Genomic DNA, 56,011 nt, shown 5'->3' on the forward strand with positions numbered 1-56,011 from the left:
CTTCATGGGCACCGACCGGCCGCACGTGCTGCGTCAGGCGATCCACTGCTGCCGCAACTTCGGCACGGTGTCCATTGTTGGCGTCTATGGCGGCTTCGTTGATAAAATCCCCATGGGTTCGGCAATCAATCGCGGACTGACCTTTCGCATGGCGCAGACCCCGGTTCAGCATTACCTGCCGATGCTGATGGAGCGTATCCAAAAGGGTGAGATCGACCCGTCTTTCGTTATCACCCACCGGGCAAGCCTCGAAGAAGGTCCCGAGCTTTACAAGACATTTCGAGACAAAAAGGACGGCTGCATCAAAGTCGTCCTCAAACCCTGATCGGAGACAATGATATGGCAAACACAGCCCGTCCCCTCGCCGTCGTTACCGGCGCTTCGTCCGGCATCGGACTTGAACTGGCCAGGATCGCCGTCGGCGAAGGCTATGATCTTATTATTGCCGCCGACGAACCGGACATCGAAAGGGCTGCGGAAAAACTGCGGCTAGAGGGCGCGACGGTCGATGCCATGACGATCGACCTTTCGGACTTTGCGGGGGTCGAAAAGTTCTGCACGTTCATAGCCGACAAGGGCAAGCCCGTTGACATTCTCCTCGCCAATGCAGGCCGTGGACTCGGCAAGGGCTTTCTCGATCAGGATCTCACCGAAGCGCTGCACGTTGTTGACACCAACATCACTGGCACAATCGCTTTGATCCATAAGATCGGCAACGCGATGCGCCTACGGGGCGAAGGACGCATTCTCATCACCGGGTCGATAGCGGGCTTCATACCAGGCACCTATCAGGCAGTTTATAACGGTACCAAGGCCTTCCTGAACAGTTTTTCCTTCGCCCTGCGTGAAGAGCTTGAGGACACCGGCGTGACGGTCAGCTGCCCTATGCCGGGTGCCACGGACACCCGCTTCTTCGAGCGCGCGCATATGCTTGACACAGCAATCGGCCAGTCCAAAAAGGATGACCCTGCTGATGTCGCGCGGGCCGGATTCGACGCCATGATGGGCAACGAGGGCGACGTCGTCAGTGGCTGGAAGAACAAGCTCCAGTCGGCAATTGCGAACATCACACCGTCGGGAATGCTTGCCGGGCAGCATGCCAAAACAGCAGCACCAGGATCGGCGAAGGAATAATGATGACTTACTGTCAGTATTGGTTTGAGTGTCCACGATGCCATCCTCGTTGATCCGCGAGAGCAGTTATGATGAGATATCCCGAACTTTGTCGATCTGGTTTGTCACAAACGGGCGACGCTACGATTATCTAGACGTTCCACCGGACATATACGCCGGTTTTCGACGGGCGTTTTCTAAAGGCCGGTATTTCAATCAGCACATCCGCGATCAGTATAGATATCGTGTCGCCTTGATCCGGCATTGACGATGTATATTCGCCGTACGAACGCTGGGGCGATTGGGGGCAGCCGCGCGGCAGGGGGTCCCTTCAGTGACCGGTTTAATCGTAGGCGGCCGTCACTTTCGCGACCCCGGCGATCCGCGATAAAATGGACAGAAAGACCAGCATTGCTGTGGAAGGGCGGCGATCAAGGAATAGATGGGCGTTATCCCACGCCCATGTTAGACCCATTCTCTCCGAAGATACGATCGCCAGCGCTACGGCACAACACCGCCCAGCCCGCCAAGTTCGTGCGCGCTTGAAGGTCGTTACGGCCGGCGAATAATTGAAATCGTCGGCTATTTCGGAATTTGAGTACGTCCATCTCGGGACTTGCTTCCGACTGGGTCGGAACAAGTCGGGCGGAACGAGGCCATAGCGTTCGTTCGACCGACGCGATTAGTTCCACAGGCAAGACAGAGGAGCGGCGAACAGACGATCTCCAAACGGCAGCACCTTGTCACCATCATAGAGAACCATGCCGACCTGAAAGCTATCTCCCGCAATCTCGGCAAGCTTTCGCTATCCTTTAAAGTCTGCCGCGGACACCGTTGCGGCGGCCTCACCTCGATCGCAACAATGGCGCCCGCATCATCCTCAAGAAGATGTCGACCTCGAGCTGATCTTGGTCGCGATAGTGATGCAATGTTGAGACCGTATCGCTCCATGTCGCCAGCTTGAGAATTTCTCAGACGACAAAGCCTCAAGCAAGGAGCCGAAGAGCGAGCGGTCTCCGGCAATCCGGTCAGATGTTGCCCCGACCGGCAGCAAGCAGTCCCGTGTCGAGGAAATGCAGCAGGGCGCGAACTAATACCGATTCAAAGGAACAAATCGCGATCCTCATGGTTCAACGCTTTTCACGAGGAGAAATATAATGGCTACTGCTGATGACACATTGAACGACTGGCTGCGGGACGCCCACGCCATGGAACAACAAGCTCTCACCATGCTCAAAGGACAAGAGAGCCGGCTTGAGAGCTATCCGGACCTGCGTGGACGTATTTCGCAACATATCGGTGAAACCGAGCGCCATGCGGACATGGTGCGGAAATGCCTAGAGCGTCGAAACACAGACACCTCTAGCCTGAAAGACGCTGGTGCAAAGCTGACTGCGCTCGGCCAATCCCTGAGCGGCATCTTTGTAAGCGATGAAGTCATGAAGGGCTCGCTGGCAAGCTACACATTCGAGCACATGGAGATCGCCAGCTACAAAATGCTGATTGAGGCTGCTGACTACGTCGGCGACGGTGAAACAAAATCCGTGTGCGAGGCAATCTTGCGGGATGAAGAAGCGATGGCGGCTTGGCTCGCGGATCAAGCAGGGGAAGTTACGCGAACGTTTCTACAGCGCGAGGCGCGTGCTTCCAGCGCAGCAAAGCGCTAGTGGGATACGGCCCAGATGCTCGCTCCTAATGCTCTGCTCAATCAACCCAATATCCGCATTTTCGGCTCTATCGGCAATGCCACGTTTTGGGATGTCATCAACCAGATCCAACGATTGCGAGCTGGCCAGGATGATCTGGTCCTCGAGTTGTCTACAGAAGGGGGCGATGCCGATACTGCAAGGAGGATAGCCCTCGAGATCTCTGTGTTCATCCGCGATACCGGTCGGCAGGCTTATTTTGTGGGCAAGTCGTTTGTCTATTCCGCCGGCATAACCATCATGTCGGCTTTCCCCACCCCAAATCGTGCCTTGACGTATGATACCACGCTCTTGGTGCATGAGCGCCATACCAAGGAAACCATACAGCTGGATGGCCCGATGCAAGCTAACATTCAAATCTTACGCGAGCACCTTGCCATATTGGAGACGGCCCAAAGACTGGAGGCACAAGGCTTTCGGGATCTCATCGCCGAAAGCAAAATGGATTTACCGACCTTATACGAGCGCGCCCGGGAAAATTACTATATCACTGCCGCGGAGGCGTTGGAGCTGGGAATTGTAGGCCGCGTTCTTTAGGCGCAACTCTTTCATACGACAACTCAACGAGCCGTCGCAACTTTGGCTGCCGCATTCAACGAAGCTTCGGCTAAAGCAGTCAAAGCTTCGTCCGTTTTCGTCTCTTCTTGCAAGGCGGTGATGAGAAACTTCTGCGCATCTTTGAGTCCGAGGTCACCGGCCCACCGGGTCAAGGTGCAATAGCGGGCTATTTCATAATGTTCAACCGCCTGCGCTGCCGATGCAAGTCCAGCGTCCATGGCGGGTTGCCCCTTGAAATCCTCAATAATTTTTTCGCCTTGAGCGATTATTCCCTCGATTGCGTCGCAGGTCTTGCCTTGTGCGCGCTTGCCGAAAATCTCGAAGACGTGCTGCAAGCGTTCAACATGCACTTCGGTTTCCATGCGATGCTTTTCAAAGGCCGCTTTTTAGGTCGGGGTGGGATCCAGCCCTTCCATCTTCGGCAAAGCTTTGAGGATTTCCGGTCTGTGTAGTAGATATCTTTCAGTGTTTCATGAAAGGAGCGTTTCGAGTGTTTTCTCGACCATGTCATGTCCCTCATTGCTTGATTGGAGTCAGTGAGACAACGACAGCAGGTAAAACGACTCGTTGATTCAGGGATATTGCGCCGAAACGCCTGGCCCGCCAGAACGTTCCGAAGAATACTGTGGACCTGGATAGATAAGCCGCCGGCAAAGATAACAAAGTACAAGCAGAAAATTGATGAAGCCAAGCGCTGCCACAGCAGTTAGGGGCAGATTGGACGGGTTTCATGGCATTAAATAATGGTCGAGGCGGGGCGGACCCGCCCTTAGCAATACCATCATGCCCAGCGCCTTCAACGCAGTCTGTTCAGACGCTTTGCCACGAGATCAAGGCTGCACTTGGCAAGGCCGTATCGCCACCGATGATTCGTCGCCTCGACCCGACCTTGGTAGAAAAGCGCAAGTCGCCGGTCTTGTAATATAACTGTGGAATGACCGTTTTCTCCCAATCCCCCCGGGTCGAGCACCGGTCCAACCGAGACGTATGGCCCTTTGATGTCATCCGCGATAGCGAAAAAAACCCGTTGCCGACTGCCGCGTGAGCCCTGGGGAAGAAAGCAGGTGGCGTTGAGCAGTATCTGCCCGCCTGGAAGTTCAACTATTTGCGCTCCTTCTAAACCCCACTCGTAGTCAGGGTCTTCACGGGAATTGTGGTGAAGAAGCTCGGCGTGGTCCAAGATCTTGCCGACGCGTTTCCAGGGCCCGAACCAGGAATCGGACATGCTTCGCGCCAGATAAATGTCAGGCTGCGGCACCCGTGTGAACTTAGGCATACCGGAATAAACAATGTATCGCTTACCTCCCACGATCGCCGGGTGGGGATCGTAGATACCGTCCTCATCGCTATCGGGTACCGACATCAGTGCCGGGCTCAATACTACCCAGTGAAAGCCGTCGTTTGACACGGCGTGTTCGCAGCGTCCCCCTGATTTCATGAATTCCGTCTGTATGAACATGTGGAAGACGCCGCACTCAAAAATGACGCCAGGCGCGGCCACACCCGAACCGTTGACGGCTAGATTGACTACCTCATGCTCGGTCCATGGCCCGGAAAGATCTGGTGCAGTTGCGTGAAGTATCCGCCATGTTTCGCTGGTCACAGTGCCGCTTGAGCCGAACACGTGCCACAGCGTACCGTCGAAAACCGGACACGGGTCCTTGATGTCATCCACACACTCGGGATGAAACAATGGGAAGACGTTGGTTTCAAAAACAATCTTCATTGCATCGGCTTGATCTTGCACCGCTCTGACTCCGGGCATTTATAGATGAATTAGCATCAGTCATCGATTTGATAAAAAAGCAATTCGCCCTAAGTGTGGCGCTAAACTGTATTGACGCCGCCGGTGGTTCGTTTTGCTCATAACAAACGTCTGGATGGACACCTTGTAGCTTTTGTTGAGGGGAGCTTGAGGACTTGAGGAATCGTTTTACGGAGGTTGGAACAAGTTGGTCCCAACAGTAGTTTTAACTAAGGCTTTGAACCGAGGGAACATAAGCATGGTTGCGGCGAGGACAGGTAGCCGATTGGGTAAATTAACTTCTCCCGGCGATCTTAGACTCTTCTGTTTTTCTCATCTAAGGTGGGACTCCATCTGCCAGCGGCCGCAACACGTTGCCCGGCTCGCGTCTCAGCAAAACAGCGTAATCTATTTTGAGTCGCCCATTTTTCAGCACGGGGCACGCCCGGCGCTGAAGGTAAAGACCCTTTCTTCAGGCATCGAAGTCGTGACACCCGTGCTTCCTTTCGATGTCTCTGCCGCAAAAGCCCAGGTCCTCCAGCGGGATATTCTGGACCGGCTTGTTGCCCAGGTCCCGCGGGGCAGGCTGACAGGATGGTACTACACTCCGGTGGCTCTGCGCTTCAGCGACCATATTGCCTGGGATGTCTGTATTTATGATTGTATGGAGGAATTCTCTGCCTTCGAGGATGCACCGGCACGCTTGGTGGAAATGGAGAGGCGTTTGCTAAAGCGTGCGGATGTAGTGTTTACCGGGGGCCAGAGCCTCTTCGACGTCAAGCGAAGTCTGCATCGCTCTGTCTTTCCCTTTCCGAGCAGCGTCGATGTTGGTCATTTTAAACAGGCGAGATCACCGGGTGACGATCCCGCCGATCAGGCGGGCATACCGCATCCCAGAGTAGGATATTTCGGGGCCATAGATGAGCGGCTCGATGTCGATCTCGTCGCCCAGACCGCTCGAGCGATGCAGGATGTGCATTTCGTAATGATTGGCCCAGTGGTCAAAATAGACCCGGCCAACCTGCCTCAGAACCACAACTTGCATTGGCTTGGGACCAAGAGCTATGACGATCTGCCGGACTATCTTCGACATTGGAAAGCCGGTTGGATGCCTTTCGCGCTGAATGCAGCAACCCGCTATATCAACCCCACCAAGACACCGGCGTTTCTTGCAGCCGGACTTCCGGTCGTTTCAACAGCAATCGTTGACGTTGTGCGTAGCTACGGTGCCGCAGGCCTTGTGCAAATTGTCGATGACGAAGATATTACCGCGACGTTGCGCCAGGTTTTGGCCCAGCCGCAGAACCCACTACTTGCAAAGATCGACGCCCGTCTAGCAGACATGTCGTGGACGCAGACATGGGCCGCGATGTCGGGCCATGTGGAGCGCGCATATGCGACAAAAAACGTCCTGCCATTTCGCGCGAAAGCTGGGGTATGTTCGACAGGCTGTGCCGGTCCCGGGAGACTGTTCTCCGTTCCGAATCCCGCAAATAACAATGCGGTCAGTTATCGATCCGAATAAACCCGTTGAGGTGCATCCCCAAATAAGTCGCGCGCTTCCAAAGTAGGGACCCGAATTTGTGCCGCCGGGGGTGATTGTATCATGGTGCGGGAACTAGTTGCAAAACCATGGTATGCGGCGATCGCCAAACATCTGTTCGTCCGGCGGAAGGCTTGTCACGTGCGTTCCGGACTGTGTTCAGCTGACGCAGCAAATGAGGCTAACTCGGCTAGACCAGCTTAAAGGCGGCGTAGGCCACGACTTCAACAGTCGACTGACGCCGCATGCTTTTGAATTACAGAAAAATACCAAGCTCCTTGGCTTACAACCTTTCGGCGCGCTCGTCTGAGGTTTGCAAAACGCCGAATAACCGAGGGGCGGTCGTGTCGGGAACATTTCTAGATATCGCTGGTTAGTGAGTTTGGTTGCTGAAAGCGCCACTGGCCCCGACGAGGTTCCACTGGATGCCGAGCCGCCGCCCGTTGATGTTGGCTTAACAGGAAAGTCCCCGGTAGATGCACATTTCGTTTGACAGCAGCAGGTTCGAGAATGCCGGTCCCTTCGATGTTTTGATTTGTTTTTCCCACCTTCGCTGGAACTTCGTTTATCAGAGACCTCAGCATTTGATGACCCGGGCTGCGAAGGGCGGCCCTGTTTACTTCATAGAAGAGCCAACGTTCCAGGCCAATGTCACTCCTCACTTGGCAATCAAGCCTACTGCCGAAGGAGTGATCGTGGCCGTGCCGGTCCTGCCCATTGGCCTCGATGACGCACAGATCGTCCAATTGCAGCGACAGCTTCTTGACGATCTGTATGTCACCCTGCCTATTAGCCGTTTGACATGCTGGTACTACACCCCAATGGCGCTTGTCTTCAGCCGCCATATTGTCCCTGACATGTGTGTTTACGATAACATGGACGAACTTTCGGCGTTTCGCGGCGCTTCAACGCAAATGCTGGAACTGGAGCAAGAGTTGTTCAGCCGTGCGGATCTTGTCTTTACGGGCGGCCGCGCTTTGTTTGAGGCCAAAAGTGATCGTCACAGCAATATCCATTGCTTTCCGAGCAGCATCGACGTGGCTCATTTCTCGAAGGCCAGAGCGGCGATTGGCAATCGACCCGACAGGGAGCCGGCTGCTCCACGCCTCGGGTTTTTCGGCGTTATTGACGAACGCCTGGATCTCGATCTCATTCGGCAAGCATCGGAGCTCAGACCTGGCTGGCAGTTCATAATGATAGGTCCTGTCGTGAAGATCGATCCCACGACTTTGCCACAAGCACAAAACTTGCACTGGCTCGGTGCAAGGGAATACGCCGATTTGCCGGAATGTCTGGCCGACTGGGATATAGGCATCATGCCGTTTGCCATAAACGCTTCGACGGAATTCATAAGTCCGACAAAAACACCGGAATTCCTGGCAGCCGGCGTGCCCGTGATTTCGACCGAAATCAAGGACGTCGTCAGGCCCTACGGGGACATGGGACTTGTCGAGATCGCCGATAGTGCTGGCGAGTTCATTGCAAAGGCCGAACATCTTCTGGCGCGTCCGCGGAAAGAATGGCTGGCAAGGGTGGATGACTTTCTTGCCACCATGTCATGGGACATGACATGGGAGGCGATGACCACCTTGATGCACCAGGTAACAAAGCCTGCAGCAAAACAGATGCGCTTTTCTTTATCGAGAAACCTGCGGGCCTTTGACTGGCTGATAACCGGAGCAGGCTTTGCCGGTAGCGTTCTGGCCGAGCGATTGGCAAGCCAGCGTGGCGACAAGGTGCTTCTTATTGATAAACGCCCGCACATAGGCGGCAATGCCTATGACGTCTACAATTCCGCTGGGCTGCTGATTCATAAGTACGGCCCACACATCTTTCACACCAACTCGGACCAAGTCCTCAACTATCTTTCCGCGTTCACCAAATGGCGGCCGTATGAGCACCGGGTACTGGCGGAGGTGGATAAAATGCTTCTGCCGATCCCCATCAATCTTGACACTATCAACAAGCTCTACGGACTAAGTCTTTCGTCGGAGGAACTCGAACAATGGTTCCAAAATCGTGCAGAACACGTCGACGAGATCCGCACTTCCGAAGATGTGGTTGTCAGCCGCGTTGGCCGGGAGTTGTACGAAAAGTTCTTCCGTGGATATACGCGCAAACAGTGGGGCGTTGATCCGAGCGAGCTGGACAAGTCCGTGACTGCGCGCGTACCCACGAGGACAGACCGCGATGACAGGTACTTCGCCGACAAACACCAGTGCATGCCTGCCGGAGGGTACACTCGCATGTTCGAGCGAATGCTCGATCATCCAAATATCAAGATTATGTTGCAGACCAACTTTGACGAGATTGAGAGCCAGATCGAGTATCGACGCTTGATATATACCGGACCAGTCGATGAGTATTTTGGTTTCCGCTACGGCAAGCTTCCATATAGATCGCTGCGCTTCCATCATGTTACGCTGGATAAGGAATGGCACCAAAGCGTGGCGGTGGTGAATTATCCCATGGAACACGAATACACACGCGTGACGGAATACAAGCATCTCACCGGCCAACAAAGTTCGAGGACAAGTTTAACTTATGAGTTTCCTTCTGGCGTCGGCGATCCCTACTATCCTGTGCCAAATCCCGAAAACGCAGAGCTTTACAAGAAGTACGATAGCTTGGCCCGTGCCACGCGGGATGTTCTGTTTGTCGGACGTCTAGCGACTTATAAATATTACAACATGGATCAGGTTGTCGGCCAGGCGCTGGCAACATTTCGCCGCATCGAGGCAGAAATTCCCCGATCCCGTGAATCTCGGCAGAGTGAAACGCAATCTGGCCTGATATCGCATGCCGGCTGATAAACTCAGCGAGGTCCAAGGCATGCCGGAGCTTTGGGGCGGCGTGGAATGCAGCATTGTCCGGGTTCGCAATCGCTGGCGCAATCAAAGCATAGACACGGGTCACTCATCCCGATTGAGCGATATCGATGCGGTCGCTGAGCTTGGGATCCGGACATTGCGCTATCCTGTGCTTTGGGAAAGCATTTCGCCAAAGTCGCCGGATGAGGTCGATTTCCGTTGGCACGACGAACGCCTCCTAAAAATGCAGGAGCTTGGCATGGAGCCGATTGCTGGACTTCTGCATCACGGCAGTGGGCCTCACTATACCGATCTGCTCGATGCGCAATTTCCGGCATTGCTAGCTCAGCACGCCAAAAACGTAGCTGGCCGTTATCCGTGGATCACTCAGTTTACTCCGATTAACGAGCCTTTGACGACCGCGCGATTCAGCTGCCTTTATGGACATTGGTATCCGCATCGTCGGTCGGAAAGAGATTTTTGCCGGGCTATGATAAATCAATGCCGGGGCATCGTTCTCGCGATGCGGGCAATACGGGCGATCACGCCAGACGCCAAACTAGTTCAAACCGAAGACCTTGGCAAAACCTTCAGCACGCCGCTTTTGCAGTATCAAGCTGATTACGACAACGAGCGGCGGTGGCTCACCTTCGATCTTTTGCTGGGGCGCGTAGACAGATCCCATCCTTGGCATGCGATATTTCTTAGCCACGGGGTTTCGGAAAAGGAAATGTCATTCTTCTTGGAGGGGCCGTGCCCGCCTGACACGGTAGGAATAAACCATTATCTAACCAGCGATCGTTTTTTGGAGCACCGACGCACCCACCGCCCGCAGCATCAAAAAATGAGCGGAAACGGTCGTCACAGATACTGCGATCTTGAAGCGGTACGGACTCAATTGCCTCAAGGGTTGACAGGCCCAGAAGCACGTCTGCGGGAGGTGTGGGATCGATACCATCGGCGAACAGCCATCACAGAGGTTCACCATGGATCGACCCGAGATGAGCAGGTAAGGTGGCTTGCGGAGGTCTGGGAGGCGGCGAAAACTCTTCGGACCGAAGGCAAAGACATCTGCGCTGTTACAGTGTGGGCGCTTTTTGGCGTTGAAGACTGGAATAGCCTTCTCATGAAGCGAGACGGTTTATACGAGCCTGGTGCATTCGATGTGCGCGGCACTTCTCTTCGCGTGACAGCCTTGGGACGAGCCACGAAGAATATTATTTCCAGCGGAGTCATCAGCCATCCGGTTTTGGACAGTCCGGGCTGGTGGCACAGTGATCACAGATACTACAGGGCGCACATCACCCGATCGGCCACCGCTCCTGCACTGCGGCGCACGATCCTGATTCTGGGAGCCGCCGGAGCACTGGCCAACGCCTTTGTTCGGATCGCCCAATTTCGCGGCCTGGAATGCATTGTGATGCACCCGTTGGAACCGGCGGTTTCAGGGGCGCAACTGGTTCAAACGCTGTTGCGAAAGAGAATTTGGGCCATCGTCGATGTGGCGAGCCCGGACATCGATGAACATATAGCTGAGAATTCTTTGGCTCGACATAGAACTTATCAAATAGCCGAAATCTCTATGCGGGAAGGCCTGGCCTACATCGGTTTTGCAAACAAGCCTTGTTCCGAAAAGGTGTATTCCATAAGCATCGAGATTGGTGCTGGATTTGGGCCGTGGGACACTGATGGCCCAGTCGTTAATTTAATAAGAGCCCTCCGGGCAGGTGCCACCGTTGGTCTCGACTCGCGCACACCAGTCAAAGCATCTTATATTCCCGACGTCGTCAATAATGCTCTTGATCTTCTTATTGATGGCGAATCAGGCCGATGGCGATTGATAAATCGCGGAGAAATGACTTGGTTCGACTTTGGGCACTTGATTGCGAGGAGCGCCGGCCTTGACCCAAAGCTGATCACAAAAGTCTCCACTGAACCGTCCGGTGGTCTCCACCCCAACGAAGTCGCCACAGTCATGCCGACATTGGTTGACGCTCTGTCCCGCTTCATTCGCGACTTTGACCAGAACACGACTTTACTGCGGGCGGCGGCGGAGTAGTTAGTTGGAAGGCATGCACGATCCCACTGCGCATTAAGTGAATGCATAGTACGAAAGGAAGATTGATTTTGCAGAAGAGCCCCTTCAAGAGCTTTTTCAGGGGTGGCTTTGAGTGCTCGACTCACCGGCGTCCGGGATGGCAGGCGGTTGGACGTTCTCGCCGCAACACAACATGACCACAGGGCCGAAGCAGACTATCGTGAACTCGCTGCGCACAGTAGTAGAGGACGGCAGTGTCAGCCAGTTGCGCCAACAAGGTGGGGTGTTTGACGAAATGTGGAAGCTGCAGGCTGAGGGATTGACTGTAAATGGCGTGCTGCAGGATGGCCGACGGTCCCCGCATTGCTTGCAGGAGGGAAAAGGCGGTCCTGCCTCTTCGCCGCCGACCCTTAAAGCTGCTCGGCAAGCTGGCTTCATGGCTCACGCGGAGCAGCCGCGCGCGGTAAAAACTGTCGCTTCGACAAGCGCGCCCGTTTAACTCTCCTCCTCAGTGTCGCTATATAGTCTCTCGGTTGCCCGCCGCCGCGCCCTTTGCGCTCTTGGCTGGCTCCTCAAGACGAAAGCAAGGGTCAGCTTTCACAAAGGTGGCAAGGGCCGGCACAGCCTATTGCCGGTAGTGTCAACGCTCCGACAATGGGTGAGTAACCGCGCAAAGAGAAAACGTTCCTGTGATTTTACCTGTCGCAAGAGCAGCCAGTCAGGCCGACAGTTCATGCCTCGAAGCAAACGCAATAACAGGGCACACACGATATTTTACTGGACGGACTACTTTCGGGAACTTTTAGACAGCCCAAAGATTGGAAGCGCTCCATGCAACGGCGTGGTAACGAAGCGAGAGGAGTCGCCCGTGACTTTTTTGCAGAAGCTATTGGATGTCTGGCGGCAAACAAATCTTCCCTCACGACGACTGCTGTCTGGATTCTCATTGAAGCTCCTTTTTGTTGTGGGATTTGCAACTGGCCAAATGTGGTCTGACTGGGGATTCACAAACGCGTGGGCGACGATGCTTTTCCTCAGCGGTATGCTTTCTTGCATAATTGCGATGGCCAGCAAAGAGCGGGCGCGTCTCGGTACCCTCACCCATTGGGACGAGGCATGCTGGTTCCTGTTCATAGCTATGATGGCTAGGTAATGTGTCGCTAAACTTACTCCTTCGTGAAACCTCCAGCATCCGGCCCCCGTGGCACGCACAGAGGCCGCCTAAGGATGACTGCATCGGGCTGCCACCGGCAATAAAGGTACGCGAACCCGTCTGCCAAATTCCCTCAATGGCCCGGCTTGTTGTGCGACCGGCCGCGCAGGACGCACGCAGCGTCCGTAGGCGAGCTTCTCGTTACAACTGAGGCGATGATTTGCTGAGCGTCAAACGAAGAAGGACGTGAGCATCGCCTCACCTGGCATGAATTTCTGAAGCCCAACTCGTTTCCATTTCCGGCGCGGGGCCCCGCCATGTGGTTGTACAAGCCGTCGCTGCAGTTAGTGGAACAAACTGCGCGGATCAGGGTTGGGCAGGGCGGGGAGGAAACATTAGAGAGGTAATTATGCCAAACCAAGGCAAATCGGGGGCGGGTCGGACAACCGCAGGTCCGCATCCGCCCGGCAGGCTCGAAGGACACGTCCGGCCAGCAGAAACAAACGGGTGGCTCCAGGGCTCGCGACAGGGGCCTGGTTCATGCCCGCCAATTCGTTGACGGCGTCTTTCAAACTCAGGGAAAATATTATGAAACCATTTCGGATTATCGCGATGTCGCTGGTGCTTCTGGCGGCAGCCTGCAGCGATCAGTCAAAACAACAAACCGGCGGCACTGAGAATAAGCCCAATCCCACAAAGCCAGCTCAATAGGGCCCGCTTCCTCACAATTTGGTCCAAGATAGCTGTCTCTCAGGCTCCAATCGCGTTACTTCAGAGGTGCGCGCCTGTCGCGTCATTGATGGAGCCGTTCGCATGCGGTCATATCGACCCTTCGCATCGGCTTCTGGAGTCTCTCAGCGTCAATCTTTTTCGGGTTCAGGTTCGCACCACCTCGCGGCGCCGCGCCGGATGAGGAAGCTCAGCGGAAGAGTTTTCAGGCCGCAAGAGCGCCCGCAATGCCAGTGATACAGGCATAAATGACGCCATCGCGCGCATCACGATTCTATCGGCGGGGATGCGTTACCGGAAGGGATTTCGCCGATTCTCCCGACAGCTGACTTGATCAGATCAGTGTTCTGCGTTGCGTCTTTTATAAATCTCCTGCCCCGGCGGCGTGACATTGGATTGATGAACTGACCGCGGCGCCCTCAGGCCGACCCGAGCGTTGCCGACGATGTTATTTTGCATCGGAAGGTGAGGGCGTATCCACCGCGCTCGGCGGCTTTTTTTCAACGTTCTCAGGCGCGTTCGTTTGGATATTTGTTCGCTCGGTCTCGACCGGACCGGCCGGACCGCGACGGTCTACATATAGGTAAAAGCCCCCAGCGATAAGCGTGACGACAACCGCGAAAGCAATCCCATAAATTCGTGCTTGAGTACTCATCAATCTTTCCTTCAATTGGATACTCCGGCCTTGTTCGAAGGGGCGCTCGGTATCGATCATGCTGTTATAACTTTATTCCGACTGCGCTTATGCCAGCTTCTTTTTCGGCATCATTGTAAAAATTCCGCTGGGCGCCCAGTGCGCTTGCCTTCGATGCACACTGCTTGCTTTGTCCATCCAGACGTAACAATTTGATCTCCACGCCGGGTTGTTTCAGTCTATTTCATTCGGATTTTCTGCATCCAATCCTGCTGGCTTTTTCAAACAGTACGAGTCAACAACAAACGCCCTAGGTTGTTCCCCTCTCGTCCTCCAGCGGACAAGCTGAACATTCGTGCAGCAACTGCGAGATTACTCATGCTCCACCGGAACCTTCGATAAAGAATGGATGTGCTTGCCGCCGTCGCACCCGGCAGCAACGGAAATTGAACACAGACAGTTACAGCACCGGCTGCGTAAATTCCTGAAGAACAGACGTTTGCATCTGTGATGACTTTGCCTCAATCATTCGTAAATTCTTGATCTAGGTCAGTCGAACCCGTATCCAAATGGCAAAATCACGGATTGTTGCCAATCGATTACGGCACCGGGCCAGATTCGAAGCACAAGGACAGTTTTCAATCTTACCAATCGTCGGGAACGAAATGCGAAACTCGAGGTTCTACCGATATTATTGGGAGAAAAGACATGAGCCTCGACCATTTGTCGACCTTAGCGCACTGTCTGGTTCGGAATGCTTGAAGCGGGCATTTTCCAGCATTTGCACAGATCGCTCACAATGACACAGATACGCGGGAATATATTGCGAGTAAATTAATTGCACGATGGCATGAGGGCGCAATAACAGAAGCGGCGCTTTGTGCCGGTCTCCTTCGCCCAGCCACGGGACAGGATCAGTTTTTGATGTTCGTCCCAGTGATGGGTCGCACACCAATCAAGGTGCGCAGGTCGTGAAGTTCTCGCCGCGGGCGGCGAGATTCGTCAAGAGCGGTTTGTCCGGGCCACCTTTTAGCAATGCGCAATCGTACTCCGTTTCGATCAGCTGCACGCCGTACCGGCAGCTCCTACGTGTGGAACGTTTTTGATATCGCTGGTTAGGTGGCGGCTGCGTTCAGCGCGGCTAGGGCCCGGTCTATCTTTGGCCACCCACCCAGCGGGCCCCTCATCAACTGTCTGGAACGTTTAGGCGTTTGAGCAGTTGGGTGCACCCGAGGGTTAAGGCGCTCGTTTCTTAAAAAATGAAATCAGAGAGGAAGATCAATGTATTATACCGACAAGAAACTGCAGTTCCCTGTTCGAGTAGAAAAGCCAAATGCCGTTTTTGCCCGCGCCTTACAGCAGGCGATCGGTGGCGTTGAGGGCGAAATTCGCGTTGCCCTCCAGTATTTTTTTCAGGCGTGGGGCGCGCGCGGCCCGGTTAAGTATCGAGACATGCTTCTTAATACGGCCACGGAAGAGCTAGCTCACATTGAAATGCTGGCAACGGCGGTCGCGCTAAACCTGGAAAATGCTCCGCTGTCCATGCAGGAAGAGATGTCTGCCGATCCTATAGGGGGCGGTGTTCTCAATGGCATGAACTTCAGACACATCCTTTCGACGGGTCTTGCTGCGTTGCCAGAAAACGCCAACGGCGTCCCATTCTGTGCTTCCCACGTGTATGCCAGTGGAAATCTCGCAGCAGACATGATGGCAAACGTCACCGCGGAAAGCAGCGGTCGCGTGCTCGCAGTACGCCTTTACAATATGACAGATGATCCTGGTATGAAGGAAATGCTTTCATTTCTAATCGCAAGGGATACCATGCATCAGCAACAATGGCTGGCCGCGGTTGAAGATATGGGCGGGTTGCAAGCATCGCTGCCCATCCCGAACTCTTTCCCGCAGAAGGAAGAGCAGGAAGACTTCAGCTACGCATTCGTAAATTGCCTGATCGATGGCGTTGAGCCCCCTGAGGGCCGCTGGTCAACAGGGAAGTCAATCGACGGGAAGGGAGAGTTCGCCACCGTTGACGCGCAACCCCTTGGCGTCGAGCCCACCCTTGCCCCTCCTCGTCCTGAAGGTGGCGCACAGGTGGAGCAAATGCTGCAAGACAGAACGCTTGGTGAAGCCTAATAGGTTAGAGCGCCATAAGGAGTTGAATATACGAACGAAAGGACTGGCCTGATACGATGCTGCTTGTCAATGTTATGTTTGGTGGGACTTACCGCTACCGAAGGTAGTTTTGTTACGGGCACTTTGTTCCGGGCACCTCCCTTTATACTCCGTTCGTAAATTAATAGAGCTGGTTTTAGGTGTATGGGCGGGCCCCGCCGTCTGGGGCCCGCTCGCCGCACGCTTGTAGCCTGTGCCCGCTCTTAGGTTGCAATTACTTCGTCCGCCGCCCCGGGGTCATAGGAGCGCAGACTGTAGTGCCCAGTTGCCGTAATGCGAAGCAGATGCCTGCTTCGCATTACGGCATACAGCCTCCGCAAATCGGCGTGGGTTTGCACCCTGCTTTCCATGCCGTGTAAAGCACACGTGGTGCAGGTGCCATCACGGAATTCGGCTTCAGCAAAGTAGCAGCAGCGACGCAAAAGGGGAGCGCCGGCCACGCGCATCACCAAAATCTATATCCGACGGCGCCCACAGCAACCATTTTATTCCGAACCGCGGTCCGTCAGCCTCACGGTTTCAGCGACCTCTTTTTTGGCTGCTGTTTCAAAGTCAGGCTCGGAGCCTTTGCCTTTTCGTGACTTCTCATCTCCGCTCTTTGATGCACGGCCTGATCTATCGGTTTTTTCCTCGACAATTTTCGACATCATTTATTCCTCCATTTGGCTCGACGCCAAATCCGTTGGAACCATCAAAGCCTCAGATCCAAAGGCACGACATTGCGACCTTCTGCAGCGCATTTCGCTTCTGGCTGCAGGACGTTCCGGCTGTTTTCGCGAGCGAAAGCATAGGCTGTTGCTTGGCCGATGCCGCTCGACGCGCCCATAGGCACCACGACGGCGCGTTCAAGTCCCGTGTCATCCGTTTAATCCTTGGAACCTGAGACGGTCGAGGCGACGATCGAAACGGGATCACTGCACGGAAAGGTATCTTCTAGTCCCTTCTCCAACTGCTCTTCCATCGTGCCCGTGTCACCGGCAGTGCGGGCGCTTTTGCGGCTTGAAATTTCCTCTGCCAAACTTTCTTCGTCCGGCGCGGCTACCGCGAGACGGGTCATGAGATCTTTTGCATACTTTATCGCCGACAGGCGATTGAGGTTGTCGGTAGCCGGTGGAAGTGTTACTGCGGCGATGCCGCCCTCCTGCGAGACGAATTCGACGGTGTAACCGTCTTTTCCGCCACGCTCCGGATGAACCTGGACGCTGATCGAACTCATGGAACTACTCCTTCCATTGCGAAGTATTGGCTTTCACTCGGCAGCAAAACGTGCGTAATTATTGGCCGTCCTGAGAAGCGGTATTAGCGAGACATCGCTGATCATGTTGACCGCTCGTTCTGGCTCCACCCAGATTCGCGTTCTTTCTTTCTGCTCGGGCCATTGCCAAAGTTGCTCGGTTACCTGCAACGCATAGACGGCAACCTTCACTTTCGTTTTTCCCGTCGCAAATTCCTTCTGATAAGAATACGAACCGATCGGCTGTTTGGAAACAGCACCAATGACGCCGGCCTCTTCCTTTGCTTCTTGAGCCGCCGCGCTCGCATCTTTTTTGTGCTTCATCTTCCATCCCTTGGGGATGATGTAGCGTTTTGTCCGGCGGCTGGTGATCAGAAGTATGGTAACGCGCCCCCTACTGTCCAACCGGTAAGGAAGGGCTGCCACTTGAGGCGCGGCTCGGCCGGTCTTTTTTTCGCTCTTAGCCATTATAATGTTTGCCTTCTCAGCCTACTTATTTAGCTCCTGTGCCATCATCAGATGATGTTCAAGGTGTGGGCGTGTGCCCAAGCCTCTTAATCAGGATTATCTCTGCCATCGTCATTTTTTTAAACAGATCAACAGCATCCCTGTGAGCTGACACCTGATCTGGCCCGGCCCCGCCGTCTCCGATTCATTCAGGAACCGCAATTGAAACGAAGTTATCAGCCAAAAGATGCAGATCGATTTGCAATTCGGCACCGCCGACAACTTTTCCGTGTCCGGTCAAAGCCAAATCCGGTTCAAGCCCAGCGAGTTTACGCACTGAATCGTGGGCGGCATTCCAGTCTTGGGTGAAATAACGCGGTGGCCCGTGAAGCTCGGGCGTCTGCACAATAGCATGATATGCCGATTCCTGCCGCGTTGTTATAAAAGCGTCGCCTGCCAACAAAGTTTTATCGCACTCGCGCCACAATGAAATGTGGCCCGGCGTGTGACCTGGGGTGTGGATCCACTTCCAGTCTTTTAGATCGGGCACATGGCCGTCGGCGGGCAACTCTAACAGATTACCGGAAATGTCGATTGGCTTTCGAGGAAACAAAGGCGACAACAACGTCATGATGCCTCCACCCGCGCGGGCAGCGGGCGGAGGATAGGATTTTCCACCATTTAGAAAAGGAATCTCAAGCGGGTGGGCATAGACTGGAACACCCTCCCAGCGTTCGAGCAGGGGCTCCAGCGATCCTATATGATCAAAGTGGCCGTGCGTCAGGACAATACATCGGGGTGTGGCGAAGCTTCCGAAGCGAGCCTCCGCGGCGTCGATAATCTCGCTATCATAGCCCGGTATACCAGCATCCACCATGACCCAGTCGCTTTTCGGGAAGCCGATGAATGCGATATTCACTATGCCGGTCTTCAAATAGGCTAAGTCGTTCCTCACCTCAATCGCACCCGAATCATCCTGGATGCCGTCGATCACAGTGCGTTGGGGTAGCGGAAGTTGTTCAGCCATCGTCTCGTCCTTTTCGACACCCTAACCGGAGAAGAGGGGATTCGTTCCCTCGCAGAGCTTTTGAGTGGCATATCCTGCGCTATCGAGTGATAAGTGCCAAAAATACAAAGATCAAATTTCAGAACTATCAAGCATGAAGCCTCACAATGAGACTTCCGCAAGCGCAGTCAGGGGAGGATCGTCTTGATGGTATGTTCGGCGTACGTACTGAGTTTAAGCCGGTCTTCGATGGTACTTAATTTTTGGCGGCAAAAATCAGATACGTCGTTATCTCGAGAGACAGATCTATCCAACAACGCCAGCGATTGGTATTTTGCTTGCAGGTGATGCAACGATAGTTCCAGATGGCCAATCTGTTCACTTGGCAACATTCGTCGAGCGTTCGGTGGGAAACCCACAGAATTCCGGGCGCGCCTCTCTTTCCCTGCCCGCTGAAAAGCCGCATTCAGCAATTTCAACCTCTGCTCCGATCGTTCATGACAATAGGAAATCCTCGCCCTGAAGAGAGCGTCCTCGGTTGTTAGCTTTCGTAAACCGCCGCACAATTGTCTTTCGCAAAAAAGTGTGCGTCTCAGGATCCTGATGAAAAGATTGTCAAACGATTTATGAGTCAATTCAACCTCGCGTCAATTTGTGACGTCAGCAACTAACCGCCATGCAGCCCAGATGTTCCCCGCTTTTTCCCCGGGGCAAAATCCACGTATTGGTCGCGAATTGAGTGAGCAGGAACCAACAGCGGATCGGGAACTTCCGCAAGCACACAGAGCGACGCGCCTATGTGAACGATTTCAGCCGTTCGAAATTTGGGCGATCAACATCTGTTTGGTGTCCCCGTGAGCAAACGTCATTGAATAATTTCTGGAGCGAAGGGTGGCGGACGCCTGCAGAAATCCGCTCCGCGGTCGCTACACCCGAACAACGGACAATCCCGACCGAACACTGGCTTTCAGCCACTGCTTCAAATTATGGAGCAATGAGAAGTTGGTTGTATGTGCTGAGAAGCAAATTAAGCGATGTCAATTCGGTTCTGATCGGATGCAGGCGACGCTGATGGTCCGAGCTACGAAAGGTGGGTTCCAATCTAACCGGCGGGTGCCAGAAGAGGTTGCGATAGGGTGACGGGGATTTGGAGAAGCCACATGCGACGGCATACTGTTGAGCCAGTGATCGATGTACACAACTCCAGACAAATTCTTGTTGCATCCGTTATACATCCTCATGCGTTTCTATCAGCGATTGTGATCTGAGAGTTGAGGCATTGACGGCTTTTAATGTGCTCTCCGAAGCCACCATGTCCCCATGACCAGCCAGAGACGTGTGCGATAAACAGATTCTGCAGGCAAAAAAGGGCATCTCCACTTCCCGGCCAAAAACGAGAAAGGGCTCCGGTGACGTTGTTGCTGAGCTTTTTGAGCTTCGACCGGCCAAGATATAGTCCGCTCTTTTTGGCAGCGGCAACGAAGGCGGCGCGCGCGAACTCTACCGGGACTTAGCCGATACAGCGTCGAGGCACGCCTGGCGGGCGTCTTCCAACAACAGGTTTTCGTCAAGCGGCAGCAAGGGACGTGATCCTTCTTTTACCATCCGCGGAGAGCGTCCGCACTTTGATTGGTTTTGAACATATCGAAACTCCTTCGCAAATCGAACACGCAAACGTTCCTTCTTCTCAGGCAAAAAGATGCAGAACAAAACTCCACGCGGCTGGTTGGCTCCAGCACAGGAAATGTGGACTGCCAGAATGCAGTACAGTGAAACCGAACGACGCATTTTTAGAGCTGGCTTATAACCGCGCCTGCCGCAGGTTTGGCCACGATCCTGTGAGACACCCGCGGGCGTCGATTCTTGAACAAGCCATTGCCACCTTTTCAGCAAAGATACCGCGACTTTGAAGTGATGGCCGCTAGGGCAGCCAACCGGGACTATAGCTCGAACAACAGGTAGATCCAATGCTCGCTTCCAACGCATTGCTCAGCCGGCCCAACATTCCTATTTTCGGTTCTATCGGAAACGCGGCGTGTTGGGACTTTCTCAATGCTCTGCAACAAAACTGGGGCAGACGATCTCTTGCTGGAGCTGTCAACGGAAGGCGGCGATGCCGATACTGCAAGAAGGACAGCTCTTTGAGATTTCTTTATTCATTCGGCCGGCTAGCCTACTTTGTCGGTAAGTCATTAGGGCCTTCAGAATTTTGCGCCCGGCAACTAAATGTTTTCAGCGTTTCATGAAAAAGGGTTTCAAATGTTTTCTCGCCACCCTACGATCTTTCCTTGGTGAGGTCGACGACAAACGAACTTGAAAATTAAAAAAGCCGTTCGACAGCGGCTTGGATGCGACACTCTTTCCCGGGTCAATCCTGCGACGTCGTTTGGACTTAAGCTTCCAGAACCGAATTGCGGCTTACTTGGCCAAGGGAATGCAGGAGCTGTTGCTTGCCCCGGTTAAGCCTGCTCTTGACCGTACCCACAGGGCATCCACAAATTACAGACGCTTCTTCATACGAGACGCCAGCAACGCATATCAGCATGATCGGTTCGCGAAATTCTGGTCGAAGCTGATACAACGCTTCCTCCAGTTCCCTGCCCCGCAAGCACCATTCCTGGCTGGCGGGATGCGGGATCGCGGTTTCGGCAATATCGGCTTTCGTACCGGTCGGTTCGCGCTTTTTTCTTCTGAACGACGTATTAAAACTGTTTCGCATTATCGTGAACAGCCACGACCGAAGTCTTGTGCCGGGTACAAACGTCTCGAGGCTATTTAATGCTTTTTGCAACGTTTCTTGAACCAGATCGTCAGCGTCCTCCGCGTTGCGGTGAAATGTCCGTGAAAATGCGCGCATCGCTGGAATCAGAGCCACCATCTCTTCCTGCAAATGCGACCGTATATTTTCACTTAACATGGACATCTCTCCCTTCCTTCTTTCAATGAACGCGCAAGGCGAGTGTTCCCTTTTTCTTAATGACTGTCCGGCAGGAGACAATTCATGTAGAATATCCGGGAACGTTCGCCGCATACCGTGGTGTGGAGCGGAAGGCTATAAAAATGGACGAGAAGCAACTGGAAGAGGCGCTACGACGCTATGCCTCCGAGCTTGCCGAGCTGCCTGTTTCGCCGGCGATCACGGCACTTTGTCGACGAGTTCAGCAGGGCCTCATGGCCAGGCATATCCAAGAAAGCGCTGCACCGAGGTCCCCGAATGCCAATCACCCGGATGGCACGCCTGATCGGAATGAAGAAATCTAGAGACCCTAAACTCCTGAACAATCATCAGGCCGCACTCGCGGCGGCACAATCCCATATCGTCAAAATAATAAGCCCCGGCGAAATCTGCAATTGTTCCGTACGTCAATTGCTTTCTCAAGAGCGACCCACCTCATGCGGCCGCAGCGTCTGTTCTCAAACCTGTACGATATGCAATGAGGAACACTTCGATATGCCTGAACGCGCTCGGCTCAATCGTTATTCCGCTCTTAGCCGTCGAGATCTTCGGTAAGCGCACCCAGCAAGACCTGCGAGGTTATTGAGGGCATCATCGCCGAAAGCGAAGAGATTATGGATGACTTCAAAGGTCACCCTGCTCTTGACGCTTGCATCCGCAGCACAGGCCTTCGAACATTACGAGATCGGCCGCTATGGAACGTTCGCGCTGGGCCGGCGAACTCGATATGTAAGACACACAGAAGCTTCTACTGACAAGCTTGCAGGAAGAGATAAAAACTGACGAAGCCTTGACCGCCTTGGCTGAAAATAAGCTCAATTCGGCAGCGAAAGCCGCCGCTCGCTCTGAATGCAAGACCGGGCCGTCGGCCTAGACTCGCTCGCGATCCGGCCGTGGCCTGACAGTCTCTTAGCTTTCGGGTGTGAAGTTCGTCGCTGGCGTGACCTTGCGGCAGAATGCGCAAACCAGATCGATGCGGGCTTGCACGTCATCAAGACATAAAACCTCGGAAGGGGTGTGCATATAACGAAGGGGCACAGACAGAACCGCGGTCGCTACTCCACCCCGACTTATTTGTACGAGGCGCCCATCGGTGGGGCTGGAAGATCCCGCTGCCTGTATTTGATAGGGGATATTGTGTGATTGTGCGGCATCGATCAGCATTTCATACATGACTGGATTCATATTGGGCCCTTGACACAACGCCGGACCCTTGCCGAGATGCAGTTGGCCTTCTTCCTCCGGCTTGGCCCACGGGTAATCGTTGGCGACCCCCATATCAACAATTATGGCAGTTTGAGGCCTTATATTGAATGCTGCGGTCTTGGCCCCGCGCGAACCGATTTCTTCTTGCACCGTGCCCAGTATGTAGACGCCGACTTCAGGATGCAAACCACCATCTTGCGACAAACAGCGAAGCGTCTCCGCGGCGATGAAAAGGCCGGTCTTGTTGTCGAAGGCCCGGCCAACGGCGCGGTTACCCGTCATAGTAGCAAAGTCTCCGTGAACGGTCACTGGAGTACCCACCGACACTAGGGCTTCGGCCTCTTCCCGCGATCCGGCTCCTATATCGATCCAAAGATCTTTTAACGACGGGGTTGACGTCGTATCCGCAGCCTTGAAAGTCTGAATTGCCGTGCGGCCAATCACGCCGACCACGCATTGACGCCCGTGCACATATACCCGCTGGCCGATTTCGGTAGCGACGTCGATACCGCCAATTGAGCTGAAGAAGAGAAACCGAAGAGAGCAATGGAAGGAGGCCGTCCGGCATACCGCGGGTGTGTCGGCATCATGGAAATCGAGCTATTTTCTGACGCTCTGTCTTTGACAGAGAAGCGCCTGCGACGAAGTATGATAAGCTATCTGGTCGATGGCATAAAATCGATCGATCCTTCGTGGAAGCTCTGGCCAATGGAAAACAAGTTCGTCATTGTCATAGCTCATTCGACGTGCGGTTTTTCGGGGCGGCAGGCTAATAGTTTAATGAAAAGGAAGTCGCCTCCGCCGTTGTCGGATGCGGGATAGCTTCTCATCATCGGGCGGCGGCTTAACTCCACAGATCGCCGCTTCTAGGTCGGCGGCTTTCCTGGCAATTGCTTTCACATCTAGCATGCCGTCATTAAACAGCTTCATCACGATGCCAGCCAGACGGTCTGCATGCTCGTGGGTCGTTGGATCACGCTGCAGAATGGCCGACGCCATATGGTGCGCAGTTTGCATCGCGGCCAAACCGTCAGGATAAGCCAGGTCTTCATAAATCTTAACCATTGTTGCTCCTCATCATTGCATTTTTTTGACTATGTTTTTGAAAGCTCTTCCTCGATCTTCCTTCGACTACCAGCGTGTTTGACAATCAGTTCGAGAGCGTGATTTTTGCTGATGTCAAATTTGGTCATCAAGTAATCGATTTCATAGTCCTCGCGGGACGAAATTTTTGAGCGGTCGCGGTTATCCTGCTTGAGCTTGTTGTCGGCCATCTGTCGGTCTCCTGCTGCAAAATAAAACGCCAAACAGCGCCAGGCGGTTTTTGTTCCAAGCTCCGAAAGTATCGTCCGCTGATAGACAAGGAATCTGAACGAGGTCGCGTTGCCGAGCACAAAGTAGGCGCATTCGGGAAGTGGTCGGAGTGGACTAGCAGGCACGGCCACAACTGACTCGAACGGGACCGTTTGCGACGATGCTGCTACCTGGTGGCCCCAAGGACGGGCTATCGCTATGGGGGTGGAAGTTCTCTTCCGAAAAAACTGGAGCAAGCATTCAGGATCCGAGGCGGCGCAAACACGCCGAAGCCCTAAACGCGATCGAGAAATGTTGCCGCGCCTAGACATCTCAAGCGCCAACGAGTGTGTCTCATGTTGAGCTATAGCGGCATTCGGAACCAGGCTGCGCCAGCGGATGGCGTCGAACTGACACATCGCCAACAGCTTGAATTGCCGCACGAGCCGATTGCTGGGTCTTTCCAGAAAGCGGCGTCATCTCCGTCGTCGCAAGAGACATGGAAATTGCCTTGATCGGATATGAAGGCGTAACTGGCACGCCGTGTCTCCTTGGTGAGACCACAACGCCGTATTCTACCTATGTTCAAATACCAGGTTCAGGATCGCGCATCCCAGCCTCAGATCTTTGAGCTGCGCTTTAAAAAGCACGGAGATGAATAAAAAACTTCTGCTCTTTACCCAAAGTCTCAGTGTTCAGACCGCTTCGACGGCGCTTGCCAACGCGCAGGCCGACGCCCCAACACGACCTGCACGATCGCTGCTGATGATTCACGACCGCACTCGTGATGCGGATCTGCGCATTACCCGCAAGCTGTTGGCGGTCATGTTGGCACTACGAAGACCGTGGGTAACAGAAACGCTGAAAGGACTGCAGGCGCTAGGATACATCGTGTCGAAACCAGATCGTGACGGTTATCGACCGCAACGGATTGGTTTCTGTGGCGAGCGGCTTCTATGGAGTGGCCGAAGCCGAGTATAAGACGCTGATGGATTGACAGACTGTTGGGCAGGTTATTTGTCCAACTGTTCCGCCATTTGGAGATGATGGCCAAACCCGCGCACCAGCGCCACCACGGTCCCCGGTCGGGCGCGCCTGCAATCTCGTCCGTTGGTGCGAACAGACGCGGCCATTTCCTCCTACCGCGGAACTTGCGATTTTGGGCCGGCCGGTAGGTTATGCTTCAGCGATTGTCCTTCACTAAATCCAACTCGGCCGTCTCTCCATCTTTTTCAACACCGTTTCCGGAGATACACTTTCTTTCAATTCCTTTATCTCTTCATCCGCAAGCTCGGTTGAAATACCAAGGTGATCAGCGATAGCAGCTATCAGCGCTATCAGCTTCGTAGTTTCGTGCTCTGCCAGAAGCGAAATGTGGAGATTGAGTTCTGCCCTTTTTTCTGCGCGGACCGCCATTTTGTTCTGACTGATGAGTACAAATGTGGAAATAAAAATAGCTTCAACGGACGCAACCATCGCGAGAATAACGAGTGAAGGATCCCACGGCGGCATCAATTCAAGCCAGCCTTCATTGATCACCACCCACATGCCGAAAATGCCCAGATGGATGTACACGAAGGCCATACTACCCGCAAACCGTGTGATCGTATCCGAGATACGGTCTTGCAGCGTCAGGCCCCGATCCTCCTCCGCCCGACGCTTCAGCAGTTCATCAATATTTCGATCAATGACATTCGTTTCTCCACCTTCATGGGCGGAATTGCCGCTCGTGCTGCTCATACATTCCTCCAATGACGCACAAAACATGGATCAAGTGATTTCGTTCCAGAAATTTATTTTGCACCGGCCCAGCGACCATTCGACCTCCACAATGCGCGGTCCTAACGGCGCACACGATTGCCAACGGGGATCGCTCCTGCCCGAAAAGCCGAGAGGTTTATAATTGCCTGCTTCTGAGATGGTTCGCGATATGGTATTCGCGGGTAGCAGTTCGGACTGAGTGCAGGTGCCCATCGCTTCGAACCGCATGCTGCCCCATAAAACATTGCTGGAGGTGCACTTCCAATGAACACAAATGGCTTCAGATGCCGGCGAGATATGGATGCTTAACAAGTTTGTTATTCGCGTTCGGCTTCACCAAACCCGCATGGTCAAACTGACGAACCGTCGCTTTCAAAAAGTGGAAATATCACGATAGAAATCGAGACCAATTCGGCTATATGGGCCCCTCGGAGAATGCCGGCTAACTCAGAGCTGCTGCGCCTGAGTCAGGATTGATCGAGACGCGACATATTGGGCTCCTTAGAGGACGACATACCCCTTGATGCGGTCGCATACATCGAAAAGCATGGCCGGCCGCTCGCTGAAGTCGAGTGGCTGTCCATCAACGGAGTACCGTCCAGCAGCGGACATTGCCTTGACGCTGTGTAACGACAGTTCTTTAGTATTGCGGTCGTTGGACCTGATAACGGCATACCAGCGATCGAGAGACAGTCGTGCTCCCGCCATGGATGGAGGCGGCGCCATCATGTTCCACCATCTTTATGAGAAGCTCACCTATAGTGAAGAAGATTGGTGTATTATGCAGAAAGCTCACGACAAGGCATGGGAGCTTCTCGGCCAGCCCTCCGCAAATGCCGACCGTATGGCCAAAACTGTCATGAAGCTCTTTGACGCTGGCGAACGGGATTTCAAAAGGATTGCGGCTATGGCCGCCCATCGTGAACACCGGCTCCAAAAAAGAGCAGAAAAGGTCCTCTGGCTGACATAGCGTCGTCGAACTGTCTAAGGGGCCCTATCCATGTGCGGCTGCGGGCCTCGATATCCACAACGCCGCACAAGCGACGGCGGCTCCGGTATAGACGAGGCCGGATGAATCCACATCACCAGGCCAGCCAGTTGCTGATCTTCGAGCGGTTGAAGCCCCCATGCGGCTTCTCCCATACTTTGTAGCGGAAACAAGATTCGCGGTGAAAGAAAGAGGATGAGCCCGCGGAGGCTCGTATGTCCTGCGGTAGCGAACAAATGGCCGATGGATCATCCATAACCGCGCCTAGCGGCCGGTGCCGCAAGCAGCGACCACCAGAATAACAATGTTAGAGAAGAGAAAGCTCGCATGCTGCAGCCAGTGCATTGGTTCCCTGACCAGCGCCGCCCGCCTGACCCGACGACATTTCGCAGGCACAGGTGCGACCGCGCACCATTGCGGCTTAGCTGACTGGGCAGATCGAAGGGGGGCGCTCGACCGCATAATGACGTTGGCCCCGGGTCAGCAAATAGACCTCTCGCTCAGGATTCGACTTGATTACAAACCCTGCACTCCTCAGCATTGCCTCCACCGCCGCCTTGTTCGGGATGAACCAGTTGGTTGGATCGTCGGCGTAGCGATCTTCGATGAAGAAGAGTTTCGGATAGCCGCGAGCTTCAAATACGTCCCACTCCGAGAAATCATAGTTGCTCTGCAACTGCGGCTCTTGGGCGCTGCCGCGCTGCATGCATTGAAACAGCATGTGATCGCCGACCACATGTTCGTAAAGCAAGTCGAGCGCAAGCAACGGATGGCGCAGGTGGTACAGCACACCCATGAAAATCACGAGATCGAATCGTTGCTCAAGCTTAGCGACATCGTAGACCGACATCTGCCTGAACTCGATGTCGCAGCCCGTCTCCTCGGCCGCAAAGCGCGCCTGCCGCAGATAGTGGGGATCAGAATCGATCGCGACGATCCGGCCGGCATTCCGCCGCTTCATTTCCAGCGAATAGAACCCCGCATTGCAGCCAATATCCAGGACGCTTCGCCCTTCAAGATCGCTCGGTATGGCCTCTTCGAAAGCCGCCCACTTGAACGACGGATAGTCGCCGAGAAAATGGTCCGGTGCAGTCTCGACACCGCGAATCCGCAAGTTGTGAAACCAAGGGCCCAATTCTGCGATACGGCGCTTGAGGCTGATCTCATCTGCGCGTCGATCTGCCATCATCAAATCCCCTGTGAACTGCCCGCCGCCCGGGCAACTTTGGCGCTAGTTCCGGGGTTTTGGTGCCGGGCCTGTTCCAGAAGGGCATGTTGAAACCACGCGATCGTGCGGGACAGACCGTCATCGAGAGAAATTTTCGGTTCCCAACCCAAAAGTTCACGCGCTCTCGCAATATCTGGACGGCGACGCTGGGGATCATCGGCGGGCAGAGGCCCGTTCAGCACCCTCGAGCGTGTCGGCAGCATCGCACACACCATATCCGCCAGTTCTGCAATGGTAAATTCGCCCGGATTGCCGATGTTTACCGGTACGGCAGGGTTGGGCTGAACATTCATTAAACGGGTCAAACCGTCAACCAAATCGGAGACATAGCAGAAAGAACGGGTTTGCGCTCCGTTGCCATAAATGGTGAGCGGCTCATCGCGTAGCGCCTGAACGATGAGGTTCGAAACGATCCGCCCGTCATTGGGCTGCATGCGGGGGCCGTAGGTGTTGAAAATTCGCACGACGCGTGCGTCCACGTCGCCGGCACGCAAACTGTCAAAGCACAGCGCCTCTGCCGCTCGCTTTCCCTCATCGTAGCAAGCGCGAGGCCCCGTACAGTTCACATGCCCCCAATAATCCTCGTGTTGCGGGTGTTCCTCCGGGTCTCCATAGACTTCGCTGGTGGAGGCTTGTAGAAAGGAAGCGCCGTGCCGCGCTGCCAGCTGAAGCAGATTTGCGGTTCCGATAACATTTGTCATCATCGTGTGGATGGGATCGGCCTGATAGAGTGGCGGCGAGGCGGGGCAAGCAAGATTGTATATCTGGTCTACATGTTCAGCGAACACCAACGGATTGCAGATGTCATGCTCGATCATGTTGAAATCCGGATGATTTTGCAAAGGCGCGACGTTGGCAGGTGAACCCGTCAGATAGCTGTCGACGCAGATCACACGATTGCCGGCCGCCAGCAGTTCGTCACACAAGTGCGATCCTACAAATCCTGCTCCACCGGCTACCAGAGCGGTTCTTTGCCTGCGGGCGTTTGAGCTGTCCAGCATTAAACTTCCCTTCTAAACATTCACCTCGTAAAGCCGACGCGGAGTGCGAGCGGCGATCTCGCGCACTTCGATAAGAATGCGAGCAAATTCGGCTGCTCTCACTCTGCCAGTATGGTGAGCAAGCACCCGAGCATGAGCGTTCTGCGCCAGCGCACCGCGATGGTAATCGGGAAGCTCTGTCAGCGCTTGAACGATATCGTGAGCGTTGTAGGCAACAAGAGCCGCTTCGGCAGGAAGAAAATCCGCCAGACCTTCCCAAAAATCGCTGATGATCGCTGTCTTGCAGGCAGCAGCCTCAAACAATCTAACGCTTGGAGACCATCCCGCGGCAATCATGTCCGAGCGTGTAATGTTAAGTGTGAAGCGCTGTCTGCTATAGAACGACGCATGCTCGGAAGGGGCAAGATGCTCTATTCGCTCGACGTTTGGCGGCCAATCGATGTCATCGGGATATTGCGGACCGGCAACGACGAAACGCATCCTCGGCAGATGCCGCGCTGGTTCGATCAGCAGGCGTTGCAGCGTTGGCTGCCGATCGCTGCTGTAAGTGCCGAGGTAGCCGAGGTCCCACACTGTGTCCTCTCCAGTGGGGCAATACCGCTCAACATCCACGGAGCAGTAGAGCGCTACGGCGCGCCGGGCAGCGTATTCATCCTGTAGGCGCTGTAAAACCCTTCCTCCGGAAAAGGAGAAATAGACATCGAATAACGGAACTTGCCGCCGTGCCAGATACTCTTCGTTCCCTTGCTCGAGCCTGGCGAGCGTCACAGGCGTGTCGATGTCGTAAAAGCAAAGACCGCATAGGTTCAAATCCGCGATGGCGTCGAAGATCTTCACCCCATCAGGAACGAAGGAGCCTACGACTACGGCGTCTGCGTCCTTGATGATCGTCGCAAAGCGATCCAGAAGCTCTTCTAAACCTTGATAATAAAGAAGCCTGCAGAAATCTGGTTCGGCGAGATCGCGATGATTTGCATACCAAGGCACATCACGCTCCAGGAACACAACCTCGTGTCCTTCCGCATGCAGACCGCGCAGAAGAGACCGGTACGTCGTCGCATGGCCGTTACCCCAGGACGAGGAGAGCGACAAACCGAGTATGACTATTTTGAGAGGCCGGGTCATTCAGCAGCCTCCGTACGATGGAGTCGCGAGCGAAAGATCGCATCAGCTTCTGCAGCCCGTTGCTCGTAAGTGTGTTTATCCAGAACGCGTGCAAGAGCGCTTCTGCCAATCTCTTTCGCCCGTTCACGTGTGAGGCTTGCCAGAACATCGACAACATCCTTTCCATCCCGCACGACCAATATTTCTTTTTCAGGCTCGAAAAATAGATCAATTCCTTCCCAATGGTCAGTGATTATACAGGCCCCTGCGCCTGCCGCTTCGAAGACCCTCGTCGCCGGTGAAAAACCGTTCTCAGCCATGCTGGCACGTGAAATATTCAGGACCGCAGTCGGCGTGACGTTGAACGCGTTGTGGTCACGGGTCGGCACATGGCCGATATAATTGATATTGGGTGCCATTGGCTTGTCTTGCCAGCCCGATCCGCCAAACAGGAAGGTCTGTCCCTTGAGCCGCTCGGCAGGCTCCAGGAAGAATTGTTCTACGCGAGTTTCCCGGTCAGGCAGGCGGTTACCAAGAAATCCCAGGACGGCTTCAAAACGCCCGTCCCGCCCAACAGGGTAGTGCGTTTCGGGATCCAGCCCGTTATAGACAGGGATGCATTCGGCAGCGCCGAGTTCCCGGTACGCCTTGACCACCGGATTGCCACCCCCATAGGTCAACACAACATCGATGCGGCTCAGTGCCCGGCGCAAGGGAAGTGCGGGATTTGCGCGCAATTCGGCCAAGGTCGCAGGTGCGTCGACGTCCCAGAAAACCTTGAGAGCGGAAGAACTTGCCGCGGTCATCACCCGGTTCAACAGCAAATCGTCCTCGAAGCCGACGCCGCTTGCCTTGATGACTATATCGGCGCCAGCCGCTTCTGCGGCTACGCGTTTCAGCGCCTCCACCGTCCCTTGGTATACCACGACCTTGCACCACTCCGGGGGCTCCATGTCGCGGTTCTTCCGCCGGTCATAGATGTCGGGCTCGTAGAACGTAATCGTGTAGCCCTTGGCCGCTAGTGCTTTTAGCAATCCGCGGTAATAGGTAGCGGCCCCGTTCCAATACGCAGAAATCAGGCTGGACCCATAAAATGCGATCTTCATTCTGCTGCCTCCCTTGCCCGCGCCGTTCCGTTCAGCTCCAAAATAGACAGAAGTTCATCCACACGATGCCGGCACGTATGACGCGACCGGATGGTTTCGAGACCCGATGCGGCAAGCCCGGCAGCAAGCGCATCGTCATTGAGAATGTCGCTCAAGTGGCGCGTCATTTGCTGCCGATCGCGCGCGAACAGAAAGTCTTTCCCCGGACGAAAAAGTCCCTCCGCATCTTGCCATGGCGCCGAAACAAGCGGGATTCCACAGGCAAGTGCTTCGAACACGCGAATCGTCGGTATGCCCGGCAGGTCTTCGACATAGGGCCGGCGGGGTACATGCACTGTCATACGGTTCTCGGCAAACACACGCGGCACCTGAGCATTGGCTATCCAGCCACGGTACTCGATCCCTGCCCGGCGCAAGGCTTCGAGAGCGTTTTGGGGGTATCGTACCCCATGAACCGTCGTCTTTACGCCGAGGTCCTGCGCAGGCTTCACGAGCAAGCCGTCGATCTCCCTGCTGCGTTCTTCGTCGCCCCAATTGCCGATCCAAACAAGATCGCCGGACTTGCTGATTTCGGGCATCGGGTGAAACAGCGTGTCATCTGCGGCTTCGTGCCAAGTAAAGACGCTGCGGCCCCAGCCGGCGCTCAAATAGCGTTCCTTCAATGCCTCGCCAAAAACAAGAATGATGTCGAAGTCAGCTAGTGCCAGCCCTGCCATGTCTTTGTCCGCAGAGACTGCGCGATGATGGGTATCATGGAAAATCAGGGTAAACCCGGCGCCCTGCCTGCGGGCACGTCCAAGCCGGGCCACCAAGGCTGGATCGGTCCATTCATGGACAATGACGACATCGGCAGCATCAACCGCTGCTTCGTGATCGAAATCACCGTCGTAGCAGCGTGTAATCAGTTCCGGAAAAGTTTGTGCGAAGGCATCAAGTGGTTCAACGCCGTGCTCCGCTACAAGGTTATTCCGGCTCCAGCCGTCAGCCGGCTCCAGTGCCGAAGCGTCATGCCCCCGGATGGCGAGATCACGCATGACGCCGCGCAAGAAATGCGCGTTGCCGTGGTTCCAGTCCGAGACGAGCGAGTGGGTGTAAAAAAGGAATTTCATATCTGGCTCTCCCGTTGTGGGCTCACGACCCTCGGCATCAGCCGGTTATAGATCCCGGCCATGGCGCGGCCCTGCGCTATAGGAGAGAACACTGATGAACGTTCTTGGGCTAAACGAGCAAGATCGATCCGTGACTTCGCGTTGGACGCCAGGTGATTTATTGCATCGGCGAAAGTCTGGGGATCGTGAGGATCGGCAAAGAGTGCCGCGCCATCCCAAAGCTCGCGGTAGGTAGGAATATCCGCCAGAACAAGCGCCGCGCCTGCCCGGGCGGCTTCCAGTGGCACAAGGCCAAATGGTTCGTACACCGAGGGCGATACCACGATGGCCGCACGCGACATCAGCGTCATCGTCTCCCTATGTGTAAGCTGTCCGCGACGCTCGGCATTGTTGATCGCGCAGTATTGGCCATTGGGGCCGTGCACTGCGCCCGCCATCACAACCGGCAAGGATGCACGTGCGGCGGCGAGGTCAAGAACTGCGCCGTTCTTACCTTCATCCCACCAGCGCGCGGCCGCGAATGCGAAATTTTCCTTCGGCGTCGACGAGAGTGGAGCCTGGCTGGAATTATAAACGACCTGGAGATGTGGAATATGTCCATAGCTCACGCGCAGCGCTTTGGCGTGACTTTGGCTTGGTGAGACGACGATATCCGCGCGGTCAAAGCCATGACGATTGCGTTTCTCCTGCCAGGCCCAGTCGCCCGGAAGCTCGCCGTCTCGCACGGCCCTAAACCATGTTACAACACACGAATGAGCCATCACAACGACCGGAATATCAACACGGAGGCCGGCCGCCTGAGATGGCAGGTTCAGGTGAACCAGATCAATGCTGTTGCTGGCGACCAGATCCGCAAGCAGATCGGGAATTTCATCCAGCCTGTCCTCCTGGCTGGTCGTCCAGTCAAGTGGGGCATGTGTCCACACGACGATGCCCTGAGCGGATACCTCCCGCAGCTGTTGTTCGGATGGCTGAGGGCCGAAACCGGCAAAAACTGTCTCGATACCCAATTGACGAAGTTCGGTTGCCAGATCGAGCGCGTAGCGCCAGATTCCGCCGACTGCATCGAGACTCATGAGGACGCGCAATTGATTGCGCTTGGGCTTTGAAAACTGTTGTCTGACCCGGATCTGCTGGAGATCGCTATTGCCGAGTGAAAAAGTCATGCCCGCACTCTTTTGGGCTGCGAGAAATTTCCGTTGTCGTGCCGGTGGTGCAGCAGCCAATGCTGCAAGTCCTGTAGACCACTGCGCCATCTTACCCGCACATCCCATCCGACGGCCTTGTGAAGCGAGCGCGTGTCCGACACAAAGAACAGCTGGTCCCCTGCTCTCCAGTCGTCGTAAGCGATGTCGAGGCGCCGGCCGGTCAGCCACTCAATCTCTCGTAATACAATCTGGACGCTGACAGAGTTGAGGGGTCCACCACCAAGATTAAACGCTCGGCCCTTAACTTTATCGATTGCCTGCAACACGCATTTGTAAGCGGCAACCGCGTCATCAATGTGCAGAATATCGCGTACCTGTTTACCATCACCGTAAACAGAAATCGGCTCGCCTTGCAGCGCACGGATCATAAAGTGCGCGACCCACCCCTGATCTTCCGTTCCAAACTGGCGCGGTCCATAGATACAGCTCATGCGTAATACTGCGGTTCGCAGACCATACGATTTGCCGTAGTCGAGGACGTACTGATCGGCGACTCCTTTAGAGCATCCATACGGCGTGCAAAAATCCAGCTTGCGATCCTCGTTCACACCGTGTTTGCGTATCGTCTCATCTACCGGAACATAGCGATCGTCGAGAGCCATCATTTCCATGTCTTCGAGATCCCCGTATACCTTGTTGGTACTTGCGAAGATCACCGCAGCGTCGCGTCCAGCGCTTCGCACGGCCTCGAGTACATTGATCGTGCCGCGTGCATTGGTTTCGAAATCGTCTAGAGGGTAGTCAAGACTCGTCGTGACAGCCGTTTGAGCAGCGAAATGGAAGACTGCCTTGGCATCCTGAAATGCCGGTTCAATGCTACGAAGGTCGCGGACGTCAGCGAGCATGGGATGCACGCGCTCGCCGTGGCGGTCCTTGAGCCAGCGAAGATTCTGATCGACGCCTGCCCTGCTGAGATTGTCGAGAATGATGACGTCTTCACCTTCGCTCAGAAGGTCGTCGGCCACGTTGCATCCGATGAAGCCGCTGCCACCCACCACGACGATAGGCGCAGCCTCATGTGACAGTGACGGCGTTGCCAGTGCGGTAACATCCTCCAGTCGCTCCACGCCGCCTTCCATCAGAAGGCGAGCAAGCAGTTTCGGTGCATTGTGCGCGTCGACCGCACCGAGATGGTAGTGGCGGGGATCGAACCAGAGCCCTTCCTGAACCGGCACATCAGGCGGCACGTCTCGCCAGCTATACCAGTACATGCGTTCAGCAGGCACGGACAGCGCTCGCGTGAAGCGCCGGGCCTGCTCCATTTGGTCGTTGCGCCACGTAGAGTAGCCCGTCTCGGTGATCCAGATTTCCGCATCTTTGTTGTAGCGGTCTGTGATCGCCCGCATTTCGCCGAGATGCAGGTCCCAGCCCCCCCATGTGCTTGCTTCGCTGTCCCATGTTCCCGGAAAACCATGGAATCCAACCGCCGAAATCACACTGAGCACGCCACGCTCGCCCATAAGGTTAAGCCAGTAGGGATCGAAAGGGCATGGTCCGCCAAGGACGGGCTTCCAACCGCGATGTTTAGCCCAATAGGCTGCACCGCCAACCATCTCACAAAAGAGGTTGAAGTCACCGTCTTCGCGCCAATCCCAGTCGAGAAGATTGTTAGGCTCGTTCCAAAGTTCGACGTGGCGGAAATGTCGTCCATACCGGTCAAGAACGTGATCGACAAAATCCGCGTAGTTTTTCAGGACTCTTGGCGCGCCGGAAGATCGTCCGCTACGTGATAAGCTTGGGGGCGTGTAGTGGATGCATGGAAGCAAATCGAACTGCTGACCTAGTTTTGGGAGCAGCCAATCAAACCACGCCTGACCGCCAGGCGCCAAATATTCCGCCCACGACAGATGCGTTCGCAGGTAACTGGCTCCGGCCGCCATCAAGTCCGGCAAGATTTCCTCTGTGCGATCATACTCGCCTCGCCGAAACCATTCGACAAAGCCATATTGTTTCGTGTCGAGTGGCCTATCACGCATGTTCATGATACCAGCCCCCGTTTTTCGAGCTGACGCTTCATCTCTGCGCTCCGGTCAACTGCGCTTGTACTGCGAACCCATTTGGTGAATGGTCCAAGCGAACTTTCCAGCCTGTGTCGCGGCTCAAATCCGAGAAGTTCCCGCGCACGGGAGATGTCGGCAAAGCAGTTTCGGATATCGCCAGAACGGGCTTTGCCCAGTATCTCCGCTCCGATCTCGGGAATACCCATTGCATTCGCGAGCAGCGTGGCCACCTCCGCTATCGTGTACGAATTGCCGCTGCCGATATTGATGACATGTGAGGGAGCAGCCTGCTGCTCCAACGCCAAGCGGAAGGCGCGCGCCACATCGAATACGTGGACGAAATCGCGTCGTTGCCGACCATCCTCAAAAATTAATGGCGGCTGTGAATTCGCCAGTCGTGAAGCAAAATTGGCTAGCACACCAGTGTACGGATTCGACAGCGCCTGTCCGACACCGAACACGTTGAAGAGGCGAAGTGCGACGGCCTCCACTCCATAAGCCTCGCCGAAGATGATTACCTGGCGCTCTTGGGCGTATTTCGTCAGGGCATAAATTGAGGCAAGGTCCACCGGCTTGTCTTCATCTGTAGCAGCCGGGATCAACCTTCCCCCATCTGCCGCGGTCAAGTCCCACAGTCCTGCCCTGACCTGCTCCGCTGTGCGTCGAACGAAATCAACTCGATCCCCAGCGTCCGTGACGTAGCGACCCTCACCATAGACGCTCATCGAGGACGCTACCACGATCCTCTTGACCGGAAGACCTATCATCGACTCGAGCAAGACAGCAGTGCCCAGGTCGTTGGCTCCGACGTAGCGCTCTATTTCATACATGGACTGTCCGACGCCCACCTCGGCCGCCAGATGTATCACGCCGTCCACGTCTCGCAGCGCTTCTCGAACTGCCGTGCGGTCGCGAATATCGGCCCGGACGATTTCGACTTCCTCTGAAATCGCAGCTTCCGCATCGCCGTGGACCTGGTCGATGAAGCCGTCCAAAATTCGTATATTGTATCTGTTTTCAAGGAGTTCGGCCGTGACATGCCGGCCGATGAAACCGCAACCTCCAGTGACGAGAATCCTTGGCATATTGCACCTGACCTTGATTTCAAACCGGGATCTTGCTGTCACCAACTATCAGGAAAAAGGAAAGTTCCTTCATCATTGACATCTTTGATATCTATGTCTTCTATGACTTCTTCTTTGACATCATCCGCAGTGCGGGTCTTCCGACGAGCCGTTCCGGAACAAAACGAACGATCGCAAGTTGTTAGCAAACTGCATGACGTTCCATGAACCGACGGTCAGAGATGCTCTAACAAGCTTCACCATGACTTGGAGGATCAACCATGAATTTTGATGGGCATTCGCGAGTCCGAACTATGAAAGCCGCCGTCGTGACTGGCGCCGGACGGATACAAACTGATACATTGGCTCTCCCGACCCCCACGAAAAACCAGGTGAGAATCAAGCTGGAAGGTTGCGGTGTTTGTGCCTCCAATCTCGGCCCTTGGGCTGGGCCGGAATGGATGAGTTTTCCGACAGAGCCAGGTAGCCTGGGTCATGAGGGATGGGGCTTTATCGACGCCATAGGCGAGGAGGTACATGATCTCGATATCGGCGATCGAATCGCGGCGCTCTCGTATCACGCCTATGCGACCTATGATATCGCCGACCAACAAGCCGTTGTCCCGCTTCCGCCGGAACTGGCCGGGCATCCCTTTCCCGGAGAGCCTCTTGGATGTGCAATGAATATATTCCGGCGCAGCCAGATCGGGCCCGGTCAGACAGTTGCCATAGTCGGGATCGGCTTTCTCGGAGCGCTTCTCACTCAACTCGCCGTTGCTGCTGGCGCCCACGTGATCGCCATTTCCCGGCGTTGGTTTTCTTTGGATGTTGCGCTAAAGGCCGGAGCTTCCGCAGCGATCCCCATGCAGGATCATTGGCAAATCATCGACGAGGTGAAGGGACTTACGCAGGGTCGATTTTGTGATTGCGCCATTGAGGCAGTCGGAAAGCAATGGCCGCTCGACTTGGCCGCTGAACTGACAAAAGAGCGTGGTCGTTTGATTATTGCCGGCTATCACCAGGATAGTCCGCGGCAAGTCAACATGCAGCTTTGGAACTGGCGCGGCCTTGATGTGGTCAACGCTCATGAGCGCGAGCCTGCGGTTTACCTAAGCGGAATGCGAGACGCGGTCCAGGCGGTGTTGGATGGGCGCATGAATCCTTCCCCGCTATACACCCACTGGTTCCCGCTCGAAGAATTGGACACAGCGCTCGACATGACGCGCGATCGTCCTGACGGTTTCCTGAAAGCATTGGTGCGCTACCCATGAAGGGACCGACCATGGGCGCTGGTAAGCCTGCCCTTTATCTCGGCTTTTTGGGCGTTGGCCGGATCGGCCTCGATCGGATGGCCAGGATCCTCCAATCAGGAGTTGTGAATGCAACGGCAATTTCAGACCCCTCCCCAGAAATGATCAACGCGGCGATCAAGATCGCTCCGCAAGCCCAGGTCGTGGCCAGCTTCGATGACCTGCTGGACCGTGAAATTGACGGAATAATCATAGCGACACCGAGTGCGCTTCATGCCCAGCAGTCAACTAGGGCTCTCGAACGCGGTATCCCCGTATTTTGTCAGAAACCGCTAGGGCGTACGCAGGGTGAGGTTGCCGACGTTGTGGCGGCGGCGCAACGAAGCAATATTTTGCTCGGCGTCGATCTCTCCTATCGCTACACGGCGGCAATGCAGCAAATTAGGGATATTATTCGTTCGGGCGAGCTGGAGCATGTATTTGCCGCCGATCTCATATTCCACAATGCGTATGGACCCGATAAACCTTGGTTCTACGACAAGTCCTTGTCCGGCGGCGGGTGTGTCATGGATCTCGGGGTTCACCTCGTTGATCTGGCGCTTTGGGCGCTGGATTTTCCGGCAGTAACCAGAGTCGAATCCACCCTCTTCAGTCAAGGCCGACCGATCCAGGATCCCGCTCAGGTCGAAGACTTTGCAGTGGCGACGATCGAACTTGCCGGTGGAACGATCCTTCGCCTGACGTGCTCGTGGAGGTTGAGTGCGGGTTGCGATGCTATCATCGGTGCGAGTTTCTATGGAACTGGCGGCGGCGCCGAGTTTCGCAACGTCGAAGGGTCTTTTTTTGACTTTAGGGCAGAACGCTATTGGGGAACCAAACGGGAATTGATTGTCTCGCCCCCTGACGCATGGCCGGGCAGAGCTGCGGTATCCTGGGCGCAGCGACTTTCCTGCGGTGAAAGGTTCGATCCGGCCTGCGCGAATCTTATCACGGTAGCCACCGTCCTCGACGCCATTTATTCGCGCTGAACGGATCTGTCGGCATCAACCCATTTCTTTTACGAGTTTGGTTTCCTGCTCAAGTGTCGCCACAATCTCTTCCTTCGACATGTGTGTTGCCATCAGATTGATTGCGCATTCCAAAAAGGTGATAGACGATCGCCTGAGGAAATCGTCGACCTGATTTGCCGATATCTGCGAAAGCTGATTCAAGGCTTCCTGCGATGTTTTGCGAGTCATGTTTTTCCTCCCCTCGAAACAATTGATTGTCTAACCAGTGTCGAATACCTTTGTTCCAGTCTCTTGGCTGAATCACGTCGCAATTTTAAAGTGATGAATTCGTTTGGGGCCTACAACCCCGTACTCCCACTACCCGCGAGGATAGATAGGGTAGTGACGTTGCGCAATTTCCGCCAGCAGCTTGCCAGTGATTGCGTCACGTCGCAGGCGTGAATCGGATCGTCCGTTTTCCTTCAAATGTCTAGTGTCTCCGTAATCCACGCGCCGCATTGTCAGCATTGCGGCGATAAACTCGTGGCCGTAGATCGGGATCCCGCTATAATATCATCCAGCATACAGAGCCAGCTTGCGTGTTTCTGCATTGGCCTTTCTGGTGACCAGCTCAGTCTACGCAAATCGGCAAGTACCTCATGCGAAAATTAAGTTCAAACAAACGGATAGCATTAGTTATAGCTTGATCTGCCATTGGGTATGCTCCGGTTTGGTCAGGCCAGACACAGAGATATGTTCCTGACAATATGGTTCATAGCCGATGACTGCGAAACTTTCGCTATTGCAGCATATGATCTTGATCCAATCGCCCGATCCGCCGGAGCGATAGGTGCTGTTCCTGTCCTCCGCGATAATGCCTTCAAGGCGTGCATAGGGCTTATTAGGTGATGAGCACCGACAGGACGTGGCTCTCACTTGCTGGCATCAGTAGGGCGCTATGAGCGCGAGGGGTAACATTAGGAGCGGGTCCAGTTCTAGGGTCGAAGGCGGTGTGACGATCAGGGTAGCCGAGAATAGAGAGAAGCTGTTGCTTACCTCTATTGACCCTGCTCTTGATAGTGCCTTCGCGGCACTCGCAAATATCAGCCGCTTCCTCATTGGAAACTCCGGAAACACAAACGAGCATTAGCGCTTGGCGAAACTCCGGCCGCAGCAGGTGCAAGACATTCTACAATTCCTTTGCACGCACACACCATTCCTGGGCGGCAGGATGCATGACGACATCTTCCTCGAGGCCAACTGGTTCCCATTTTCTCCTCGCATAAGAAGTATTGAAGGCATTGCGCATGATGGTAAACATCCACGACTTGAGACTCGTGCCTGGTATAAAAGTACCGATGCTGCTCAAAGCCCTTAGGAGCGTGTCCTGAACGAGCTCATCTGCATCGTCAGGATGGCGATGAAAGCTTCGGGCGAAGGCTCGCATCATCGGGATCAACTCCACGATTTCTGTTTTTAGCTCCGACCGTACCCTATCAATTAGCATGATACCTTCCTTTCGCGCCATAAATGCCGGTGCTGAAGTCAGGTTCCATTCCGATTGAATACTGTTCTCCAGCGGACCTTTCGAAGCGTACGGGTCGGGGACGGGAACAATTTCTCGTCGAACTTGTTGAGCGGCGACAGGGTTGATCCTGCCGAGCATTCGCCAATAGTGAGGACGACGTCATGAATAAATTTGCTCTGACCGCTGCTGCTCTGATTTTTGCCGCGCCCGCTTGGGGGCAATCAGCAACCGAAAAGACCGGCGTGAATTCGGTGTTGGGGGTCGCGCCAACAACCGGAGATTTTGTCTTGCAGGCCGCGCAAAGCGACATGTTTGAAATAGAGTCCAGCAAACTGGCGGCCGAGCGCGCCGATGCCCCAACCAAGGCCTTCGCCCAGCAGATGGTTACTGATCATGAAAAAACATCGGAAGAATTGAAGCAGCTGTTGCAGAGTGGTGAGGTGAATGCCACCGCCCCTACATCCATGGCAGAGGCGCAGCAAAAAATGCTCGAAAAGTTGAATGGGCTACAGGGGGCTGAATTCACAGACCAGTATCATTCCGACCAGGTGTCGGCGCACAAGGATGCGGTTGATCTGTTCCAACGGTATGGTGACGAGGGCGAAAATGCTGTTCTGAAGGCTTGGGCTGCCAAGACACGACCAGCGCTGCAACATCACCTGCACATGGCCGAGGAACTGGATAAGTAAAGAATTTCGAACGTCCATTGCTGATGACAATCCCCGGATGCCCGGAACACGCCCTTTTGGCCACCATCTTGCTTGGCTCTATCGAACCCGATTTTACAGGACCGAAACATCGCCAGTGCCGTATAAATAGTAATGCTGGCGTATGCGTTTCGCGGGTCCCTCACCCCGATCGATGCCTTTATCGAGAGGTCCCGATTTCCCAATAGTATTAAGAATGCCCAACCTCCTGCTTGAGGCCGCTTGTTTTACGCCCTGCTTGGTGGTTTCCGCCAGACGTCACCAGCAGCGTAAAGTCCGAAACTGGACGTTGCTGATGTGGATCGGTGATGATTCTACCGAACGTCAGGAGGTTATAAACAAATCTCGGCATAACGAATGGAACGAGTGCCGGTGACCGGAGTTTGGGGACTATGCAGGAGGAATGTTTCATGCGCCACAAATTGTTTTGGCTCTTGGTCCCCATTTCGGCGTTGTTCCTCTTTCTCAATTCTCTCGGGGCTTTTGCCCAACAAAATGCTTCAGTACACGGGGAGAGCGGAGAATGGCCGATGCCAGCGAGGGATTTCGCAAGTACGCGATTTAGTCCGCTCAACGAAATCAATAGCGACAATGTGGATAAATTGAAGGTTGCGTTCACCTTCTCTCTTGGGGTCAATCGCGGACAGGAATCGTCACCCATCGTAATAGAAGACACTCTATATGTGGTCACGCCCTATCCGAACATTCTCTATGCCCTCGATCTCAAAAAGCCGGGCGCGCCCCTCAAATGGAAGTATGAGCCGAAGACCGAAGCAGCGGCCCAGGGAGTGGCGTGCTGCGATACAGTAAACCGGGGGCCTGTCTATGGAGACGGGCGCATCTACTACAATACATTGGATGGCCACACTATCGCTGTCGATGCGCAAACGGGCCGCGAACTGTGGAACGTGCGGCTGGGTGACATCAATATCGGCGAGACCATGACAATGGCCCCGCTCTTCGTCAACGGCAGGGTGCTCGTCGGGAACTCCGGGGGTGAATTCGGCGTGCGAGGATGGATACAGGCGCTGGAAGCAGGAAGCGGCAAAGTACTTTGGAAAGCTTGGAGCACCGGCCCCGACAAGGACGTTTTAATCGGCCCTGATTTTCACCCTTATTACGACATGGATAAAGGCAAGGATCTCGGCGTTACCAGTTGGCCGCCGGATGCCTGGAAGCAGGGTGGAGGGAATGTATGGGGATGGATCTCCTATGATCCTGAGCTCAACCTGATCTTTCATGGGACGGGAAATCCCGGTCCCTGGAACGCCGACGCACGGCCGGGCGACAATAAATGGACCGCAGGTATATTTGCCCGTGACGCTAATACGGGAGAGGCTCGGTGGTTCTACCAGTGGAGCCCACATGACGTTTACGATCATGACGGAATAAACGAACAGATTTTGCTTGACCGGGACTGGCACGGTAAGCCGCGAAAGCTCCTCATCCGGCCAGAACGCAATGGTTATCTGTATGTAATGGACCGGCTGACCGGCGAAGTCTTGTCGGCAACTCCCTTTGCGCCGGTGAACAGTTCGACGGGTGTGGACCTGAAGACGGGCAGGTTGCAGATGAACCCGGACAAGCAACCTGAAACGGGCAAGGTTGTTCGCGACATCTGTCCCGCTGCCCCAGGCGCCAAAGACTGGAACCCGTCAGCCTATTCCCCGCAAACCGGGTATTTGTATATCCCGCACAACAATGTTTGCATGGACTTGGAAGGGGTTGAAGCCAACTACATCGCAGGTACGCCCTTTGTGGGTGCGAATGTTGCGATGAAGGCCGGGCCAGGCGATGGTCACCGCGGCGAATATTCTGCCTGGGATATCGATTCAGGAAAGGCGACTTGGACCATCAATGAGCGCTTCCCGGTATGGAGCGGCACGGTTGCGACCGCAGGCAACCTCGTTTTTTACGGTAATATGGAAGGCTGGTTCAAGGCTTTGGATGCCAGGACCGGCAAGCTGTTATGGCAGTTTAAAACGGGATCCGGCGTCATCGGGCAGCCGACGACCTATCGAGGGCCGGATGGCCATCAATATGTCGCCATTCTTTCCGGCGTCGGCGGCTGGTCGGGAGCAATTGCAGTGCTCGGCCTTGACGGAAGGGACCGTACCGCCGGGCTTGGATTTGTTGGCGCGATGCAGGATCTGCCTTCAGCCACAACCACAGGAGGCATGCTTTATGTTTTCCGTCTGCCTTAGGTCCACCGTCCTGATCCTCGGGATGGCCGTTGGCTTCGCCAGCCACGCCGGGGCACGCGAACTGCGTGTGTGCGCAGACCCTAACAACCTGCCATTTTCAAATAAGGATGGCACAGGCTTCGAAAACAAAATTGCCGCAATTGTCGCCAGCGAACTTCATGCGACTATTGTCTACACATGGTGGGCACAAAGACGTGGTTTCCTTCGTGAAGCATTGCTTTCCGGCCGCTGCGATCTCGTGCCCGGAACCGTTGCCGGAAATGACATGCTGAGGACGACGCGGCCATATTATCGTTCAAGTTACGTCTTTTTGACGCGGCGCAGTGACGATATCCAAATCACATCCCTCGACGATCCGCTGCTTCGTACAAAAACAATCGGTGTGCAGCTTGTTGGTGATGACGGCAGCAATACGCCGCCGGCACATGCACTTGCGCGGCGTGGCCTTGCTCAAAACCTGCGCGGGTATCCCGTTTATGGTAACTATGCAGGCAGCTCTCCAGGGCGTACCATTGTCGCTGCCTTGGACGCCGGAGCAATCGATGTCGCCATCGTGTGGGGGCCGACAGCGGGCTATTTTGCGCTCCATGATGATGTAAGGCTCGATCTGCGGCCCGTCACCCCCAACGTCGATCTTCCCATGCTGCCTATGGTGTTTGACATAACCATGGGGGTGCGGCGCGATGATGTGAACTTGCGCGATGAGGTTAACAATGCGCTGTCTAAACATCGCATGGCCATTGATGCAATCCTTACCGCGTATGGCGTCCCGCGTGCCGACTCCGCCGGAGGCCCCCCATGAAAAGCGTTTTTCTGCTTTGCCTTGTAGTTGTCCTCGCCGCCTGCCAGCGCGAAGAGCGTGACTTTACTAAGCGCAAGGAAAGTGAGCCGCCGGATACGGTCAGCGTTTCTCCGCTCCATCCGGGAAATCCACCCATCACAACGCTGGAAGAAAGTAAATACGAGCAGAGCGCATACGACGTGGCAGAGGGCAAACGGCTCTATCAGTGGTTCAATTGCACCGGCTGCCACTTCAATGGCGGCGGCGGCATTGGCCCGGCGTTGATGGATGACAAATGGATCTATGGTTCGTCCATCGAAAATATTGTGAAGACCATAAAGGAAGGCAGACCCAATGGCATGCCGTCTTTTGGCGGGTTAATTCCGGAAAAAGAAACCTGGCAACTTGCTGCCTATGTACGGGCGTTGGGCGGATTTGTTGCCAAGGACGTTGCGCCCTCGCGTAATGATGATCTCAGTGCCAGTCCCGCAGAAAACCGGCTTCCTTCTCCGAAACCATATAACGGAAAAGCCCCATGAAAAGGCTGACAGCAGGCCTGGTGGCCCTTCTCCTGTCGGGGTGCAGCAACTACGCCGTGCTGGACCCGCATGGAGAGAGCGCGGGCTCCATTTCCGAGCTTTTGCTGCTCTTTTTTTGGGTCTGCAGCATCATATGGCTGATAGTCATGCTGGCTCTTGCCTACGCGATATTCCGCAAACGACCTGCTGTCAGCGGAGCAGACCTTTTGCTTGGAGCCGCTGAGCAAAACCGTCAGCTAACGGCAATCGTCAGCGTTTGCGTCGCCATCACCTTCTTAGTCCTGACGGGCCTGACCTTCTCGAGCTATATAGCGGGCAAGGCCGTCGCTGACATGGCGCAGCGCGGAACACTCACTATCCGCATTACCGGATACCAATGGTGGTGGGATGTGGAATATGAAGACACGCGGCCCGATCACATAATTTATACCGCCAACGAAATCCACGTCCCGGTCGGCGAAGCCGTAAAAGTCAAGCTCGAGTCGGGGGATGTTATTCATAGCCTGTGGATTCCTAGTCTCTTTGGGAAACGCGATCTCATCCCCGGACAGCACAACGAGCTCACATTCATCGCTGAAAAGACCGGCATCTATCGCGGTCAATGTGCAGAATTTTGTGGTTTGCAACATGCCTATATGGGACTGACCGTGGTTGCCGAACCCCGCGCCACCTTCGACGCATGGCGGTTGAGCCAACTAATGCCTGCCGCTGCCCCAAAACAGGACCTGCAGGTCGGTCTCAACGTTTTCCTCACCCGGGGATGTGCACTTTGTCATACGATACGCGGCACGAGCGCCGGTGGGCGTGTGGCACCAGACCTTACCCATATCGCCAGTCGCCACACCTTGGCGGCAGGGGCCTTGGATATGAAACCGGATCAACTTGCGCGTTGGATATCCGACCCTCAAGCAATCAAACCAGGATCCAAAATGCCGTGGATTGATCTCAATCCCGATGAGATGCGTGCAGTGACATCCTATGTCGGGAGCTTGAGATGAGCGTCCTGAAATCATCCCCAATCTACGATCTTCGCGACACGGGCCTCACGGATTCTGCGCTTGACCGGTTTTTGACGGAGACGTGGAAAACGCCTTCCGGGCTTTATGGTTGGCTCGCAACGGTCGATCATAAAATCATAGGCCGGCGATACATCATCACCGCTTTCTTTTTCTTCATTCTGGCTGGCCTTTCGGCGGCGGCCATGCGTCTGCAGCTTGCGGTACCGGACAATAAGCTGATAGGTCCGGATCTTTACAACCAGCTTTTCACTATGCACGGCACAACGATGATGTTTCTCTTCGCGGTGCCGATAATGGAAGCTTTTGCCGTTTATCTCGTACCTCTCATGATCGGCACGAGGAACATTGCTTTTCCGCGCCTCAATGCTTTCAGCTACTGGGTTTACCTCCTGGGTGGGCTTATGATCTGGATAGCATTTGCCTTGAATTCGGGGGCCGACGCTGGCTGGTTTTCTTATGTCCCGCTGGCTGGTCCTGAATATGGTATCGGCAAACGCAGCGACTTCTGGGCACAGATGATCACCTTTACGGAGGTGGCCGGCCTTGCTGTCGCTGTTGAAATTATCGCGACAGTTTTCAAACAGCGGGCTCCGGGCATGACGCTCGACCGTATACCGATATTTGTGTGGTCGATGCTCATCATGGCCTTTGTCGTATTGTTCGCGATGCCCGCAGTCATGATGGCCAGCACAATGCTGATTCTAGACAGGCTTGTCGGTACTCAGTTTTTCAATCCCGCCGAGGGCGGAGACGCCTTGTTGTGGCAACACCTCTTCTGGTTCTTCGGTCACCCCGAGGTCTATATAATCTTCATTCCCGCGACGGGATTTGTCTCCGCTATTCTACCCACCTTCGTCCGCAGACCGATGTTTGGCCACCTTGCCATTGTCATGTCATTGATCTCGATTGGAATCCTTTCGTTTGGACTTTGGGTTCATCACATGTTCGCCACGGGGCTGCCGCAGATGGGCGAAAGCTTTTTCACCGCCTCCTCAATGATGATAGCCATTCCGAGCGGTTTGCAAATTTTTTGCTGGATAGCAACCATCTGGGCCGGCCGGCCCATCTTTAAGACGCCATTTCTTTTCGTTCTTGGCTTTATCGTAACGTTTGTGATTGGCGGACTGACAGGGGTAATGGTTGCGTCCGTTCCGCTCGATTTGCAGGTCCACGATACCTATTTCGTGGTCGCACATTTTCATTATGTTCTGGTGGGTGGTGCGGTCTTTCCTCTTTTGGGCGCGGTCCACTACTGGTACCCCAAGGTCACAGGTCGCATGATGAGTGAAACCATGGGCCGGTGGACTTTCGGGCTGGTGTTTATTGGTTTCAATGCCACGTTTTTCCCCATGCATTTGCTCGGTTTGCGAGGCATGCCCCGGCGTATCTATACTTATCCTGCGGCGAGTGAATGGGGGACGACCAATCTCTTGGTGAGCGCTGCGTCACTGCTCATCATCGCAGGACTGGTAATTTTCTTCTTTAATATCGTCCTCAGCCTGTTCCGGGGTGAATCGGCAGGTTCAAATCCATGGAACGCGCCGACCTTGGAATGGGCGATGCAATCGCCGCCGCCGCCCTACAATTTCCTGAGAATTCCAGCTGTATCACACCGCGAGCCACTGTGGTTCGACGGGAGTGTGTTGAACGTTGTTTGCGGACTGCGCGTCGATACGAGAGAGCTCCTGACCTCCACGGTCGCCGACGCTGTACCTGAACTGCGCGAGCCGTCCGTACGCAATTCGATCTGGCCCTTCTTGAGCGCCTTAGCGGTCGGTGCGGCGTTTCTTGCATCAATCTTCACGCCATGGGCGGTGGTTTGGGGCGGCGTACCGATCGCTATCGGTTTGATCGGTTGGTTCTGGCCAAAGGGCGATCCGGAGGATAAGGAATGAAACAGCGAACCATCGCCGATCTGAGCAACCTGCCTACCTACGGCTTCGGCGCACAAAGTCCGATGTGGTGGGGCACACTGGCGTTTATATCGCTTGAGGCCACGGGCTTTGCCCTGGCGGTTGGCACGTACTTCTATCTTGAGTTTGTAGCAAGCGGGTGGCCCATAGCAGCACCGGCGCCGGACCTTGGCGCGGGCACGCTCGTGCTCATTCTACTGGTGGCCAGCGTTTTACCTAACCATTTGACGGATCGCTGGGCTAAAAATCAGGAACTGAGAAAAACTCGCTTGGGCTTGCTTCTCATGTCGATTTTTGGACTTTTGCCGCTAATAATCAGGATATGGGAATTTCGCGCGCTGCATGTGTCGTGGGATCAAAACGCCTATGGCTCAATCTTGTGGCTGCTGCTCGGCCTTCACACGTTCCACCTTCTCACCGATCTTGGCGACACGCTCGTCCTGACGGCACTTATGTTTACCCGTCATGGTCGGTCAGGCCGGCGTTTCAGCGACGTATCCGACAATGCTTTCTATTGGGACTTCGTGGTAGCCTCGTGGGTAGTCCTCTATCTAGTGATTTATATCTTCCCGCGGTGGTCGGCATGAGGAGGAGTATAGACCGCCTATATTTTGCGGGCTTGTTGACCGGTCCCATTGGTTGGGCGGCGACCTTGCAGACAGCCTATTCGCTTGTGTCGGCGGAGTGTGCATCAGCCTCCATCCATGTCGTCCAGGTGACGCTCGTTGGCGCGGCTATCGCTTTGACGGGAGGCACCATTTCCTGGACTGTACGTAGCCACCTTAAGGCAGCTGGCACAAGGCATTTTGTTGCCGGGCTATCGGCTGGCGCGGCGCTGCTTTTCGCGCTCGCAATTTTGTTGCAGATGGCCGCTGCATTCATCTTCAAGGGTTGTGAGGTATGAACGTTTTTTCTTTCGACAGCACAGGCCCCTATATCGATGCCAGCCGGTGCTATGGCGGGTTCGTGGTTTATGGATGGACGCTCGATGCACCTGTGACCATCCCCTTGCTGATCGTTGCCAGTCTGTATGCTGTCGGAGCAGGCCGCCTTTGGCACCGCGCCGGCCTGTTTCATGGCGCTAGCGCTACGCACGCGGTTTGCTTCCTTATTGGCTGGCTCACCTTGGTCTTCGCTCTCATTTCTCCGCTCCATGCAGCATCTCGCCATGTATTCACGGCGCATATGATCGAGCATGAGGCCGTCATGGTGATCGCGGCGCCGTTTCTTGTTTTGTCACGCCCTCTAGGCACCTTCCTATGGGCATTCCCAAAAAAAATCCGTCGCTATGTTGGCGCGGGAACGAAAGTTTCATGGTGGTCCGGCGCTTGGCGATTTGTCACGATGCCGCTCGTTGCAACAATCCTGCACGCTTTCGCGATATGGCTTTGGCACGTTCCCATCCTGTTCGAAGCCGCGCTCAGCAATGAGATGTTGCATTGGCTCCAGCACGCGACTTTCCTTTTTTCGGCATTGATATTCTGGTGGGCGCTTTTGGCTGCACCAAATGCCCGCCGGAATTATGGTCAAGCCGCAGGTGATTTCTTCGCAACTGCGGGGCATACCAGCCTTCTCGGCATTCTGCTTTTTCTCTCCCCGCAAACTTGGTATTCATCCCAAACCGCGGGCGCCTGGGGTATGACCGCGATTGAAGACCAACAATTGGCAGGCCTCCTCATGTGGGTGCCTTCAGGGCTGATCTACGCCGGTGCAGCGTTGGCCTGCCTGTCACTTTGGATTGCCGGGACGACGGATCCTGAGGCCCAATCCGTCCTCTTACGGGAGCGGTATACCGGCGGGTTGCAATCGGTAACGTCAAAAAACTAGGCATTCATCTTAGGCTTTGGAACAAAAGTTTCCGGTTCGTGGTTAGGAGGACGCGTCGGCCGCGAAGTCGGGTGTACATCGTTCAACCAAATGAGGAACACATGTTACCGAAATTACGAACTACCAACCAACTATCGGGTAGCTTGGAGCAAACGATAAGGGGGCTGGGCTGGTTCAGTATTGCATTAGGGCTGTCGGAGGTTTTTCTGGGCCGGAAGATGTCTCGCGCACTCGGAATGGAAGACAAAACGGCGCTAACCCGGATGTATGGGCTTCGGGAAATCGCCGCGGGAGTCTTGTCGCTTTCCCCTTATCGAAAACAAGGCCTTTGGAGCCGCGTTGTCGGTGATGTCCTCGACATAGCCACTTTGCTTGGAGCATATTCTAGGAGGCACCCCAGGAGCTTGAACGTTTCACTGGGTCTTGTAGCTGTTGCCGGTGTTACCATACTTGACGTCTTGTGCGCCCAATCCTTGTCTAAACTGGATCAGGACCGCCTCCGCCTGGATGGTGCTTCATGTGCCGCAGCTATAAAAAATCGTTTTGATGAGCTTCTCGGTACGGCAGATTTCATCGTCCTGTATGATGAGGCCAAGGCGGCAGGATGGGAGCATGAAGAAATCTGCCATGCTATCGGCGCATTGATTATGGAGCGAAATAAACAAGAGCAACGGTAGCTGCTGTTTCGTCTGTTCCCGATGTGAATGGTTTGTCGGCTACTGGTGCCAGACGCAACGCGACCTTCCTATATAGGCGATCAACAAAGGCTTTGAAACAGCCGGCGCATTGCCGCAGTCAAGGCCTGAATGTTCCCGTGCCCGGGGCCTCGCTGGTGCGGGATATCCGGCTCCGTTCGAGGCGCAGGTTTCGTTCGAAGGTTAAAAGTGTAGGTCTAGCTCGGCGCGGCTAGAACAAGAAGGGCAAGACGTCTGCGTCAGACGCGACCGGGCAGGCTAGTATCACGACCCTCGACACCCGACCGGTTGCTTAGAACAGGATTGCCGATCCTGCCATAAGCATTGCCGCTCCCCAAATGAGGAATCCAAAATCTCAGTAAATCCAAAGTCGGCGCGGAACGGTCTTGTTCACATGATGGAGCTGAAGCAGATCATGGTTAACGATACCCTGGTATACGCACCGTCAACGAAGTTACGGCGAAGTTTTGAACTAATGCCGGGTGTGGAAAGCTTGCTTAAGAGGCACCCCAAGGAGAGTGTCCCGCGCGCGCGCGTCAATGGTTGATTCTTGTATAGTCAATGCAGGGAGAACGCGTAATCTCTGCATATCCGCAAGGGAATTTTCTCGATCGGCTGCGCCCACAGCTATGAAGGAAGGATCGCGCAGTCCCCTATCGAACAGCGACATTATTGTTCTAGCAAGCCGCTCAGAATGATGGTGCGTTTTGGCTGGTCGTCGCAAAATTGCCGACGCCTGATACAACGCTAGTTCCATGATATGCCAATCCTCGCTTGAATAAGTGAGTTTTTGAAAAAGATTCGGTGCCATCTAACTTCCTCCCACCTATTCTATACTCCCTATAATATTTTCCCGCTATGCTCCGTCCGGTACCGGACAGTTCCATTCGATTGAATCAAGCAATCGTACCCCAGGCATCATTCCAAAGTTCAAGGTTATCAATGATGACAACAACTTCGGCAAACCCGTAATTGTTTTTAACGTCCAAGGCGCGCTCAAGCGTCAAGGGAACGGGCGTCGCATAAAAATAATCGCCTTTGTTTGTAAGGCTGTTCTCTGGCCACTCGACTTCAGCCAGCACGCGCCCCTCTTGTTCAATTATCCTTAGGCGAACTGCGTTAACGGGTGTAAAGTCAGACGCGAGGAGTCTGCGATATTTGGCATTTTGATCCATCCTGACCTTTCAGGCGTAGCAGCTTCGTTCTTACCCGACATTTTCCGAATGGCCTACATTCGCGAATTGTCCTCTAGAGGACATACCATTGTTCTTGATTTCTAGTCTGATATTTATGGTTTTGAAAGCGCTGGTTCGTCACTTTGTTCCTTGCGGGAAGGAGCATTATGGCGTTGGTTCAATCCACTGTTCAAAACAAACTTCTTAAATCTTTGTCATCAGCAGATTTTGACCTGCTTGCTCCTGATCTCGAATACGTTGCCTTTTCGCTGCGCGATCAGATTGAAGCTCCGGACAAACCCATCGATAGTGCACTGTTTATCGAGGACGGTATTGCGTCCATTGTAGCAAAAAGCCCGGACGGCGGCGACATTGAAGTTGGTCTGGTCGGGGTCGACGGTATGACAGCGACCACACTCGTCCTTGGTGGCGCCAGCTCGCCGCTTTCCGTCTATATCCAGCTTGCCGGTTCCGGCCACCGGATTGCCCGCGACAAATTGCTGGCAGCGATCGCACAAAGCTCAACCCTGCGAGGGGTGTTCCTTCTTTATATCCAGACACTGATCATTCAAGCGGCGACGACCGCTCTGATTAACGGTCAGGCCAACGCCCGAACAAGGCTGGCTCGGTGGCTGTTGATGGTGCATGACCGCACCTCGGGTCATGAATTATATCTCACTCATGAATTTATGGCGGTCATGCTGGGCATGCGCCGTCCATGGGTAACGGAGACCCTGCATTCACTCGAAGGCGAAGGCCATATCCATTCTACGCGGGGTAAGGTCACAATGATCAACCGCGCGGGTCTGATGGCCGAGGCAAACGGGTTTTACGGCGTCGCCGAGCGCGAATATCAAAATCTATTGGGCATAGCGATTTCTCGTTGAAGCTGGGCACAATTAGGTGACCGGACAATGATCTGTTATTCTAACGATCCAAGGCTGTTTTGCCTTGCTAAAAGCCAACGTTGAGTTGGTAGAAAGCCGAAATCCGTGTTCCAAGCAAAATTTGAGAACGCCTTGCTCAGGTCTCTGAGTGAGGAAGATTTTGCACTCCTAGCTCCCTATCTAAAATCGATGGAATTAACCTACCGCCAGCAGCTTGAGGTTCCGAACATCCCTATCGCCAATATGGTTTTTCCGGAAAGCGGCGTTGTTTCAATCGTCGCCAAGAGTCCGGATGGCAACGACACAGAAATTGCCCTTATAGGTTATGAGGGCGTTACTGGGATTGCGTGTCTTCTGGGTGCGAAATCAACCCCACACGCAACGTATGTTCAAGTGGCCGGTTCAGGCAATCAGATTGCCGTTTCTGACCTTTTGAGTTGCACGCGTCAAAGCTCGGGATTATTCGAGAAACTCCTCCTCTTCACCCAAAGCCTCAATATTCAGACGGCGTCAACAGCACTTGCAAATGTGAGAGGTGACGCCCAAACAAGACTGGCGCGATGGTTACTCATGACCCAGGACCGAACCCGCGACAACGAATTGGGTATCACCCATGAGTTGTTGGCCGTCATGCTCGGGTTGCGGCGGCCATGGGTTACAGAAACACTTAATGGCTTGCAGTCTTCAGGGCTCGTCGCCTTGCGGCGGCAAGTGGTCACTGTATTGGATCGCGCTGGACTGATCTCTGTGGCCAATGGTTTCTACGGGGTGGCCGAAGAAGAGTATTCGAAGCTGCTCACCTCTAGCCCTTGATGAACCGCTTCCGTAGCAATCTGCGCTGAGTCGAGCTTGCCCTGGCCGAATAACTTCACCACGATTCAGTTCGATGCGATCTGCACCGTGTTCCAATCTTTCGGCGAAAGGAAAGCTTGTGGTTGGAGCGCGCGGCGCTCGCTCCTTACGAATTTTCAACTATTTTCTGACGGACGGCGTATGTCAATCGGTCCGGTTGCAGACAGAGGAACTATTCCCGGGTAGGCGTGTTTCAGGCTCAGATTATTGCTTCGGTAAGGTGAAGGGATGACCAAAAAGGGACAAACCACAACGCCCGCCGAGGTGTTCAAGCGTGGAGGCAGCCACGTTGATTTTCACGATAATATGAAGCGTGGCCACAAGCTCCTCGAGAATGACAAACGATTTCAGGACCTTTTGGATTCGGTTGGAAGAGGCAGAAAACAAGCAGTCGCAACCCAAGCCACTCAATAGACCGGTAGGTCCCGGCGCCCCTAAAGCCATCCGACGGAGTTGATTGATTTTTCCACCGTCGGTCATAATGTCTTTTACTTTCCGAAGCGATGTCGGCCGCCTTTTGGGATTCGCCGGGTGGTAATGCGTAGCCCTGTCGCAGCCTGCGGTGACCAAGCATCTCCGCAATCTCGAACGCCACGTCAACGCACGATTGCTGGAGCGTACGACGCGCGCGGTCCGGCCAACTGCGCAGGGATTGAGACTCTATGAGGTGAGCCGTACGCGCTTGCTTTGATCGGGAACGCGATGGAGGGCGTTCGCTAGGACATGTGCGAGATCGAAGGTGCCCTTCGTGTCCATGCCCCGTCCTGCATTGGCGCGCAGCATTTTCATGGCATGGTAATAGAGTTCCAGAACAAGCATCCGGCAGTCACGGTCCATCTCGTACTCGACATCGCCAGGTCGGTTTGATCTATGAGAAGCTGGCGTTTGGCGATTGTGGCGCGATTGACCGGTTCGTGCCCTCATGGCGGCCGTCAGGCGCGGTGTTGCGGCCGCGCAGTTCGTGGCCCAACACGATAGGTGAACGATGCGCCCGGACCTACTTCGGAGGGCTAAATCAGCTGCGAATGAAGCGCACCTTGTCGTCCCCATGTACGCGCATCAACGCGCAGTTGATCGATGCAGCAACTGCCGGGCGCCATCTTAGGGAAACGTGATTTGACGATGTTCACCAGTTTGAACATCCTGCCCATACCTACCCCTTGAGGCCCGGCCGCTCTCAGAGGCGTCCTGCCCCCGGTTGGGCCTCTCTTGCAGCATAGGACGGCAAGAAAGATGGCCAGTATAGGACGAGCCGTTCAGCCGCCTCGGGCACGGAGCTTATGTTTCGCGTCGCTGCAGGAAAGTTGGTTAAAATTGGCGTAGCAGCCAATGCTATGGTACTGACGGGTGGCTTCCGAGGGTAAGTGTGGTTACTGTTTTTACCGTGTTTTTTCGCCGTTTCTCGGGTCTATGTGGCGCGAAATGTGGAACGAAATGTGGCTCAATGTGCCGACCGCTTTCATGCGTGGTATTGCGACAGATTGGACAGATTGTATCCAAAGAATTGCGTGACTAGCGCCGCATCTTAAGGGCCCGCCATAGCATCGACTCGCTTGGCGGCAGCCGCCGACCGTCCTATAGTAATAAAAAGAGAGGGGAGAAAATGGAGAGGGACGAATTCGTGTCATCGGTGGTTCAGGAAGGAAATCACCGAACTGAGAAAGCGCGACGAGCGCCGGATGTCGACAGGGGCTAGCTTATTCTGGGGGATCTTAATCGGATTTGGTCTTGCTATATGGTTGATCGACTAACCTCCCCACGCATCACCGATAACACTGTTAAACTTTCGGTGTGACAGGCCGATAGATTGCCCTTTTAAACAAACGTTTCAAATTCAGTTTGCAATAACGTGCGGTAAAAGCGGCAAAAGTTGAAACTCGGTTTGACCCTACAGATTGTCATCTGGAAGACATAGGATTGCGCAAAATTTCGCAACCGATATCCAATTTTTAAGCATGGAGGCTGCCATGGCGACGCAGTTGAATGGCCGTTTGGAGTGCTCTGAATGCCGCACGAGGGATCTGCGGATACCCTTCACTCGGACACCCCAATATTATGTTCCACCTGCGGTAACTATATCGGCAGGTGGCATGAGATCGAAACCAGTTTCATCAATCGGGGCGGTTGGAACGGAGTGTTCGATCTCCATGATGGCCATATCATCAAAAGATGGTAATGCTATTTTTTGCGCTCTGCGTTATCAAGGCGGTCTAACAACTCTTTGAAGCGAACGTCCGTGGGTACCGTCTTGTAGCGCGTTACCAGCTCCTTACGAAGCTCGCCGTCGTAAACCGGCTGCTTCGCTTTATTGCTACGCTTTTTCTGTTCTTCGTCACTCATAAATTAGCTTCCGAAAAAGCAGCGAACTCGGAAGTATGCCGTTGGTTCCTGTAGGGCCGAAAAATGCTCGTCGGCCAACGCAGTGTGGTACTGACGGGTGGCTTCCAAGGGTAAGGATGGTTATTGTTTTTGCTGCCTTTTTCCCGCCAGTTCCTATGGTTTGTGGCGCAGAATGTGGAACGAAACGTGGCCCAATGTACCGACCGCTTTCATGCGACTGAAGTTACAATTTATCAGGAGGTGACGTTAAGGAAGTAACCATAGCGCCCAGTGATCGACTGCTGGACCTCATTTCCTCTGTTTATTCGAGGGAATATTCGAGGGTTAACGAGGGACCAAACCATTCAGGCGCCATCTTTCTCAGATCAAATAGAGCCGCTTCGCAGAAATTCTT

57 protein-coding genes and 4 pseudogenes (1 of these 61 cut by a window edge) are annotated in these 56,011 nt (G+C 54.5%); 29 read left to right on the plus strand and 32 right to left on the minus strand.

Going from position 1 to position 56,011, the window contains the following annotated elements:
* The 5 genes and pseudogenes from PHA01_RS23135 to PHA01_RS23155 form a co-directional block, all read left to right on the plus strand.
* Positions 1–325: pseudogene (locus tag PHA01_RS23135) on the plus strand (glutathione-dependent formaldehyde dehydrogenase); the annotation flags it as partial.
* Between the two features lie 14 nt (positions 326–339).
* Positions 340–1,134 (plus strand): SDR family NAD(P)-dependent oxidoreductase, encoded by a 795-nt coding sequence (locus PHA01_RS23140; protein WP_271898667.1) that lies wholly within the window; start codon positions 340–342, stop codon positions 1,132–1,134.
* Positions 1,135–1,171: 37 nt separating this feature from the next.
* Positions 1,172–1,381 carry a KTSC domain-containing protein gene (locus PHA01_RS23145; RefSeq protein ID WP_271898668.1) on the plus strand — a complete coding sequence of 70 codons (210 nt, stop codon included), beginning with the start codon at positions 1,172–1,174 and terminating at the stop codon, positions 1,379–1,381.
* Positions 1,382–2,270: 889 nt separating this feature from the next.
* The gene (locus tag PHA01_RS23150) at positions 2,271–2,780 is read left to right on the plus strand and encodes a ferritin-like domain-containing protein (protein WP_271898669.1); all 510 of its coding nucleotides are present in this window, start codon (positions 2,271–2,273) and stop codon (positions 2,778–2,780) included.
* A 15-nt stretch (positions 2,781–2,795) separates the two neighbouring features.
* Positions 2,796–3,356 (plus strand): ATP-dependent Clp protease proteolytic subunit, encoded by a 561-nt coding sequence (locus tag PHA01_RS23155; protein ID WP_271898670.1) that lies wholly within the window; start codon positions 2,796–2,798, stop codon positions 3,354–3,356.
* 23 nt (positions 3,357–3,379) lie between these two features.
* On the opposite strand, the pseudogene PHA01_RS23160 reads toward PHA01_RS23155, so the two are convergent.
* Together PHA01_RS23160 and PHA01_RS23165 are read right to left on the minus strand one after the other, a co-directional pair.
* Positions 3,380–3,883 (minus strand): annotated as a pseudogene (locus tag PHA01_RS23160) (YciE/YciF ferroxidase family protein).
* A gap of 290 nt (positions 3,884–4,173) precedes the next feature.
* A complete protein-coding gene (locus tag PHA01_RS23165; RefSeq protein ID WP_271898672.1) occupies positions 4,174–5,124 on the minus strand; it encodes a glycoside hydrolase family protein in 951 nt (316 codons plus the stop codon).
* Positions 5,125–5,608: 484 nt separating this feature from the next.
* Here PHA01_RS23165 and PHA01_RS23170 point away from each other — a divergent pair, with 484 nt between their 5' ends.
* The 5 genes from PHA01_RS23170 (at position 5,609) to PHA01_RS23190 (ending at position 13,376) form a co-directional block, all read left to right on the plus strand.
* A complete protein-coding gene (locus PHA01_RS23170) occupies positions 5,609–6,646 on the plus strand; it encodes a glycosyltransferase (protein ID WP_271898673.1) in 1,038 nt (345 codons plus the stop codon).
* Between the two features lie 605 nt (positions 6,647–7,251).
* Positions 7,252–9,474, plus strand: a complete 2,223-nt coding sequence (gene glf / locus PHA01_RS23175; protein WP_271898674.1) for a UDP-galactopyranose mutase — start codon at positions 7,252–7,254, stop codon at positions 9,472–9,474.
* The gene (locus tag PHA01_RS23180) at positions 9,464–11,533 is read left to right on the plus strand and encodes a dTDP-4-dehydrorhamnose reductase (protein ID WP_271898675.1); all 2,070 of its coding nucleotides are present in this window, start codon (positions 9,464–9,466) and stop codon (positions 11,531–11,533) included. The genes glf and PHA01_RS23180 overlap by 11 nt, the downstream gene beginning before the upstream one ends.
* 112 nt (positions 11,534–11,645) lie before the next feature.
* Positions 11,646–12,011, plus strand: a complete 366-nt coding sequence (locus tag PHA01_RS23185; RefSeq protein ID WP_271898676.1) for a hypothetical protein — start codon at positions 11,646–11,648, stop codon at positions 12,009–12,011.
* Positions 12,012–13,205: 1,194 nt separating this feature from the next.
* Entirely contained in the window at positions 13,206–13,376 is a 171-nt protein-coding gene (locus tag PHA01_RS23190) for a hypothetical protein (protein WP_271898677.1), read from the plus strand.
* 466 nt (positions 13,377–13,842) lie between these two features.
* On the opposite strand, the gene PHA01_RS23195 is transcribed toward PHA01_RS23190, so the two are convergent.
* Positions 13,843–14,109, minus strand: coding sequence for a hypothetical protein (locus PHA01_RS23195; RefSeq protein ID WP_271898678.1), 267 nt, complete (start codon positions 14,107–14,109; stop codon positions 13,843–13,845).
* 1,200 nt (positions 14,110–15,309) lie between these two features.
* Between PHA01_RS23195 and PHA01_RS23200 the strand changes: the two genes are divergently transcribed.
* Entirely contained in the window at positions 15,310–16,161 is an 852-nt protein-coding gene (locus tag PHA01_RS23200) for a manganese catalase family protein (RefSeq protein ID WP_271898679.1), read from the plus strand.
* Positions 16,162–16,685: 524 nt separating this feature from the next.
* Here PHA01_RS23200 and PHA01_RS23205 read toward each other — a convergent pair.
* The 5 genes from PHA01_RS23205 to PHA01_RS23225 form a co-directional block, all read right to left on the minus strand.
* Complete coding sequence (locus tag PHA01_RS23205; protein ID WP_271898680.1) at positions 16,686–16,850, minus strand: hypothetical protein; 165 nt, start codon at positions 16,848–16,850, stop codon at positions 16,686–16,688.
* Positions 16,851–17,065: 215 nt separating this feature from the next.
* Positions 17,066–17,416 (minus strand): hypothetical protein, encoded by a 351-nt coding sequence (locus PHA01_RS23210; RefSeq protein ID WP_271898681.1) that lies wholly within the window; start codon positions 17,414–17,416, stop codon positions 17,066–17,068.
* A gap of 33 nt (positions 17,417–17,449) precedes the next feature.
* Positions 17,450–17,902: an NUDIX hydrolase gene (locus PHA01_RS23215; RefSeq protein WP_271898682.1), complete on the minus strand. Its 453-nt coding sequence runs from the start codon at positions 17,900–17,902 to the stop codon at positions 17,450–17,452.
* Positions 17,903–18,086: 184 nt separating this feature from the next.
* On the minus strand, positions 18,087–18,908 hold the full coding sequence (locus PHA01_RS23220) for an MBL fold metallo-hydrolase (RefSeq protein ID WP_271898683.1): 822 nt from the start codon (positions 18,906–18,908) through the stop codon (positions 18,087–18,089).
* Between the two features lie 2,371 nt (positions 18,909–21,279).
* On the minus strand, positions 21,280–21,810 hold the full coding sequence (locus PHA01_RS23225) for a sigma-70 family RNA polymerase sigma factor (RefSeq protein ID WP_271898684.1): 531 nt from the start codon (positions 21,808–21,810) through the stop codon (positions 21,280–21,282).
* 137 nt (positions 21,811–21,947) lie between these two features.
* On the opposite strand from PHA01_RS23225, the gene PHA01_RS23230 reads away from it, so the two are divergent.
* Positions 21,948–22,148 carry a hypothetical protein gene (locus PHA01_RS23230; RefSeq protein WP_271898685.1) on the plus strand — a complete coding sequence of 67 codons (201 nt, stop codon included), beginning with the start codon at positions 21,948–21,950 and terminating at the stop codon, positions 22,146–22,148.
* A 604-nt stretch (positions 22,149–22,752) separates the two neighbouring features.
* On the opposite strand, the pseudogene PHA01_RS23240 reads toward PHA01_RS23230, so the two are convergent.
* The 4 genes and pseudogenes from PHA01_RS23240 to PHA01_RS23255 all read right to left on the minus strand — a co-directional run.
* Positions 22,753–23,571: pseudogene (locus PHA01_RS23240) on the minus strand (M20/M25/M40 family metallo-hydrolase); the annotation flags it as partial.
* A gap of 255 nt (positions 23,572–23,826) precedes the next feature.
* Entirely contained in the window at positions 23,827–24,114 is a 288-nt protein-coding gene (locus PHA01_RS23245) for a hypothetical protein (RefSeq protein WP_271898686.1), read from the minus strand.
* A gap of 29 nt (positions 24,115–24,143) precedes the next feature.
* The gene (locus tag PHA01_RS23250; protein WP_271898687.1) at positions 24,144–24,323 is read right to left on the minus strand and encodes a DUF3606 domain-containing protein; all 180 of its coding nucleotides are present in this window, start codon (positions 24,321–24,323) and stop codon (positions 24,144–24,146) included.
* Positions 24,324–24,696: 373 nt separating this feature from the next.
* Positions 24,697–24,882: a hypothetical protein gene (locus PHA01_RS23255; protein WP_271898688.1), complete on the minus strand. Its 186-nt coding sequence runs from the start codon at positions 24,880–24,882 to the stop codon at positions 24,697–24,699.
* Between the two features lie 114 nt (positions 24,883–24,996).
* Between PHA01_RS23255 and PHA01_RS23260 the strand changes: the two genes are divergently transcribed.
* The gene (locus PHA01_RS23260) at positions 24,997–25,323 is read left to right on the plus strand and encodes a helix-turn-helix domain-containing protein (protein ID WP_271898689.1); all 327 of its coding nucleotides are present in this window, start codon (positions 24,997–24,999) and stop codon (positions 25,321–25,323) included.
* A 219-nt stretch (positions 25,324–25,542) separates the two neighbouring features.
* On the opposite strand, the gene PHA01_RS23265 is transcribed toward PHA01_RS23260, so the two are convergent.
* Positions 25,543–26,082, minus strand: coding sequence for a DUF1003 domain-containing protein (locus tag PHA01_RS23265; protein WP_271898690.1), 540 nt, complete (start codon positions 26,080–26,082; stop codon positions 25,543–25,545).
* Between the two features lie 522 nt (positions 26,083–26,604).
* Entirely contained in the window at positions 26,605–26,832 is a 228-nt protein-coding gene (locus PHA01_RS23270) for a hypothetical protein (RefSeq protein ID WP_271898691.1), read from the minus strand.
* Between PHA01_RS23270 and PHA01_RS23275 the strand changes: the two genes are divergently transcribed.
* Complete coding sequence (locus PHA01_RS23275) at positions 26,831–27,073, plus strand: hypothetical protein (protein ID WP_271898692.1); 243 nt, start codon at positions 26,831–26,833, stop codon at positions 27,071–27,073. The two genes, PHA01_RS23270 and PHA01_RS23275, sit on opposite strands and share 2 nt — an antisense overlap.
* A 14-nt stretch (positions 27,074–27,087) precedes the next feature.
* Here PHA01_RS23275 and PHA01_RS29485 read toward each other — a convergent pair whose 3' ends face one another.
* From PHA01_RS29485 to PHA01_RS23315, 9 genes are all read right to left on the minus strand, one after another.
* Positions 27,088–27,327: a cytochrome c oxidase assembly protein gene (locus tag PHA01_RS29485; protein WP_417021020.1), complete on the minus strand. Its 240-nt coding sequence runs from the start codon at positions 27,325–27,327 to the stop codon at positions 27,088–27,090.
* Positions 27,328–27,512: 185 nt separating this feature from the next.
* Positions 27,513–28,277: a TIGR04290 family methyltransferase gene (locus PHA01_RS23280; protein WP_417021024.1), complete on the minus strand. Its 765-nt coding sequence runs from the start codon at positions 28,275–28,277 to the stop codon at positions 27,513–27,515.
* Positions 28,278–28,279: 2 nt separating this feature from the next.
* Entirely contained in the window at positions 28,280–29,320 is a 1,041-nt protein-coding gene (locus tag PHA01_RS23285; RefSeq protein WP_271898694.1) for a UDP-glucuronic acid decarboxylase family protein, read from the minus strand.
* A gap of 12 nt (positions 29,321–29,332) precedes the next feature.
* The gene (locus PHA01_RS23290) at positions 29,333–30,445 is read right to left on the minus strand and encodes a CgeB family protein (protein WP_271898695.1); all 1,113 of its coding nucleotides are present in this window, start codon (positions 30,443–30,445) and stop codon (positions 29,333–29,335) included.
* Positions 30,442–31,530, minus strand: a complete 1,089-nt coding sequence (locus PHA01_RS23295) for a CgeB family protein (protein WP_271898696.1) — start codon at positions 31,528–31,530, stop codon at positions 30,442–30,444. The genes PHA01_RS23290 and PHA01_RS23295 overlap by 4 nt, the downstream gene beginning before the upstream one ends.
* Positions 31,527–32,639 (minus strand): CgeB family protein, encoded by a 1,113-nt coding sequence (locus PHA01_RS23300; RefSeq protein ID WP_271898697.1) that lies wholly within the window; start codon positions 32,637–32,639, stop codon positions 31,527–31,529. The genes PHA01_RS23295 and PHA01_RS23300 overlap by 4 nt, the downstream gene beginning before the upstream one ends.
* On the minus strand, positions 32,636–33,715 hold the full coding sequence (locus PHA01_RS23305) for a glycosyltransferase (protein WP_271898775.1): 1,080 nt from the start codon (positions 33,713–33,715) through the stop codon (positions 32,636–32,638). The genes PHA01_RS23300 and PHA01_RS23305 overlap by 4 nt, the downstream gene beginning before the upstream one ends.
* An 86-nt stretch (positions 33,716–33,801) precedes the next feature.
* On the minus strand, positions 33,802–35,829 hold the full coding sequence (locus PHA01_RS23310) for an NAD-dependent epimerase/dehydratase family protein (protein WP_271898698.1): 2,028 nt from the start codon (positions 35,827–35,829) through the stop codon (positions 33,802–33,804).
* The gene (locus PHA01_RS23315; RefSeq protein WP_271898699.1) at positions 35,826–36,932 is read right to left on the minus strand and encodes an NAD-dependent epimerase/dehydratase family protein; all 1,107 of its coding nucleotides are present in this window, start codon (positions 36,930–36,932) and stop codon (positions 35,826–35,828) included. The genes PHA01_RS23310 and PHA01_RS23315 overlap by 4 nt, the downstream gene beginning before the upstream one ends.
* A gap of 260 nt (positions 36,933–37,192) precedes the next feature.
* On the opposite strand from PHA01_RS23315, the gene PHA01_RS23320 reads away from it, so the two are divergent.
* Complete coding sequence (locus PHA01_RS23320; protein WP_271898700.1) at positions 37,193–38,182, plus strand: MDR/zinc-dependent alcohol dehydrogenase-like family protein; 990 nt, start codon at positions 37,193–37,195, stop codon at positions 38,180–38,182.
* On the plus strand, positions 38,179–39,189 hold the full coding sequence (locus PHA01_RS23325) for a Gfo/Idh/MocA family protein (protein WP_271898701.1): 1,011 nt from the start codon (positions 38,179–38,181) through the stop codon (positions 39,187–39,189). The genes PHA01_RS23320 and PHA01_RS23325 overlap by 4 nt, the downstream gene beginning before the upstream one ends.
* Positions 39,190–39,204: 15 nt before the next feature.
* On the opposite strand, the gene PHA01_RS23330 is transcribed toward PHA01_RS23325, so the two are convergent.
* The 4 genes and pseudogenes from PHA01_RS23330 to PHA01_RS29600 all read right to left on the minus strand — a co-directional run bounded on the left by PHA01_RS23330 (position 39,205) and on the right by PHA01_RS29600 (position 40,816).
* Positions 39,205–39,399, minus strand: coding sequence for a hypothetical protein (locus tag PHA01_RS23330; RefSeq protein WP_271898702.1), 195 nt, complete (start codon positions 39,397–39,399; stop codon positions 39,205–39,207).
* Between the two features lie 522 nt (positions 39,400–39,921).
* Positions 39,922–40,035, minus strand: a pseudogene (locus PHA01_RS23335) (non-homologous end-joining DNA ligase); the annotation flags it as partial.
* A 16-nt stretch (positions 40,036–40,051) separates the two neighbouring features.
* Positions 40,052–40,333, minus strand: a complete 282-nt coding sequence (locus PHA01_RS29595) for a sigma factor-like helix-turn-helix DNA-binding protein (RefSeq protein WP_334312052.1) — start codon at positions 40,331–40,333, stop codon at positions 40,052–40,054.
* A 6-nt stretch (positions 40,334–40,339) separates the two neighbouring features.
* Positions 40,340–40,816 carry a sigma factor gene (locus tag PHA01_RS29600; protein ID WP_334312053.1) on the minus strand — a complete coding sequence of 159 codons (477 nt, stop codon included), beginning with the start codon at positions 40,814–40,816 and terminating at the stop codon, positions 40,340–40,342.
* A gap of 23 nt (positions 40,817–40,839) precedes the next feature.
* On the opposite strand from PHA01_RS29600, the gene PHA01_RS23345 reads away from it, so the two are divergent.
* The 10 genes from PHA01_RS23345 (at position 40,840) to PHA01_RS23390 (ending at position 50,345) form a co-directional block, all read left to right on the plus strand.
* Entirely contained in the window at positions 40,840–41,367 is a 528-nt protein-coding gene (locus PHA01_RS23345) for a DUF4142 domain-containing protein (protein ID WP_271898703.1), read from the plus strand.
* A 410-nt stretch (positions 41,368–41,777) separates the two neighbouring features.
* Entirely contained in the window at positions 41,778–43,589 is a 1,812-nt protein-coding gene (locus PHA01_RS23350) for a methanol/ethanol family PQQ-dependent dehydrogenase (RefSeq protein WP_417021021.1), read from the plus strand.
* Positions 43,570–44,391 (plus strand): substrate-binding domain-containing protein, encoded by an 822-nt coding sequence (locus tag PHA01_RS23355; RefSeq protein ID WP_271898705.1) that lies wholly within the window; start codon positions 43,570–43,572, stop codon positions 44,389–44,391. The genes PHA01_RS23350 and PHA01_RS23355 overlap by 20 nt, the downstream gene beginning before the upstream one ends.
* Positions 44,388–44,909 (plus strand): c-type cytochrome, encoded by a 522-nt coding sequence (locus PHA01_RS23360; RefSeq protein ID WP_271898706.1) that lies wholly within the window; start codon positions 44,388–44,390, stop codon positions 44,907–44,909. The genes PHA01_RS23355 and PHA01_RS23360 overlap by 4 nt, the downstream gene beginning before the upstream one ends.
* Positions 44,906–45,907, plus strand: a complete 1,002-nt coding sequence (coxB, locus tag PHA01_RS23365; RefSeq protein ID WP_271898707.1) for a cytochrome c oxidase subunit II — start codon at positions 44,906–44,908, stop codon at positions 45,905–45,907. The genes PHA01_RS23360 and coxB overlap by 4 nt, the downstream gene beginning before the upstream one ends.
* A complete protein-coding gene (gene ctaD / locus PHA01_RS23370) occupies positions 45,904–47,823 on the plus strand; it encodes a cytochrome c oxidase subunit I (protein WP_271898708.1) in 1,920 nt (639 codons plus the stop codon). Before coxB ends, ctaD begins: the two co-directional genes overlap by 4 nt.
* Positions 47,820–48,428, plus strand: a complete 609-nt coding sequence (locus PHA01_RS23375) for a cytochrome c oxidase subunit 3 (RefSeq protein WP_271898709.1) — start codon at positions 47,820–47,822, stop codon at positions 48,426–48,428. Before ctaD ends, PHA01_RS23375 begins: the two co-directional genes overlap by 4 nt.
* A complete protein-coding gene (locus PHA01_RS23380; protein ID WP_271898710.1) occupies positions 48,425–48,745 on the plus strand; it encodes a hypothetical protein in 321 nt (106 codons plus the stop codon). Before PHA01_RS23375 ends, PHA01_RS23380 begins: the two co-directional genes overlap by 4 nt.
* The gene (locus PHA01_RS23385; protein WP_271898711.1) at positions 48,742–49,668 is read left to right on the plus strand and encodes a cytochrome c oxidase assembly protein; all 927 of its coding nucleotides are present in this window, start codon (positions 48,742–48,744) and stop codon (positions 49,666–49,668) included. The genes PHA01_RS23380 and PHA01_RS23385 overlap by 4 nt, the downstream gene beginning before the upstream one ends.
* A 404-nt stretch (positions 49,669–50,072) precedes the next feature.
* Entirely contained in the window at positions 50,073–50,345 is a 273-nt protein-coding gene (locus PHA01_RS23390) for a hypothetical protein (protein ID WP_271898712.1), read from the plus strand.
* A gap of 914 nt (positions 50,346–51,259) precedes the next feature.
* On the opposite strand, the gene PHA01_RS23395 is transcribed toward PHA01_RS23390, so the two are convergent.
* Positions 51,260–51,538: a hypothetical protein gene (locus tag PHA01_RS23395; RefSeq protein WP_271898713.1), complete on the minus strand. Its 279-nt coding sequence runs from the start codon at positions 51,536–51,538 to the stop codon at positions 51,260–51,262.
* 167 nt (positions 51,539–51,705) lie between these two features.
* Between PHA01_RS23395 and PHA01_RS23400 the strand changes: the two genes are divergently transcribed.
* Positions 51,706–52,425, plus strand: a complete 720-nt coding sequence (locus PHA01_RS23400; protein ID WP_271898714.1) for a Crp/Fnr family transcriptional regulator — start codon at positions 51,706–51,708, stop codon at positions 52,423–52,425.
* 105 nt (positions 52,426–52,530) lie between these two features.
* Positions 52,531–53,238 carry a Crp/Fnr family transcriptional regulator gene (locus tag PHA01_RS23405; protein ID WP_271898715.1) on the plus strand — a complete coding sequence of 236 codons (708 nt, stop codon included), beginning with the start codon at positions 52,531–52,533 and terminating at the stop codon, positions 53,236–53,238.
* A 243-nt stretch (positions 53,239–53,481) separates the two neighbouring features.
* Here PHA01_RS23405 and PHA01_RS23410 read toward each other — a convergent pair whose 3' ends face one another.
* Complete coding sequence (locus PHA01_RS23410; RefSeq protein ID WP_271898716.1) at positions 53,482–53,757, minus strand: hypothetical protein; 276 nt, start codon at positions 53,755–53,757, stop codon at positions 53,482–53,484.
* Positions 53,758–53,839: 82 nt separating this feature from the next.
* Here PHA01_RS23410 and PHA01_RS23415 point away from each other — a divergent pair, with 82 nt between their 5' ends.
* The gene (locus PHA01_RS23415) at positions 53,840–53,968 is read left to right on the plus strand and encodes a LysR family transcriptional regulator (RefSeq protein ID WP_271898717.1); all 129 of its coding nucleotides are present in this window, start codon (positions 53,840–53,842) and stop codon (positions 53,966–53,968) included.
* On the opposite strand, the gene PHA01_RS23420 is transcribed toward PHA01_RS23415, so the two are convergent.
* The 3 genes from PHA01_RS23420 to PHA01_RS23430 form a co-directional block, all read right to left on the minus strand.
* Positions 53,938–54,114: a hypothetical protein gene (locus tag PHA01_RS23420; protein WP_271898782.1), complete on the minus strand. Its 177-nt coding sequence runs from the start codon at positions 54,112–54,114 to the stop codon at positions 53,938–53,940. The two genes, PHA01_RS23415 and PHA01_RS23420, sit on opposite strands and share 31 nt — an antisense overlap.
* A 1,341-nt stretch (positions 54,115–55,455) precedes the next feature.
* Positions 55,456–55,617, minus strand: a complete 162-nt coding sequence (locus tag PHA01_RS23425) for a hypothetical protein (protein ID WP_271898718.1) — start codon at positions 55,615–55,617, stop codon at positions 55,456–55,458.
* Between the two features lie 301 nt (positions 55,618–55,918).
* Positions 55,919–56,011, minus strand: the 3' end of a protein-coding gene (locus PHA01_RS23430; RefSeq protein ID WP_271898719.1) for a hypothetical protein. 357 nt of this gene lie beyond the right edge of the window; the window shows 93 of its 450 coding nt (coding positions 358–450); its start codon lies off the right edge, out of view — the gene reads right to left on this strand; it ends in the stop codon at positions 55,919–55,921.

Source organism: Candidatus Phyllobacterium onerii (assembly GCF_028331445.1).
GTDB classification, from domain to species: Bacteria; Pseudomonadota; Alphaproteobacteria; order Rhizobiales; family Rhizobiaceae; genus Phyllobacterium; species Phyllobacterium onerii.

What these genes read in the sequence shown, in the direction of transcription:
- PHA01_RS23140 (WP_271898667.1), top strand. Translation starts at nt 340, where the DNA reads ATGGCAAACACAGCCCGTCCCCTCGCCGTCGTTACCGGCGCTTCGTCC.
- PHA01_RS23145 (WP_271898668.1), top strand. Translation starts at nt 1,172, where the DNA reads ATGCCATCCTCGTTGATCCGCGAGAGCAGTTATGATGAGATATCCCGA.
- PHA01_RS23150 (WP_271898669.1), top strand. Translation starts at nt 2,271, where the DNA reads ATGGCTACTGCTGATGACACATTGAACGACTGGCTGCGGGACGCCCAC.
- PHA01_RS23155 (WP_271898670.1), top strand. Translation starts at nt 2,796, where the DNA reads ATGCTCGCTCCTAATGCTCTGCTCAATCAACCCAATATCCGCATTTTC.
- glf (WP_271898674.1), top strand. Translation starts at nt 7,252, where the DNA reads ATGACCCGGGCTGCGAAGGGCGGCCCTGTTTACTTCATAGAAGAGCCA.
- PHA01_RS23180 (WP_271898675.1), top strand. Translation starts at nt 9,464, where the DNA reads ATGCCGGCTGATAAACTCAGCGAGGTCCAAGGCATGCCGGAGCTTTGG.
- PHA01_RS23190 (WP_271898677.1), top strand. Translation starts at nt 13,206, where the DNA reads ATGCCCGCCAATTCGTTGACGGCGTCTTTCAAACTCAGGGAAAATATT.
- PHA01_RS23195 (WP_271898678.1), bottom strand. Translation starts at nt 14,109, where the DNA reads ATGATCGATACCGAGCGCCCCTTCGAACAAGGCCGGAGTATCCAATTG.
- PHA01_RS23200 (WP_271898679.1), top strand. Translation starts at nt 15,310, where the DNA reads ATGTATTATACCGACAAGAAACTGCAGTTCCCTGTTCGAGTAGAAAAG.
- PHA01_RS23205 (WP_271898680.1), bottom strand. Translation starts at nt 16,850, where the DNA reads ATGATGTCGAAAATTGTCGAGGAAAAAACCGATAGATCAGGCCGTGCA.
- PHA01_RS23210 (WP_271898681.1), bottom strand. Translation starts at nt 17,416, where the DNA reads ATGAGTTCGATCAGCGTCCAGGTTCATCCGGAGCGTGGCGGAAAAGAC.
- PHA01_RS23215 (WP_271898682.1), bottom strand. Translation starts at nt 17,902, where the DNA reads ATGGCTAAGAGCGAAAAAAAGACCGGCCGAGCCGCGCCTCAAGTGGCA.
- PHA01_RS23220 (WP_271898683.1), bottom strand. Translation starts at nt 18,908, where the DNA reads ATGGCTGAACAACTTCCGCTACCCCAACGCACTGTGATCGACGGCATC.
- PHA01_RS23225 (WP_271898684.1), bottom strand. Translation starts at nt 21,810, where the DNA reads ATGTCCATGTTAAGTGAAAATATACGGTCGCATTTGCAGGAAGAGATG.
- PHA01_RS23230 (WP_271898685.1), top strand. Translation starts at nt 21,948, where the DNA reads ATGGACGAGAAGCAACTGGAAGAGGCGCTACGACGCTATGCCTCCGAG.
- PHA01_RS23245 (WP_271898686.1), bottom strand. Translation starts at nt 24,114, where the DNA reads ATGGTTAAGATTTATGAAGACCTGGCTTATCCTGACGGTTTGGCCGCG.
- PHA01_RS23250 (WP_271898687.1), bottom strand. Translation starts at nt 24,323, where the DNA reads ATGGCCGACAACAAGCTCAAGCAGGATAACCGCGACCGCTCAAAAATT.
- PHA01_RS23260 (WP_271898689.1), top strand. Translation starts at nt 24,997, where the DNA reads ATGAATAAAAAACTTCTGCTCTTTACCCAAAGTCTCAGTGTTCAGACC.
- PHA01_RS23265 (WP_271898690.1), bottom strand. Translation starts at nt 26,082, where the DNA reads ATGAGCAGCACGAGCGGCAATTCCGCCCATGAAGGTGGAGAAACGAAT.
- PHA01_RS23275 (WP_271898692.1), top strand. Translation starts at nt 26,831, where the DNA reads ATGTTCCACCATCTTTATGAGAAGCTCACCTATAGTGAAGAAGATTGG.
- PHA01_RS23270 (WP_271898691.1), bottom strand. Translation starts at nt 26,832, where the DNA reads ATGATGGCGCCGCCTCCATCCATGGCGGGAGCACGACTGTCTCTCGAT.
- PHA01_RS23280 (WP_417021024.1), bottom strand. Translation starts at nt 28,277, where the DNA reads ATGGCAGATCGACGCGCAGATGAGATCAGCCTCAAGCGCCGTATCGCA.
- PHA01_RS23285 (WP_271898694.1), bottom strand. Translation starts at nt 29,320, where the DNA reads ATGCTGGACAGCTCAAACGCCCGCAGGCAAAGAACCGCTCTGGTAGCC.
- PHA01_RS23290 (WP_271898695.1), bottom strand. Translation starts at nt 30,445, where the DNA reads ATGACCCGGCCTCTCAAAATAGTCATACTCGGTTTGTCGCTCTCCTCG.
- PHA01_RS23295 (WP_271898696.1), bottom strand. Translation starts at nt 31,530, where the DNA reads ATGAAGATCGCATTTTATGGGTCCAGCCTGATTTCTGCGTATTGGAAC.
- PHA01_RS23300 (WP_271898697.1), bottom strand. Translation starts at nt 32,639, where the DNA reads ATGAAATTCCTTTTTTACACCCACTCGCTCGTCTCGGACTGGAACCAC.
- PHA01_RS23305 (WP_271898775.1), bottom strand. Translation starts at nt 33,715, where the DNA reads ATGAGTCTCGATGCAGTCGGCGGAATCTGGCGCTACGCGCTCGATCTG.
- PHA01_RS23310 (WP_271898698.1), bottom strand. Translation starts at nt 35,829, where the DNA reads ATGAACATGCGTGATAGGCCACTCGACACGAAACAATATGGCTTTGTC.
- PHA01_RS23315 (WP_271898699.1), bottom strand. Translation starts at nt 36,932, where the DNA reads ATGCCAAGGATTCTCGTCACTGGAGGTTGCGGTTTCATCGGCCGGCAT.
- PHA01_RS23320 (WP_271898700.1), top strand. Translation starts at nt 37,193, where the DNA reads ATGAATTTTGATGGGCATTCGCGAGTCCGAACTATGAAAGCCGCCGTC.
- PHA01_RS23325 (WP_271898701.1), top strand. Translation starts at nt 38,179, where the DNA reads ATGAAGGGACCGACCATGGGCGCTGGTAAGCCTGCCCTTTATCTCGGC.
- PHA01_RS23330 (WP_271898702.1), bottom strand. Translation starts at nt 39,399, where the DNA reads ATGACTCGCAAAACATCGCAGGAAGCCTTGAATCAGCTTTCGCAGATA.
- PHA01_RS29600 (WP_334312053.1), bottom strand. Translation starts at nt 40,816, where the DNA reads ATGCTCGGCAGGATCAACCCTGTCGCCGCTCAACAAGTTCGACGAGAA.
- PHA01_RS23345 (WP_271898703.1), top strand. Translation starts at nt 40,840, where the DNA reads ATGAATAAATTTGCTCTGACCGCTGCTGCTCTGATTTTTGCCGCGCCC.
- PHA01_RS23350 (WP_417021021.1), top strand. Translation starts at nt 41,778, where the DNA reads ATGCAGGAGGAATGTTTCATGCGCCACAAATTGTTTTGGCTCTTGGTC.
- PHA01_RS23355 (WP_271898705.1), top strand. Translation starts at nt 43,570, where the DNA reads ATGTTTTCCGTCTGCCTTAGGTCCACCGTCCTGATCCTCGGGATGGCC.
- PHA01_RS23360 (WP_271898706.1), top strand. Translation starts at nt 44,388, where the DNA reads ATGAAAAGCGTTTTTCTGCTTTGCCTTGTAGTTGTCCTCGCCGCCTGC.
- coxB (WP_271898707.1), top strand. Translation starts at nt 44,906, where the DNA reads ATGAAAAGGCTGACAGCAGGCCTGGTGGCCCTTCTCCTGTCGGGGTGC.
- ctaD (WP_271898708.1), top strand. Translation starts at nt 45,904, where the DNA reads ATGAGCGTCCTGAAATCATCCCCAATCTACGATCTTCGCGACACGGGC.
- PHA01_RS23375 (WP_271898709.1), top strand. Translation starts at nt 47,820, where the DNA reads ATGAAACAGCGAACCATCGCCGATCTGAGCAACCTGCCTACCTACGGC.
- PHA01_RS23380 (WP_271898710.1), top strand. Translation starts at nt 48,425, where the DNA reads ATGAGGAGGAGTATAGACCGCCTATATTTTGCGGGCTTGTTGACCGGT.
- PHA01_RS23385 (WP_271898711.1), top strand. Translation starts at nt 48,742, where the DNA reads ATGAACGTTTTTTCTTTCGACAGCACAGGCCCCTATATCGATGCCAGC.
- PHA01_RS23395 (WP_271898713.1), bottom strand. Translation starts at nt 51,538, where the DNA reads ATGGATCAAAATGCCAAATATCGCAGACTCCTCGCGTCTGACTTTACA.
- PHA01_RS23400 (WP_271898714.1), top strand. Translation starts at nt 51,706, where the DNA reads ATGGCGTTGGTTCAATCCACTGTTCAAAACAAACTTCTTAAATCTTTG.
- PHA01_RS23410 (WP_271898716.1), bottom strand. Translation starts at nt 53,757, where the DNA reads ATGACCGACGGTGGAAAAATCAATCAACTCCGTCGGATGGCTTTAGGG.
- PHA01_RS23420 (WP_271898782.1), bottom strand. Translation starts at nt 54,114, where the DNA reads ATGGACCGTGACTGCCGGATGCTTGTTCTGGAACTCTATTACCATGCC.
- PHA01_RS23425 (WP_271898718.1), bottom strand. Translation starts at nt 55,617, where the DNA reads ATGAGTGACGAAGAACAGAAAAAGCGTAGCAATAAAGCGAAGCAGCCG.